This is a genomic window from Pirellulales bacterium (assembly GCA_035533075.1).
In the GTDB taxonomy this organism is placed as follows: domain Bacteria; phylum Planctomycetota; class Planctomycetia; order Pirellulales; family JAICIG01; genus DASSFG01.
Genome location: DATLUO010000047.1, coordinates 1 through 48,690 on the forward strand (window position 1 = coordinate 1; position 48,690 = coordinate 48,690).

Consider the following 48,690-nt stretch of genomic DNA (forward strand, 5'->3'; position numbering starts at 1 on the left):
AATTGCTCAAAGAACAGGCAGCCAGATGACCACTATGCACATCATTTGAGCAGCCGCCCAAAACTCCTCCTGTCAGGTTAATCGATGGGCAAAAACCTCGTGTTTCATCGGTTGGTGTAAATTTACACCCACCGTGCGCGGGGGGTGCGGTCGACCAACAGCCGGCGTCACTGCTCAATGTTGCAGCACGCGCGACCGACCCATCGGCCACGCTCTTTTTCCCGTCTGCCGGTAATACGCTTGGCGAACGCCGAATATCCACCCGCCGCGGAAAAATTCCGGCAGGGTCGCTGCCACCAGCCACTAACCCTTAGACGCCACGAATGCCAGAAAGTTCCGCGGATGTGGCCTGGGTCTCTTTGCATGGCCGGCGGCTGCTGTACGACGGCCCCGGCACTTTGGCCGGTCGCGGTCGTGCGCGGAGGATGGGCTTCCCAGCCCGTCACGTGAGCGCCATCCTACCCTATGCCCGTGAGGCCGGCCTCTTCGCCGTTGCGGAGCATTTCCAGGACTTCGTTTAACCTGCGGTCGAGGTCGTCCTTGAGCTCGTTGGCGCGGTCTTCGATAAACTTGCCGCTGGTCTGAATCGTGCGGGCTTTGGTGGCCATTTCGGCAATGCGATCGACCCAGCCCAGCAACTCCTGCACGTGCTGCTCGATCGCCTCCAGGTCGAGTCCGCCGGCCGCCCCGCGGCGCGCGGCCGCCACGGCGAGCGCCCGCGCGATCTTGTAGGCCGAATCGAGGAACAAAAGCGGCCGGCCGGCTGCGAGGGCGTCTTTATCGACGGTGCAACAAAAGTCCTCGCCGATACGGCGGAAATCGCCGACCTCGGCCGGCTCGCTCCCCTTGGCGAACACGAAGATGCCGATCACCGCCTTGCGGTTCTTTTTCGCGTCGTCGATCGCCGCCAGGGCATCCTTCAGTTTCCACTCCGACTCCTTGACCTCGACCACGATTTTCAGCCCCGGCGCGCCGGCCGTCTCGCCCAGCGTCGCCACGAAGTCGCCCTGCTTCGATCGGGCAACGGCGCCGACTGTCCCGCGAACCAACTCCGTCTCGTCGCCCAGCCCGCGGCCCATCGCCGCGAAGACTTTGTACAGATCGGCCTCAAACTCGATCCCCTTGACGTGCCCACGGGCAGCCTCGGCGGTGGTGGCTTCTTCGACGCCCAGTGCCCGGTTGATCTTCTGAAAACCGTCGTCGAGCATCGTCTTGAGCCGCGACATGGCCGACTCTTCCTGGTCGAGCGAGAACTCGGCCAGCACCTCATTGAGGCGGTTTTCCAGCAGCTTCTGCATGCGGGCTTCGATGAGCATGATGACGCCGTCTTTGTTCTTGGGATCGAGCGACTTGGCGAACAGGCTGTTGGGGCCGACCTGCGCTTCCATCAGGCGGCCCAGCTTGCCCTCGGCCGGATCGAACCACGCAGGCGTTTGGTCCGCGCGGCACTCCCGCCCGTCGTCGCTGGCCGCCACCGCCGGCCACGACGGGCGATATCACGGGGGGCATGGGCGTTGTCGGGTCGAACCTCGCGGGCGTGATGCTCACAAGCTATACTGTCGCCTTCACGAGTGTGAGCATATTCCCTGGCTGGACTGTTGTGGCGTTTCGGGTTCCTAAATGAACATTCCTCTTCATTCTCGGCTTCTTGGGATCGCCGCCGAACGGTTCTTTGGGCTGGCGCGTAAAATCGCTTCGGCGCAAAATGGGCAGCCGGTGCCGCGGTTTTCGGATTGGGCCGAAATCGAAGCCGAATGGGCCCGGAATAATTCGGCCCTGAATGGGCAGGCAGGCCAGTACGAGGCTGCCGCGAGATTGCTGCTGGACTTGGCAATGCTGAAGTGGCGAGTGCGCGTCGAAGGGAGCGAAATCGAGCTGGAGGCCCCCGCGTTGGGCAGCCGCCGCAGCATGACCGTTGAAGAGACGAAGGCCGCAAAAGACGCTGTTCGCCGTGAATTGGCTCCAATGCTGTATGAGCAATTCAATGACCCGCGGGTCAGGCACTTCCTGGACCTGATGGAAACCCCTGGCGAAAACTCTGCCCTTGCGAGCATTCGTCAGTTAATTGCCGACGGCGCAGAGGTCTTCGAGCGAATGCGGCCAGCGCTGTTAATCACTGGCGACGACCGGGGCAGGGTGTTGTCTCATTGCGTGCGGCCATATTTGCAACTCGTGCCCGATGAAAACGAGGATCCAATCAGCGATGAGTTCACGGGCCATTCACTAGGCAATATCTGGCGGTATTTTCGCTATTCATGGTCGATTCCAAATACACCGATTCCTGGCCGACGTTTGAACTATTTGGTGCGCGACGCCGCACACCCCTGTCACGCGGTGATGGGCATCGCCGCCCTCGGCAATAGCCCGATGCAATCTGGCCCACGTGACGATGCCATTGGCTGGTCAACTGATGCTTTCCGCTCGCGACTCCGGCAAGCTGGGTCGCGTCGAGATCGCCGCGAGCTCCGGCATTGCCACCGATTTCTCGAGAATACACTGGAAAACGCCCTGGCGGAAATCGAAACCAAGTCGCTTGTGAAAAAGAACGAACTCGAGCGGCCCACGGAGGTGGTTATCGAGCGGCTGCGTCGTCGCAGCGCGGAATTTGCCGAGCGACGGCAGGACGTGTTGCAGGCGATTTCCGGCGAGACGACCAACTCCCCCAAGTACCTCCAGGAAATGGAAACGTGTGATGCCGATCTGCCGCCCGTGAAGGTAGCCCTGCTGGAGCTCGAGGGACGAGCGATCAACGACGAAAACAAGCTGCGATCCCGACAAATGCTCGTGGCGAAGAAACGCGCATTTGAACTGAGCCGGCTCTTGCAGGCTCGCCTGACGCTCCAGCGCGAGGCCGACCGTCTGACCGATCCGGCAGCAATTGAGGGCTTGCTGCGCGAGGACGCCTTTAACTCGGCTTTGAACACGACTCTAGTAAGCGCAAAGAGCGCTCGAGCGGGCACCAACATGCTGGAAGTCACTACCTGCGGAGCAATCCCCCCGTACAACCACTTGCTAGCCGGAAAGCTTACGGCCCTCCTTCTACTCAGCCCGCAAGTGGCGGACGACTATCGCCGGCGCTACGGCGACCAGCCATCGGTGATCAGCTCCCAACTCAAGAACGCGCCACGCACCAAGGGCTGCACGCTGGCCTGGCTCAACACCACCAGCCTTTTCGCGATCGGCAGCAGCCAGTACGAACGCTTGCGTCTGCCGGCCGGGATCATTGCCTCCGAGCAGCCGGAAATCCGCTACAAGTTCCTCGGCGAAACTGAGGGCTACGGCACCGTGCAGTTTTCCAAGGCAACGACGGAAGCCATTCAACAAGCACTGGAAGACGAGACGACTTATCGCCATGTCAATCACGTGTTTGGCGAGGGCCCCAGCCCGAAGTTCCGTAAACTCCGCAGTGGGATGGACCTGCTCGGCTTTAACGCTACCGTGTTGATGCGTCATGACCAACCGCGGCGCGTTTACGCGGTTTCGTTTTGGTCGAAGGCGGCAGAGTTTTTGCGAGGCGAATCGGCTCACGTCCCAGAATTTCTGCGTCACCCCGAAAGATATCGCGATGCCACCGACCGGATCGTGGAATATTGGCGTCGCCGTTGGCTTGCCAATCGGATTGACTTTGCACCCGCCCTGGAATCGCTTCGGCAGGGTAGGGGTTGGCTCCTGAGCGACCGGCTGCAGCCGACGGGGGAACCGACTCATCGCAAACAGCGTCCTGGTTCTGCAGGAAAGCCAGTGCAGAGCCACCCCGAACTCGATTTCTGGCGTGACTTAGCCGTGGCCGGCTCACGAGTCTGCGCGGATGAACTTACGGACGAGGAACTCTCTCGCCTGCACGTGCCACAACCGCTCGACAAGTTCCTCGTCGATAAGGTGAAAAAAGGCTTCAGTTTGATCCTCACGGGCAACGCCGGTGACGGCAAAACACATTTGTTGAAACGGCTAAAGTCGGAGTTCGACCGCGTCAAGGCGGAAGTTGTCTATGACGCGACAGCGATCATGAAGCCGGGAGACGTGTCGCCGATCCTTAAGCTTTGGAAAAAGGCGATCAAGGCTGGCCGACCGTTCTGTCTTGCGGCGAACGAATACCCTCTTTTCCTGCTGCGCCGGCACCAGGGACGTGAATTGCCGCAGCACATTGCTGAAATCGATCGTCAGTGCAAGGGTAGGTTGGTCTACGGGCCCGACGAAAGTCCCGAAGAGGCAGCGCGAGAGAAGGTTCTCGTCGTCGACCTTAGCTTGCGGAACCCTCTCGTATCTGGATTCGCGGAAAAGCTCTTGCAACAGATGCTGTCTCGACGGGAGGTCCTCGCCGCGGCGAAATCAGACGCCGAAGGTGATCTCGCTTGGAACTTGCGGCGACTCAATCAGCCGGAAATACAGACGAGGTTGTTGAACCTTTTTCACCGACTTGCTAGCGCCGGACGCCGGGCTACGGTGCGCGAACTGTGGATCCTCGTTGCACGGCTGCTGTTTGGGGAATGTCGCCCTGACAATGTCCCTGTACGATCGCCGTCGCGATGGTACTCGGAGCGGCTGTTTCAAACTGACCCGCGTTTCACATTGCCTGGTCTGCTCGCGGATCTTGCCGATCCGGCGCGTCACAGCCATCCGCGTTGGGATGCGCGGCTCGAATACAGCCAGACCAACGACGCAGATTGGCTGGTCGACGGTGTTCCAGTGTCTCAGGCTCGCGACGGCGATCGCTTCCGGGCCCTCAAGCGTCGCTTCTATTTCGAGCATCGGGAAGGGTTGCGAGCATTCGAGTTGGCAGGCACACCCGGTCAGCGGTTGCTCACGCTGCTGGTCGAGCTCCGTGAGCCCGACCATGGCTTCAAGAATAATCTCGTCGCGGCTATCAACCGCGCGTATTGTGCGGTGCCGTTTCCGGAGGCCGCGACGAACTTGTACCTATGGATCGGTCACCGGTTCCATGAGCAACCATCGCATGCGTACGTTGCGTGCCAACAAATCCCCGCGTCGACGCTACGATTCATGTTGCCGCGATTGCCGCGGCGGTTGAGCGGCGCGTTCGGATACCAGCCGGATCACGTCCGAGTCGAGTTCCAGCAATCTGCCGGTCAGTCCGTAAGGCTCGACGTGGATTACACGCTCTTTGTGGCACTGGAGAAGCTCGAGCAGGGCCTGCCACGGCACCTTTTGCCGGCTCGGGACGTGAATCGCCTCGATGCTTTCCTCGACGAACTTCGCCGCACGGACGTGTCGCAGACCAACGTGTTCTTCATTCACAACCATGACACACGGACAACCGCCAAGATTATTCTGTCCGCGGATGGAAAGCGTTACGAGGAGGTCACAACTTTTGAGTAAGGAACAGATATACGGCTGCGCGTTCGGGTTCAACACCGAGCGCCGGATCAAGCCGATTCATTTCGCCTCCGGATTTTTTCTGGCGTTGACGAACCGGTACTATCAGCTTGAGACGCTGAACAAGACCGTCGCGACATCTTCAAACAAAGAGATGAAGGAAGACTATGCAACGCCGGGTCTGCGCGAACTGCTCCTCGCAAACGGATGCGTTTGTGCTGATTTCAGCGTGGAGTCCGTTCACAATATGCGCGGACACCTGCAACCTGTGGCTGACAACGACGAGGCCGTCTATCCGGCGTTTCGCCCCTACTCCGGCTTCGGAAATGATTATTCTCTCGTCTCCTCTCGTCTCTTGACGAATCACAAGCGGAATGACGGCTACGCCGGATTGTTCGTATCGTTAGTGCTCCAACAGTCCGACGCCGGCAAGCGTGTGGCAGAAATGGCTCTCCAATGGTTGGAATCGGATCGCTCGGCATTGTATCGACTCTTCCGGCCATTGATTGACGATGAGGATGAAGCTGAGTCATGTGATGAGAAGGAGAGTCACGAGATTCGTTTTGGAGAACTGAAGACGACGCGGCTGAAGCGGGTTAGCCGGATGATGGTGGATCAAACCTCGGCTTTGGAGTGCCTCTGCAGAAACCTGGAGCGGCTGGTTGCTCCAGAGACGCGTCTTCGCGGCCTCACAATCGCCTTGCTCATTTGGCTCGTTCAATATTTGATCCGCGAAGGGCAAGGCAAAAAGTCGTCGCCGCTGCTGCTGATGGACTTCTTGGGGCGAAGACAATCAAGATTGCGGTCACAGAGTCGATGGTGTTTCACCAGAACGACCGAAGACCTCTTGCAAAGCTTTGCGCGGTTCGACGCCGAGGGCCGTTTCGACGAATGCCACAGTGAATACGAGGCACTCACAGCGAATTCGGCGTCGAAGTTTCCGCCGCTGCAGGAGGTTTTGCGAGAACTCAGTCTACGATCAGGGCTGGCGCAGCCACGCGCCAATAATATCCCAAAACACTTTGAATTGCAGCCTGATACTCTTCGCGTCCTCGTCTTGTCGATGATGCCGTATGGAGAAGTTCGGTCACTTGCAGAGTTAGCAACCCAGCTTTACATGGTCTGGGGGATTGTCATCGGTGCAAACGCCGACGACTCCGCACGTCTCGCCTCAAACGGCTACGCGGGTCTTGATCAGAGCGAAGACTTAACGCCAAATGTCGAAGCCTTTGTACGACTGCTGAAGGAGTTGGGTTTAGCAATCAATCCAGCCGATGGGCTGGTTCTTTGTTCAACCCATAGCGAGAGTTTTTCATGACCGCCGACGAACTCGCCTCCCAAAGTCTGCTGTGCTGGATTGACGCGGAGTTAAGCACGCACCGCGCGTTGGCGCGCCAGGAACTGCCCAAAATCGACTTGCCTTATTTCTTCGCTGGGTTGTCACAGCTCGCGTTGCCGGGTCCAGTTTCGTTGGCCTTGGTCGACTTCGATGCGGACATGGGCAAACTCGTATCTCTGCGGAAGAAGTATAAAGCAAATGGGATCATGCACTTGTCGGACGATCTGCACATGGCCGGCTCGTGGCGAAACTCACGAGCCTCGCACCCGTTCACGGTTGCACTTGCGCGAGGTCGACATCCTGGTGTCAACACTCTCCAGCACCAGGAGCAAGTGACTTCGGGGCAGCTTGTCCGCTACCTGTTGAGTTGGACCACGGAACGCGCTCCGTTCGTAAAAACATCGGGTCACAGGAAACTCTTGGAAGTGCTTACAGACGATGTGCTGCTCGCGGCGTTTTCATTCGAGCAAATTCGAGCGTTTCTCGCGACCTGGGCGACAAACGAGAAGAAGCACGGCAGCAACGCCCCCCGCGCGTCGTTACCCGCCCTCGGGTTGTTCGCTGATCCGGCTCTGTTTGAGCTCAGTCCGGGGCCGGAACTCCGACTCCAACGCAACTTGGAGACGATCCGCAAGATCCGCGACCTGGGCGCCGGATCCTTGACGGCATTGCGGAAGCGCGTCGACAAGTCCAGGGGATCCCGTCTGCGAACCATTTTGGCAAAGATTGAGACCGTCCGCCGCGAGCCAACCGTTGCCAAATTGGCTGACGTTACGCTCGCCGATGCGTTGGAGTTGCTAAACCCGCAGCCGGAAAGAAACCGCGAGCCCCCGGCGGAACCCGAAACAGAGGTCGACGAGGCGCTGGGAACGCTCGACGACCGAACGCTACCGCGAGCCGCCGCGGACGCCTTGCTTGACGACCGGCGGGACGATCTCCGTGCAAACGCGGAGACCCTTGCGGAACGGCTCCGCGATGCCATTCAGGGTGACGACACCGATGACGAGGTGAGCGGTGAGGTGCTCGTGGCCGGTGAACCGCAAGAGTTTTCCACAAGGCTCGACCGGAAATTCGTCGGGTGGATTCACAAGTTCTGTTCAGGGGAGGTGTGGGGCGGTTTGGTCCAAACAAACCAGCCCGATCTCGCGCGGGCCTTGGCGGACTACGACCGGCCCGGCACACGTGTCACCAACCCGGAAGAACTAACAGTCGACGCAGAAGGCAGCGAACAGCTTGGGTTGTCGCGGTTCTTCAAGGACTGGGACCAGGAACTGGAGCGACTCACCGGGAAAAACCCTACGATTTCAGTCATTTGGCGCGAATTCGTCGAGCGGCGCAGCGAGCTGCTGCCAGACCTCGACATGCTGGCCCACTTTCCGCTCGATTGGTTCGCGGGCAATTCGAAGGCGGCCAAAACGGCCGAGAAGTACCTGAATGTCGCGGGACAACTGTACGGCTCGGTCGCCGCGAACTACGACCGCATGTCCGGCGAGGTGGATCAGCACTGGGCGCGAACGACGCTCGATGGCTTGCTTGCGCTCGACGTAGTGCAGGTTCGCGTCGAATTGGGACGGGGTGAGGAAGCGTTTAAGGCCGTTCTTCTGCCTACGCATCCGCTGCACTTGTGGCGCTACTGCCGGCTCAGCGCGATCCTGAGGGGCCTGGGTAAATCACTGCCTCCAGAGGATCGTCGCGCCGTGTTGGAGGAAGTCGGCGAGCCACAGCAGTTCCTAAGTGTCATCTACGCCAGTCGCTTTCCGGGCAATCGCGGCGCGGATCGCATTCTCCCTGTGTCGAGCGACATCCACCGGCTGGCGACGTTCGAAAATCTCCGCAATGCCTGCCAGTCGGAGGACGGGCAGCAATCGCTCGCGTACGCCGTTGAGCGGTTCGCCGCCATTCATCGCCAGCACGTGTTTCCGCTACGCCTGGTTTTGCTGAACCCACCGCATGCCGGTAAATTGCTGCTCGGCTTGCTCAAGCTGCTCGATGGCCGAAAGCGCGACTTCATCCCTAACCTGTGTATCGAGATTCGCGGTACGCCTGAGCACGCCGGACGTCTACACGAAGCCCTGCCGTTTGACACCCGCGAACGCGACCTTCTGGAAGAACGGATCGCCAGCGGCCGCTTGGAATTGCGGGTCGACCGGCAGCCGAAGCCTCTATTGCAACATCTCGCGGCGTTGAAAGACAATCCGTGTCATCTGCTCGCTGTCTTCGACGAATCGAGCGTCAGTATCCGCCGCGGCGGCGCCGGCCTGCATCTGCCGATGAGCCCGTTCTGTGTTCGTCGGAACCCGAAATTCGACAAGTTTCAAAACGCGCTCCGATTGGAACCGGCCGATACCGATCCGCCCTTCGGCGAGTTCCTTAAACTGTTGAACAAGGCCGAAGGAGCCGAGAGCGAAGGAAACTCGTACGCGTGGGGCGATGCCCAAGGTCTTCGGGAGGCTGTGGATGGCACGGTCTGCGGTGACGAGTTTGCGGCGCGCTGGTTTTTCCTTGCTGATCGCGCACTGCCCGCCGAGGGAGGAATGAACGCCAAACGCCTGCTCCGTCGCCGCGAGGGGCAGCGACACGTATTGCTCACCGCTGGCGACTATCTGGCAATGGTTCGGCTCATGCGCCCAGTCTTTGAGGAGGACGCTGCCAACTTGCTCGTCTCCGTGCCGCAACTTGAAACGCTGTTGGCTGAGGGTGCTCATCTTGTCGGGGGTGGCGTGCTGGATCTCGTAAAATCGAGCGACGGCACAATCGTGAAGCAGAAGGTAATTGGACTGATGGGCCTGTTGCTGGCGGCTCGTGACCACCGGCGGCGACACCCGGCGAGTCTGGTCGTCTCCACCGACTCGCAATTGGCTCGGCTCTGGCTGCGGCTCGGACAACAGGGGTTGGGCGAAATGGGACAACGTTGTGACTTGCTGGCGCTACGCGAGGAAAACCGGCATCTGGTAATCGAATGCCTGGAGGTGAAAAGTTCGCTGGACTCTCCGTTGGGGGCGACCGACTCTCGCATCGGCGAGGCTCGGGATCAGGTGCTGGCGACTCTGGAGGCGGTGCGCGATGGCCTTAGCGGCGTCAGCCCAGGCGGCGTTGAGGCCACAGTTCTCACCGCGCCGCGCTGTGAAATGATCAAGGAGGTGTTCGTCGCCGGTTCAATGAGCCGGCATGCAACAAAAGAACAGCGTGCCGTATGGGCTGACTGGCTCATGCGGCTTTTTCGTCCGTCGCCCGCACTGGTCGAGCTGCGCGGGAGAATCGTCGGCGTGTGGATCCGTAGCAGTCAGCGAGGCACGGAAGAACGACTCGCCGATGCCCCGTATCGCATTGACCTGCGGCACCTTGGCGAACGGGAAGTGGAGGAGTTGCTCGCAGGCGACGGAGGGCCCCCAAAGGACGACGACCAGTCAGGTTTGAATGGCTCCGACCTTGATGAACCTCCGTGTGGACCTCCGTCTGGTTCGCTTGCGAAATCTTCGTCATCGCCAAACGAGCGGGCCACCCATGCCGTGGCCAGCTCAAAGCAAGTCACTCGGTCAGCCAAACAACCTGCGTCGGCGCTCACTTCGTCAATTCTGCTTGGCCGTGCAAGCGATGACTCCTCCATTACTTGGGAGCCGAGCATTGCGGGCAATCCCCACCTGCTGGTCGCCGGCCAACCAGGCACCGGGAAGACGACATGTCTCGTCAACATTTGCTGCCAGTTCGCGGATCACGGTGTGATGCCGATCGTATTCGACTTTCATGGGGACATCGAGGCCAAGCTTGCTCCGCGCATTCCTCGAATGGTTCGTTCGGGGATGCGGAGTCTGGGCTTCAACCCGATGCGCGTTCCAATGCATCAGATACACGGCCACGTAGAAGCTGCCGGGTTGCTTCGGGACATTTTCTCCGCGGTCTTTCCCGACCTCGGCGACCTGCAGCTGGAGGCGCTCCGCACGGCGATCAAGTTGACATTTGAGGCAAAAGGCTGGCCAATTGGTGTCGGCAAGAAACAACCTGAGTCGCCAGAGTTTGGCGAGTTCCTGGGCTATCTGCGGTCGCTGCCGAAGAAGGACGCGGGAACACGTGCATTGTTGGCACGGCTGACGGAACTAGACGATTATGACTTTTTCGACAGTCACGTCGAGACGCCCAGCATGTTGGATCAGTCGCAGCCGGTCGTGATTCAGCTCCATCAGACTCAAAACGAAGCAGTCCAACGGGCGTTCGCCGCATTTACCTTCTATCGCCTATACCAGGATATGCACCAGCGCGGCCAGCAAGATCGGATCACACACTCTATCATTTTCGACGAAGCGCACCGGGCCGCAAAGTTGAAACTGATTCCGACTATGGCAAAGGAGTGCCGTAAGTTTGGGCTATCGCTAATACTGGCATCGCAGGAATCCCGTGATTTCGACCGTTCGCTTTTCGGCAACATTGCCAATTACCTGCTGCTGCGAGTGACGGAAGACACGGCGCGCCATCTCGCAAAGAACGCTCTACCCTCCGGCCGCCAGCGCGCCATCACGGACAAGCTGAAGCAGCTTCCGAAGTACGAGGCTCTGTGGCTATGTGAAGGACGAAAATCACCTGTCCACATCAGACTCTCCCCGAAGTAAATCCAGAGGCACGTCGACGCGAAGTTGTGCGAGCGCACTCGCCATGAGGCTCCCCATCGGACACCCCAATCCACCTCGATCCGCGGCCAAAGTGGCTCTCTTTGGACCACGATCAACAGCCGCCGCAAAAAGGCTCCGATTCGAGCAGCTCGCGCGAGAGGGCCGCGCAATTCACGGCCAGAAAGGGCCCCGTACGCCGCGGGCTGGCCTTGTGAATGGGCTGCGCGAACATCTCCTTGCCGGTGCCGCTTTCGCCGAGCAGCAGGACCGACACGCCGTGCAGGGCGGCGCGCTTTGCCCGACCTACCGCCACGCGGATGGCCTGGCTCTCGCCGACAATGTCGCCGAATCCTTCCACCTGGCTGGGAGCGTGCGAGGCAAGGTGCTCGAACTTCGTGTCGGCGCCACGCAATAGTTCGGGCAAAACGTCGATGGTCAGGTCGAACGGGATCTCCGTCTTCCACGCCTTGCCCTGGTGCGTTTCATAAAAGGTCGCCGGGTAGCGGGTCTTTCCCAGCAGCAGCCAAACGGCGGCCATGGCGGCGTGCCGGGGCTGAGATGAATGCAGAGTTCGACCGGATTGTCGGCCGTCTCGCGCGCGAGCCTGGCGAGCTCGGCGTCGGCGCTACGGAAGATGGCCGGGTAGTCGGTCGGCTTTTCCAGTTCGACGCGGATGATCGTGGCCTTCTTGCCGAGCCAATCGCGATACGACTTGTTCCAGGCAGGCCGAAAATTGCTGAGAAGGCGGATTTCGTCGAACGGCTCCGCGTCAATCAGCGCTTTGATGGGACCAATCTCGCGGGCGGTGGGTTGCGCGCCGCCGAGCTCGGCGAGAATCTCGGCGCCGGCCGAGTTCTTCCACGAGGCAGCCATGGCCTTGAGGTCGCTGTGCCCGATCCAGGCAACCAGCACCCGCCGCTTATTCATGATGAACCCCGTTTGGTAACACCAGCTTGACGAATACCCAACTTAACGGTGGGCAAGTAAGTGTTCAAGCGGCGGCATCACCAGCTCGAGATCGGCGAGCATTGAGCGGCTGATGCGGTCCCACGTTCCGCGACCTGCGAACCGCTGCCGAATCCGCTTCCCGGAACGCCACAGGGGGCAAGTCGCTTGCGGCGGCGGGCAGTACCGTTTAGAAGAAAAAGACGGCGTGGAAGGGTTGGCCTGGACCCGCGACCACGGCCCGCCCCAAACACCTGACGACTGACGCCTGCCATTTACAAAGCCTTGCACCGTGGTGGACGGCGTCCGGACCACGCCAACCGCGCCCGCGCGGCCTACGAGCGGCAGGCGCGGATTCCCATCGAGCAAGCGGCGGCAGGCATCTTGAAACAACGCGCGGCCCGCAAACCACGCCGGACCAAACCCCGGGCCCTGAACCCTGAATCCCGGCCCGCCGACATGCTGCCCCGGCATCGCGGGGATTGAAACGGGGGCCGGCGACTGATTACCGCGTGCAGGTCGGCGTCGAGCAGACGGCGGGGCACGGCGACCGCCGGCGCCCCGTCAGCCGCCGCCAGTGCGACGGCCACGATCCACGAAGAATGGCTCGCGGAAGGGACGGTCGGCACGGTGAACCAGAAGATGGGGACCAGAACTACATTCGGGAGATCGATCGCGATCTGTCCGGCCGGCTGGCCGAGCCGGGCGGCCGCGACTTTTGGGTGGCGCCGTGGAAAACAAGGAAGCTTGTCCGAAGCCACCTGCTCGTCTATATTCGGTGGTTTCGGGCGGCTAGCTCAGTTGGTTAGAGCGCCATCCTCACACGGTGGAAGTCACAGGTTCGAGTCCTGTGCCGCCCATTCCCGAAAACCGAAAACCCGCTCCGCGTCACTGGCAGCTATTCCGGCACCGGCCATGTGTATCGTCTCCTTGCTTCAGCGGAGATAACCTGCGGCGATGAGCGTCTACTTGCTGGCCACTCTCGATACCAAGGGACGAGAAGCCGACTTCATTCGCGAATTGCTCCGACAGGCCGAAGTTGCCGTCACGTTGGTCGACGCCGGCTGCCTGGGAACCGCCGCAGTCGCCGCCGACGTCACACGCGAGGCCCTGTTTGCCGAGGGCGGGTATGACCTTGCCAGCCTCGTGTCGGCCGCAGAAAGGGGCCAGGCCGTCACCGCCGCCGCGGACAGCGCCGCAAAGCTGATTGCCCGGCTCCACGCCGCGGGCCAGGTCGATGGCGTGCTGGCCATCGGCGGCTCGGCCGGCACGACCATCGGCACGGCCGCCATGCGCGTGCTTCCGCTGGGCGTGCCCAAGCTCATGTTGAGCACGCTCGCTTCAGGCCAGGTGCGGCAGTTCGTCGGCGACAAAGACATCTTGATGCTGAACTCGGTCGTCGATATTTCGGGCGTCAATCGCATCAGTCGGGCCACGCTCGCCAACGCCGCCTGGGCGATGGCCGGCATGGTGCGGTTCGGTGGTCGACCGCACGAAGGCTCTGCGTGGGGCGGCCTTCCCAGGCCGTCTGAATTCGAAGAAGGCCCGGAAAGAGCGGACGGCCTGGGAAGGCCGCCCCACGGCGAACAGCACCGGGCGGCGGAGCCGGCCGATCGCCCGCTGATCGCCGCCACCATGTTCGGCGTCACCACGCCGTGCGTCGAGCACGCCCGGAAGCTGTTGGAGGAGGCCGGCTACGAAGTGCTGGTCTTTCACGCCACCGGCAACGGAGGCCAAGCGATGGAGTCGCTCGTCGCCGACGGGCTGATTGCCGGCGTGCTCGACATGACCACGACCGAGCTGGCCGACGAACTGGTGGGCGGCTTTTTGACGGCCGGCCCCGACCGCCTCACGGCAGCGGCCGGCCGCGGCGTGCCGCAGGTGGTTTCGGTGGGAGCGACCGACATGGTCAATTTTTATGCTCCCGAAAGCGTGCCGGCCCGGTTTGCCGGCCGCAAGTTCTATCGCCACAACGCCAACGTCACGCTGATGCGGACCACGGAGAGCGAGAGCGCGGCGATCGGCGCCGACATCGGCCGAAAGCTTGCGGCAGCGAGCGGACCGGTGGCGGTGGTGCTGCCGCGACGAGGAGTTTCGGCCCTCGACTGCGAAGGTCAGCCGTTTTGCGACGCCGCCGCGCGAGAGGCGATGTTTGATGCCCTCCGCTCGGCTGCTTGCGACCGGTTCGAGATCGTCGAACTCGACCTGCATATCAACGACCGTGAATTCGCCGAGGCCGCCGCGATGAAGCTGCTGCAATTGCTGCGGCCGAGTTGCACCGATTGATGCTCACGTCGCTTCCAGCACGGTCCGCCAGCGCCGCGGCACACTGTGATAAGCCGCCTGATACGTTTCTTCGAGGGGAACAGGGATATAGGTCTCCGGCGTGAGAAACAGCGGCATCGGCGGCAGGACGTCTCCCACAGCCAGTGGCTGCACATAGGCCCGCGGAATGTCGTCGGCCGCGTAGGCCGCCAGGGTCAGTGGCTTGCCCGTTGGAATCGTGTAGGAGTCGTCGCCGAGATCCGCCCAGACCGCGCCATGAACTCCTTGCGGGTCGCGCGGGCCGGGAGGAAACAAGTCGACGATCAGCAGGTGCGTTGCCTCCAGGATCAGCCCGGCCGTCTTCTCGACGAACTTTCGCCACGGGCGCCGGCCGGCTTTGTTTCCGGGCGAGACCACCTCGATCACCGCGACCACTCGATCGTCGCTCGAATGCCGCACCGTCAACCGCCGTCGGTGCGAGGCGTAATGGGCCGCCTCCAGCGACGCCGTGATTTCGACCTCGGGTGGCGCGACGCTCACCGTAATGCCGCCCGGTTCTTCGTGCTCAGCCGCAGGGCCCGCGTCGGTTTGAACAGTCAAGATGTCGGCCTTAAGGTCACCGGCTGCCTGTTCGACCTGCGCATAGTAACCGGAAGGCAGCAGCCCGTCGTTGAGCCGAATCTTGATCAACGGAATCCAGGTGCAGTGGAAGTCGTGGAACGCGCCCGCACTCGCGCGAGTCCAGTCGTGTACAGGCATGGAAACGAACTCCCACAAAAAACGAAGCACATCCGACCCGCGAGGCGCGAGTCGGATGCGTTCAGTATACCCAGTTGCCCAATGACGGAGCACTACCGGCGGTTGAGCTGCTCGGCGGTCACGTCGCGCGCGGCGGGATGCTCGGAGACCAGCGGCAATTTGTCGCCGTAAATCCGCTGCTGTTGCTCCAACACCGTCATCAGGCGCTTTGCCCGGTCAGGATCGGCCGCGGCCAGGTTGTGCCGCTCGTCGGGGTCGTCGCGCAGGTTGAACAACTGCGTCTCGTTGATCTTCGGGTAGCGAATCAGCTTCCAATCGGCTTGACGCACGGCCCGTTGCACTTCGCGATAGGCCAGAAACACCGTGTCTCGCGCCTGCCCCGGTTGGCCGCGGACGATGCCCGCAAAACTTTTCCCGTCGATGGCGGCGGGCGCGTCGATCTTCGCCAGCTCGCAAAGCGTGGGAAAGATGTCGTAAAGATAAACGAAGGCGTCGGACTCGCCGTGGGCGATTCCCGGCCCGGCGAAGATCAGCGGCGACTTCATGCTGTGCTCATAGAGACTCTGCTTGCCCATCAGCCCATGGCTTCCCAAAGCCAGGCCGTGATCCGACGAGAAGACGATGATCGTGTTGTCGTATTGCCCGGCCTCGCGCAAGGCGGCCAGCACGCGGCCGATCTCACGGTCGAGGTGTGTAATCACGCCGTAATAATCGGCGAGCTGCCGGCGGATCTCGTCTGGCTGCCGCGGCCAAGGAGCCAGCCGCTCGTCGCGGACCGTCAGCTCGCCGTTGTCGAAGGGGTGCAACGGCAGATAGTTGCCCGGCAACGGCATGTCCGCGTCAAGGTACTTTGCCCGATCTTCACGGTTGACGACGCGCGGATCGTGCGGGTTGGCGAAGGCCAGATACATCAAGAACGGCTTTTCGCCGGTCTGCTTTGTGAGAAATTCGATCGCGGCGTCGGCGATTTCTTTGCCCGGCTGGCCGGAGCGGCGTTCCGCCTCGTCGTTGGCCAGATACTTGTTGATCTGGAATCCTTTGTGAATGCCCAGCGGCGTGTTGCCGCGCTTGCCGTGGTGATAAGTGACGTAGCCGGCCGCGTTGAACGACCGCGGGAGGTTGGCGTCGTAAACCCCGTTGGCGCCCGGCTCGATGTGAAACAGCGAGCGACCGCTCAGCAACATGGTGCGGCTGGGCAAGCAAACGGCGGGCGTGGCGAAGCTGCCCATGCAATAGGCGTTGCGGCAAACGAAGCCCGCGCGCACCAGCCCGTCGAGATGGGGCGTTGCGATCGCGCCGTTGCCCAGGGCATGGATGGTGTCGGCCCGCTGATCGTCGGTGAGCAGAAACAGCACGTTGGGCCGTTCCGCCGCATGCGCGAAGCTCGCGGCGAGGAGCAAGATCGACAAGCGAATAAGTAATCGAGTCATGCTTACCAGTGTAGGGTGGAGAGAGCGAGCTTGCGAGCGCCGGCCCACCGTAATCGACGTCGCTAATGGTGGGCCGGCGCTCGCAAGCTCGCTCGCTCCCACCCTACCGCCAATCCAAAATCCAAAATCCAAAATCCAGAATCGCTCAGCCTGTCGATCAGGACGCTCGACTGCTAAAATGCCGTTATGTCCGAGGGCATAGCCACATTGACTGAGCCGGCGAAGAGCGAGCAAACGCCGCTGGCGCCGCGCCCGTGGCTGGCCGCGGGCACGCTTTGCCGGCGAGAGCTGGTGCGCTTCGTGCGGCAGCGCAACCGCGTGTTTGGGGCGATCGGCCAGCCGATCATCTTCTGGCTGCTGTTCGGGTTCGGCCTCGGCCGCTCGTTTCGCTTGCCGGCCGCCGGCGGACAATCGATGAACTACCTGGAGTATTTTTTTCCCGGCACGTTGGTGCTGATCCTGCTGTTCACGGCGATTTTCGCGACGATCTCGATCATCGAAGACCGCCGCGAGGGCTTTTTGCAGTCGGTGCTCGTGGCGCCGCTGCCGCGTTGGTCGCTGGTGCTGGGCAAAGTGCTGGGCGGTACGCTCATCGCCCTGGCACAGGGGCTGGTGTTCTTGCTGCTGGGCCTGACGGTCGGGCTGAAGTTTTCCGCCGTCTCGCTGGCGGCGATCGGGCTGTTCAGCTTTCTGATCGCCTTCGCCCTGACGGCGCTCGGCTTCCTGATTGCCTGGCGGCTCGATTCGACGCAGGGCTTTCACGCCATCATGAGCGTTTTTCTGATGCCGATGTGGCTGCTCTCCGGCGCGTTTTTTCCGGCCGACCGCGGCGGCCCGGCGGGCACAGTCTGGCTGGCCTGGCTGATGCGGGCCAATCCGCTCACTTACGGCGTGGCCGGTTTGCGGCGGCTGATCTATTGGGGCGCGCCAACGCCGCCGACCGGCGACCTGCCGGCGATGAGCACCTGCTGCCTGGTTACGCTGGCCTTCGCGGCGGTCACTTTCGCGCTTTGCATGCAGGTCGTGGGCAAGCGCACGACGGGAGATTTGCTATGACGAGTCCGGCCGTAAGAGCCTGGCTGAGTTTTTTGCTGGTGGCGCTGGCGCTGTACGGATCGTTTACGATTTGGAAGGTCTACAAAGCCAACACCACTGCGGCCGAGACGCGCCGCGAACCGACGACCGGCCGCTCGAAGTCGCTGGCCGAAGCGCTCGGGCCGGTTCCGCTCGATGAGTTTACGTTCACCGACGGCGAGGGCGAACCGTTCTCGATGCGGCAGCTCGCCGGCAAGGTCTGGGTGGCGAGCTATTTCTTCGCCACTTGTCCGGGCTTCTGTTTGCAAATGAACCAGGAAATCGCCAAAGTCGTCCGCGATCTGGACGGCGACGAGGTGACGTTCGTCAGCTTCACCGTCGATCCCGAGAACGACACGCCGGAGGAGCTGAAGAATTATGCCGAGCGCATGCAGGCCGACCCGCGGCGTTGGGTCTTCTTGACGGGCGATATGGAAAAGATTCGCGAGCTAGGCCAGCAGTATCTGAAAATGCCCGCCACCAAGGAGCATAACGACAAGCTTGTGCTGGTCGGCCGCGACGCCCGGATTCACGGCTTCTTCAGCTCCCGCGATCCGCGCGATGTAACGCGGCTGAAGCAAGAGATTGCCGAGTGTATGTCTGTGGTACAGCCGCCCTCGGCTGTTACGAAAGATCCGCCTTCGTCCGGCGAGGTGTCGGAATGAGCCTGTGGGCGGAGGCCGACATCTGGCGGATCTTGCCGGCGACCGACGCCACGCTGAACGCGATTGCCGCCATGTTGCTCGTCATCGGCTATGCGCTCATCAAGCAAGGCCGCGAGACGGCCCACAAATGGACCATGCTGGCGGCCTTCGGCGTCTCCACGGTGTTCCTGGCCTGCTATTTGACGTATCACATCGGCGGCCGAATTGCCGGAAGGCCCCCCGTACCGTTCACGCAACCGCCGCCGATCAAGTATGTGTACTTTTCGATCTTAATCAGCCACGTGTTGTTGGCGTTCACGGTGCCCGTGCTGGCGATCCGCACGATCTGGCTGGGCCTGAAAGACCGCCGCGAGTCGCACCGGCGTCTGGCCTGGTGGACGTTCCCCATCTGGCTTTATGTGTCCGTGACCGGCGTGGTGATCTACGTGATGCTCTACCACGTCTATCCACCGTCGTCGGCCAACCCTATAATGCCGTGATGCAAACGCACGCTCGTCTTTCGATGTATGCACGCAACGTCGCTCGCTGGCTGATGCTGGCGGCGGTGCTCGCCGTCGTGATGATGACGGCCAACGATGCGCTTGCCTGCCCGATGTGCAAGGCGGCGCTCGGCAGCCACGGCCGCGATCATGGCGATCTGGTGGGGGGATTTTTTTGGAGCATCTTGTTCATGCTCTCGATGCCCTTCCTTATTTTTGGCTCGCTCAGCACGTACATGTATCTGCTCGTGCGTCGAGCACGGCGCGAGGCAGCCCAGCGCAATCCAAACCTGGACAAGCTGGCCCGTGAGAACGCCGCGAATTCTTCGGCCACCGAGCAACCGACGGCCATGTCGGCGCGATAAGACGGAACGGTTCGCTACGACGCCAGGGCCGGCGAACGCAAGGCCGTGTAGTTGACGTCGATGGCGTCGATGTATCGCACGACGCCGGCCACCCGGCGGCAGACCGCTTGGCAGAGTTGCTTCTCATAAAAACTGTGGACGCGGCCACGCAACGTGACCGTGCCATTCTGGGCCTCGACCTCCAAGTGCCGCAGTCCGGGCACATGCCGCTCGGCAAGAAAGTTGACGACTCGACGCTCGAGGTCTCGGTCGGCCAGTTCCGAAATCGACTCCGTGATTGCCTGCATGAAAAGCTCCTGGAAAAAGGGTTCTGCCGGTCGTTCTGCAAGACGTGTGCCAAGCGGTCAAAACGGGAACAACGCCTAGGACGGTCGCCCGCTCAAGACGCGGAATTGCCGCGATTTCGCGGCCTTCGGCGTCCGCAGCCGCCCTCGCACCCCAGACAGGGACGCTTGAAAAACAGGCAAGCGTTGTTCAAAACGACTGCCAAAGCGCGCTTCTTCGCTCACTCTGAGGGCGCGCCGACCACAATTTGAGATTGTGGCCCGGTACATCGAATTAGGTCGCTCGCCGCGCCTGCAACGCGGCCAGGAACTTTGCGTGCTCTGGAGAGGCAATTCCCTCTTGCAGCACGGCAAAAACGCGCGCCAGATCCCCTTTGAGCATGGCCGTGGGATCGAGCCAAAGGCCGGGAAGGACTGAACTCTTAAGGATGCCCGCGGCGTCCGGCTGAATCGGTTGATATCTGCCGTCGACGAGACGAAACCAATCAAGCTGCGCATCGCGGACGCGGAGAACCAGATATTCGCACACTCCATGCCGGCGGTAGACCTGCAGCTTATCGTGCAAATCATAGTTGACGGTCGATTTGGCGACCTCGGCCACGAATTCGGGAGGACCGGCAAAGTAGTCGTCTTCGTCGATACGCGCCTGACCGCCATAGACGGGATCGATGCACAACGCCGCGTCGGGCTGAGGTTCATTGTCCCCGTCGAAGCGGACGCTGCCGTTGTTGCCGCCAGGCAAAAACACCGGCGTCGCAGCCCGATAGTATCCCAGCCATGTCACGATATCTGAGTGGGGACCGGAATGTCCGCTGGTAACCGGCGAAGGCATATAGACTCTTCCCTCGATCAGTTCGGCTTTTTTCAGATCCGGCATCGCGGCGTAGCGGCGCTCAAATTCGACCCGTGTCAGACGATCGCCCTGCTCCAACGGCGGAATGTCTTCGGCGGGCACCGGACGGGGCGATAAAGTTTCGGTGATTGCGATGGCCATGCAGCTTAACCTCTGCCACGCCGCGCCTTTAAGGCTGCGACGAAATCGACGTGTTCTGGGGAGGCGATTCCTTGTTGGAGAATCTGGAACACCCGCGCAAAGTCCCATTTCACGATCGCCGCCGGGTCGAGCCACAGCCCAGGAAAGACCCTACTTTTGAAAAGACCGGAAGCGTCTTTCGAAAGGCGTTCGTAGTTGCCATTCACGAGATGAAACCAATCGATTTCCGCGTCCAGCACGCGCCAGACGACGTATTCACGGACGCCTTGACGGCGATAGACGTGAAGTTTGTCGTGCAAATCATAACTCACGCTGGATTTGGCAACTTCGGCCACCAATTCGGGAGGTCCGGCAAAATAGTCGTCTTCGTCGATATGCGATTGACCGCCGCACGCCGCGTCGAGGGCCAAAAGCACGTCAGGCTGAGACTCGTTGTCGTTGTCGAAGCGGACCGTAGTGTTGTCGCTGAGCGACACGCCCGGCGTGCCATCCTCGTATGCCCCCAGCCAGCGAATCAGCCGTGAGTGAGGTCGGCCATGTGCGGAGGTAACCGGCGAAGGCATATAGACTCTTCCCTCGATCAGTTCGGCTTTTTTCAGATCCGGCATCGCGGCGTAGCGGCGCTCGAATTCGACCCGTGTCAGACGATCGCCCTGCTCCAACGGCGGGATGTCTTTCGCGGGCACCGGACGGGGCGATAAAGTTTCGGTGATTGCGATTGCCATGGGAAAGTCCCAGTTGGGTTCGGGAACTTCTTTATTCTACCCGGTTCGTCACGGAGCGACGAGGTCGAAGTCGCGCAACTGGCGGCCGAGATAGATGTGGTCGAACAGCGCAAAGTCGCCGTCCAAGGGCGCCAAGGCGAGACCCGTGAGCGTGAACTCACCGAAGTCGGCGAACAGATCGCGCGTCACCAGCACGAAGCCGCCGGGTAGTTGGCCGTCGATCCGCAGCGCGCCGCCGAAGCTGGCATTGGGCGCCGGTCCAGCGTCGTAGCGGTATTGGGCCGGACTCGGCGCTTGCGGCCCGAACTTGCCGTCGTGCCCAAGCTGCACGCCGATCCGCTGGCCCCCTTTCTTCTTCCAAGCGAATTGCAGGTATCGGTATTCGCCGGGGCCGGGGTTCTGGCGAATCTTGGCGGCCAAGCCGGGCAACATGCCATTGAACCGTTGCCCCGGCGTCACCTTCACGCTCGCCGCGCCGCTGAACTTTTCGTCCGTCGCCAGCGCGGGCGTGCCGTTCCCTTGGCTGAGATTCGTGACAAACTCCGCTTGGTCCTCGAAGATCGCCAACGGTTGCTCGGCCGGCAGCGGCGCGGGGCAGCCCTTCAGGTCGTCGAGCGTCCGCGCCAGATAGATGTGGTCGAACAGCGCGATTTCGCCGTCGCCGGGCGTTAATGCCAGTCCGTCCAGGCGGAAGGCCCCGAAATCGGCGAACAGATCGCGGGTCACCTCGGTCCAGCCGCTGGGCAAATTGTCGTCGATCTTGACGGCGGCCGCATTGAAACCGTTGGGCGCGGGACCGGCCTCATAGCGGAACGCCGGACCCGCCGCGCCGCGCAGCGGCCCGAACGAGCCGTTGGCGGCAAGCTGCAACAAAATGTTTTGCCCGCCGCGCTTCTTCCAGGCGAATCGCAGATAGCGGTATTGTCCCTCGCCGGGAGTCTCCGCGATGTTGACACCCAGCCCCGGCAGCTTCGCGCGGAATTTCTGGTCGGGCGTCACGCGCAACGCCGCCTGGCCGGCGTAACGGTCGGTCGTTTCCATGCTCGCCTTGCCGCCGCCCTCCGTCAGCAAACCGGCAAACGGGCCTTCGTCTTCGAACAGCCGATAAAGCGCCGGCGGCGGTCCGCCCGCAACCACATTGACCGCGACCGGGATCTCGTTCGACTTGATCGCCACCGCCGCCGAACGATCGACCGCCACCAGCCGCACATTGGCCGCCGCGCCCGGCGGCGCATTGAAAGGGAACGAGACGGAGAACGCAAACTCGCTTTGTTCCGGCGGCAGCGTCAGCTCCGGCGAAGGGAGGTCGGGCGGCAGCCCTTCCAGCGTGAGCACCACCGGAGACTTGAGCTGCCCGATACGGCTCAGCGAACCGGTGAGCTTGCCCGTCTCGCCGGAGCCGGCCTTGGCTTCAACTTTCGCGTCGCCCGAAAGCGTCAACACCAGCGGCGAAGTGACGGTCATTCGCCGTGCCGGCGTGACGGCCGTGGCCACCACGCCCTTGCCGTCGGCCGTCAACAGTTCGGCTTGCACCGCCAGATCGAAAGGCAGCCTTGGCAGGTCGCGAGGGACCAGCACGCTCACGGTGGACGACGACTGGTCGGCCGCGATCGTCGGCGCGCCGTCGAGCCGCAACGCGCGGTCGAGATCGTCGACCTGTTTATCCTGGTTGTTTTCCTTGATCGTCTTCTTGGGAACGATCTGCGTCGTCAACAGCGACAGCCGGACCGGGCCGGCGACGCCCGCCGCGCGCGGCGTCTGCACTTCCAGCGGCAGCGACGAACCAAGCGGAAGCTGGTTGGCGGGCGTGCCCGGCCCCCAGTTCGCGGCCAGCGGCAAAGCTTGCGTGCCGGCCAGCGCCAACTCGTTGGCCAGCCACGGCTGATACTTGGCCAGCGGGCCGTCGGTCAGCCGGGCAAGACGCTTCAGCGACGTGTTCGGTCCGGTGCTCTCACCGATTACCGTCGCCAGCACGGGCGCGGGCTGCTGATCGCCGGCTTGCAACGTGACGAGCGCATCGGTGGCCCCGGCGGGAATCTCTTCGCCGGTCATGGTCACACCCGCCGGCAAACCGGCGACGCTGAGCTTGATCGGGCCGTTGTAGCCGGCGCGGTTTGCCCGCACGCGCATCACCGTCACACCTTGACGCGGCAGCGGCTCGCGATCGGCGAACAGCGTGAGGCTGAAGTCAGGCTGGGCGACCGGCGTGATCGCCAGCCGATAGACGAAGTTGTCGCCGCCGCGGCCTTCCAGGTCTCTCAAAACGACGACCAAAGATTCGACGCCATTCGGCACAGTGAAATCGAGACCCGGATCGGCGGTCTGCGGACGGTCGTCGTTGCCGGCCAGTTCGCCGCCGGCCTTGTTGCGGACCGACAGCACGCCGTCGAGCGGTGAGCCGATGCGGGCGGCCAGCACGTCGAACCGCAGGGCCGTGCCCGGCGTCACGGCCACCTCATAACGATCTTCTTCCTTGGCCGCCGCCAGCCGCCCGCTGACGGCCATCGGTACCGCCAGCCGCTGCAGAGAATCGCCCGCCTTGGGCAGTTCCGCGACTTCGTCGAAGTCGCTGTAGATCACGCGCGGCCGTCCGCCGGCAAGCAGCCCCACGGCCGGCCAGGCAGCCGGGAACTCGCCGGGGACGGGAACGTCGGTCGATTCGACTTTGGTGCCCGGCGGCAGGTTGGTCGAAATCAACTCCAGCGGCGACTTGACCCCACGGCGCACGCCCAAGGGAAACACCAGGTCGGCGTAATAGAACGTGCCGACCTTGAGCCGAAAGGTGCCCGGCCCCGGCCCGCGATAGAGAGCGTCGTGCAGCTCGACGGTGTAGCGTCCGTCGGCCGGCAGCGGCACGACAATCCGGGCGTCGCCCGCCAACGCGGCGGTCGGTGGAGCGTAGGCAATCTGCACGCCGCGAGCATCCAGCAGGTGCAAGACGGGGTTCAACTCGATGCCCAACCGGCGGCCCTCGACGTCGATCACCACCGGTTGACCTTTTTGCCCGGTGAAGGACGTTCGCAGCACCGCACTGCCTTGCAGTGTTCCGGTGAGGGCGACGGGCAGCGAGCCGATCTCGGGCGAGAAGGGCAACTCCGGCAAGGCGTCAATGCCGACGCCAACGGGGGAGGAGATGCCTTGCGACGTCGCCAGCCTGAGCGGGTAGATGCCCGGCGAAACGGACCCGTCGAGCACCAGCTCGATCTGCACCTGCGTGGCGGTCGCACCCTCTTTGACCTTTTGGCTGGCGATCGGCACTGGAAGAACCAGCCGCGGATCGGGCAAGAGGTCGCTGCCGCTGACCATCACGGTTGATGTACCCAGCGGCAGTCCGCGTGCGGCGAGGCTGGAGATGGCGGGTGCTGCCGCGTGGGCCTGGGCCGCGAACAAAACGAGGAGCAGCAACGACCAAGCGCGCTGCCCTGAAAAAGAGCATTTCATCGTGAGCGTGGGAGATTCGAGAGGCGGGAGGTAGGGTGGGAGCGAGCGAGCTTGCGAGCGCCGGCCCACCGTAGACGACGTCGATTATACTTCACGCGGCCGAGAATGAGACATTTTGCCTCGAGGAGAAGCGGTGGCTGGGGCAGAGCTTGGCCAGATAGCGGCCGGTGCCTTTCAACAGCGTGGCGGCCAAGCGATGCCCCGGTGCGTCCAACCGGGGCATCGCCCGGCCGCCAAGATGAACGAAGTGCCAGCCTCCACTCGGCCAGGCTCTGCCTCAGCCACTCTTCTCGTCGTCGCTTTTTTCATCGGCCGGCATGTCTTCGTCGCCTTCCTCGGTCACCTTTTCGGCCGGCTTTTTCTCGTCGGCGCCTTCTTCGGCGGCATCGTCTTCCTTTTCGGCCGGCATTTCATCGGCGGCGTCTTTTTCGTCGGTTTCCTGCTCAGGCTTTTCTGCGAACGGATCGGTCTCGTCGTCGGCCGCCGGCTTCTTCGCCGGTTTCTCGTCGGCCGGCTCCTCGTCGGCCATTTCCGGCTTGGGCTCTAAAGCGTCAGGTTTTTCGGCCTCGGGTTTTTCGTCCGCTTCCTTGGCCGGCGAGGGGATTTCCGTGGCTTCTTCCGGCATGAGCACGTTTGGCTCGTTCTTGCGGATCCGCTCATACCGCTCGAACCGCCGCCGCTCGCGACTCTGGTAAGCGACCAGCCGGGCATTCGAACGGTAACGCTCGATCTGCGCCCTGGCTTGGCCCTGCACCCGCTCCAGCGCCTTGCTCACGGGATAGAAGCGGTCGGTGTCGGCCATTTCCAATGATGCGCCCGTTTGGAAATCGCGGTGGGCTTCCTGTGGCCGGCCAAGCTTGAAATAGGCCAAGCCGCGATAATAGTAGACCCGCGGATCTTTCGAGCCGTTGCGGACCGCCATCGACAAGTCGTCGTAAGCCTCGCGATACGCGCCGGAGTTGTAAGCGTGAACTCCGCTGCCATAAAGTTCGTTGAGCACATCGAGCTGCGCCTTGGCCGGCCCGACGGTCGTCAACGTCAATCCAAGTGCCAAAGCCCAACCCCAAACGGCCGGCAATCCATAAGCGACGGGGCGCATACAGCGAGGCATGAAAGAGTGCTCCTGCGATGGAGTCGGTAAAAGAGGCAACTGAAGCATCGGAAACAAAATGGTAATCCGCCCTTACAACGATTTCAAGCTTCTTCTCGGCAATCGGGACGCCGACACCACCCAGAGCTACGGCAACGGCTTGACCATCACGTTCTTGTAGCGCACCCGGCTGCCCGGATCGTGCTGCTGGAAGGCAAACAGGCCCTTCGAAAGCTTATGCGGCCCGTTGACCCCCTCTGGTTCGACATATTCATACAGCGTCTTGCCGTTGACCTTCATGGTAATCCGCTTCCCTTGCACGAGGATCTCCTGCGTCCACCACTCGTCGTCTTGGGCGGCCGACTCGAAGAGCTTGACCACGTAATACAGGCTGCCGGTCTTCACGGGGTCGAGGTGGGTGTTGTTCACCTGCGACTCATAGCCGGCCGTCGGCCAACCTTCCTCCAGCTTGCTGTGGAAAAAGATGCCGGAATTGCCGCCCCGGTTGATCATGACGTCGGTCTTGAAGTGGAAGTTCTGAAACTCCCGGCCGACGTAGAACAGGTGGCTGCGGCTGCCGTGCCCGGCGAGGGCACCGTCTTCCACCGTCCAGTTCTCCGGGTTCTCGCTCGCCTGCCAGCCAGCGAGACTCTTGCCGTCGAACAGCACGATCCAGCCTTCGCCGTCGCCCTGTTCGTCGGCGGCCCCGGCGGCCGCCGCCAGCACGGCGAACACCGTCAGGGAAAGTGCGAACCAACGCGACCTCATCATCATGGTTTCAAATTCCTCTCAGCGTGCGGTAAAGCGAATAAGTCCCGTCCGAGCTTGGCAGAACGCGGCCAATCACGCCCACGTGGTCTCGGCGGACGAACCGGGCCCCGCGCTTCGCTCTAGTTTGATGACCGGGCGGCGTCTTGTAAATGAAAATCCGGCCCGCGGAGCTCATTTTCAAGGCATGACGTCCCGTTCGTGCCGATGAACACGCCTGGATGGGTCGGTCGCTGGGGCAGAGCACTAAGGATCATCGTCGTCCAAATCGAACGGCATCGACCCACTGACGGGGATCAGGAAATGCCCGCCGGCGGCGTTGATGCGGCCGGCGAGCATGTGGGCGATGGCGGGCGAGTCGTTCGGCCCGGCCATATAGCACGGTTTCCCGTTTTGCCCGAACTCGAACTCGTCGGTGCAGAGCGAAGGGTCGATGCCGTCCATCAAATGGCGCGTCGTATGGAAGTCGGGGTGCGGTGAAATGCCCAGCGACTGGGCATAATCGACCGCGCAGTAGACGAGCTTGGCAAAGCGCTCCGGCGCAATCGCTCGCTGCGGACGCCCGTGGGACGTCAGCTTGTCGAGCATGGCCTTATATTCGGCCTCGCCGACATCCCTCCAAAATGCATCCTTGACGCCCAGGCAAAACACGTCTACCAGATAAATGCCCACCACCAGGCGTCCGCCCGGAGCGCGCCGGGCAATGAGTAAACTGCCGATGCCCACGTCCCAAAGCTGTTCTGGCTCGAGCGTGACGACAAGGGGCCATGAGGCGGCTGAAAGCAAGCGTACGGCCGGGTTATTTGAGGTGGCGCGGGCCACTTGCCGGCGTTTTTCGTCGCGTTTCGACTTGTGCTTGGCAGCACGCTTTTGTTCCCGCGATCCATGCCGCTTTGACATAGACGACTCCTTTCTTGGTTCTTGTTCTGCCGAGATCCTTTTCTGCAAACGCCCCGAGCTATTTTATGCAACCACCCGCCAAGTTGCTATACTGCACGCAATCGTCGGTGGCTGGGGCAGAAGCTGGCCGAGATCGATCCGGCCCCTGCAATACGCGCCGCCGGCCAGCGATGCCCCGGTGGTGGCGCTACCGGGGCATCACTGAGAATCAGGCCAGTCCGAGCAGTGCCAGCAGCTCGTCCTGGCAGCGGTAGTCGCCGATGATCAGGTCGGCCCCCGCCCGCAGTAGCCGCTGGCGCTTCCAGGCGTTGACGCCCGACCGCGTCTCTTCTTCGCTGGCCACGCCCACCGCCACCCCGCCCACGCGGCGCGTTTCTTCGATTTCGACGTAGCCGTCGCCAAAGGCCAGCAATTCGTCGCCGCTGACTCCCATTTCGGCAATCATCCGCTCGATAATCAGGGCCTTGGAAAACGCCAGATGGTTATCGAGCGCCCCGTATACGCGCGGGCCGAAAAAATGTTCGAGCTTGAGCGACCGCAACTCGCCTTCGACATATTTCAAGTCCGTGCCGGAGGCCAGCCACAGCGTCAAGCCGCGCTGGCTCAGCCGCTCGAGCAGCCGGTGCGTGCCCGGCACGGTCAGATCCTCCGGGTCAATGGCGCCCGATTTCAGCCCGGCCACGCGACCGCCAATTTGCGCCCACAGCAGATCGTGGTATTGGTGCTTGTATTCCAGCGGGGGCCGCGGCCGGCCGCCACGCAATTCGACCTCTTCGGCCAACTGCATCATCTGGTAGATCGTCTGCTTGCCGTTGAGCCGCATCACGTACTCTTCGACGTGAGCGTGCAGCTCCTCGCGGGTTTCGACGGTCTCGGTGCTCGCCAGCACGTCGACCATCATCGGAATCATGACGTTCTGCCAGTTGCGGCGGATCAACGACAGTGTGCCGTCGAAATCGAACAGCACGGCGCGAAACCGCCCACGAACAAAGTCGGGGCGCTTTAGCTCGACGGAGCCGGTGGAAATCGGCACGACGCGATCAGGCGGCAACATTCCGCGAAAAGAAGCTCCAAAAGTCATGTTCGCCGCCCCTGACCACCATCACATAGGCGTTGCTGTCGTCGGCCCACACCGCCACGGTCACTCCCGCCGTGCCATGAGGAACGGGCCTCAGCGGCAGATCGTTGAGCTTCGGACCCCAGAACGACCGCAATGCCACGACGTACAGCGTGCCTTGCACGCGGCGTCGGCCAGACAACTCGTAGGCCACGCCGTCGCGATTCAAGAAAGTGGCCTCGCGCCAACCGCGAATGGCGTTTGCCGCCAGGCCGGGAAGCAAAGTGGGAAACTCGCCGGAGGCCAGCGGTGCGCGGTGGTCGTCGTCTTGGTACAACGTTCTGGCCTCGGCCTGCACCTCCGCTACCTCGACCGAGCCGCGAGATGTCCACAGCGTCGCGGCGACGAGCAGACCGGCAGCCATCGACAATCCCACACCCGCCACCAGCGACCATCGCCGGCGGGCCCGTCTGCCGGGTCGCTGCTCGCGGCTCGCTATTTCGACGGCATCGGCGCTTGCTTCGGGAACAGCCACGTAGGTCGCCGGTCCGATGGGCGAGGTAGGAAGGTTGGCAAGGATGCGATCGGCCAGCCCCTCCGGCACGGGCAATTTCTGAGTGGCCGCCATGATGGCGCGGTCGACTCGCTGGACCGATCGCCTCAGTTCCGCCACGCGCGCCGGCGGCTCGCTCTCCAAGATTGACGCCACCTCGGCGAGCAACGCGTCGTCACTGTCGGGACGGCAAACCTCGATCGCCAAGATCGCATCGCTGGACAGATTGTGTTTGGGGTGCATAAACCTACTCGGCCCTGGCGGCTAACGACACGGGTATTTCGTCCGGTTCCGTGAGTTTTGCCCGCAACCGTGCTTTGGCCCGTGCCAACCGGCTCATCACGGTTCCCGCCGGCAGCCCGAGCCGCTCGGCGATCTCGCGGTAAGAGCATTCTTCGAAGTAGAACATCAGCACGACGATCTTGAAGTCATCCGGCAGTTCATCGATGGCCTGCTGCAAACGTTCCGGATCGACGACCAGCTCGGTAGGGACTTCCTCCGCAACGGCATCGAGGTCGACATCGAACCCGCTGGCCGACAGCGGCAATCGCTTGCTTCGGAATTTGGCATAGTTGTGGCGTAGGATGGTAAACAACCAGCCCCGCGCATGTTCCGCTTGGCGGAGTTGCGCCAGATTCACATGCGCGGCCAGAAACGTCTGCTGCGTCAGGTCTTCGGCATCGCAGACCGCACCGGTCAGTCGGAAAGCATAGCGATAAACCGAGGCATGGTGTTCGGCCACGAGTTGACCGATATCCACGGTTGGCATTCTTTCCGTCATAGGCCGCCTATATCAATAAGAGTCATCCGCGGACCGATTTATTCCCGCGCCGGAGAAAAACCCCGGATTTCTTCCCCGGACGTATTGTATCGCTTGGGGCGTTGGAGCGCAACTGGCCTTTCGCACGAGTTGGGAGCATAAAACCGGGATATACTTCACGCGGCCGAGAATGAGGCATTTGGCCGACAACTGATGGTGGCTGGGGCAGAGGCTGGCTAGGGCTAGGTTGCGGTTGAGAGTGCCTAAAAGCGCTGCGGCCAGCCGATGCCCCGGTAGCGCCACCGTAAAGCTTCGCCGAACCCGGTACGCAGGTGCCGTACACCAACCCGAAGCGCTAGCGAGGAACGTGAAAAAGGCGACAAAACCTCGCTTGCGCTTCGGGTTAGTGTGAAATGGGAACGGGTTCGGCGAAGCTTTACGCGCCACCCACCGGGGCATCGCTGGCCGGCAGGACGTGTTCGTGATTCCCCAGTCGAACTCGGCCAGCTTTTTTTCCCAAGCCACCGAAAATGTTTCGTTTCTGCCCGCGAAAGGATGACGTCCGGAACGAGCGGTCAGTGCGCGGCGGCGCCGGTCTGGAACTTATACACGACCGCTTCCAGCGGCACGCCCCACTTGCTCTGGAAGTTGTTGTGGCTCACGCTGTTCAGCCCAAGCTGGTAGCCGTGCTCCGGTTCCAACGAGACGGGCAGAGTACACGTCAAACCGTCGTCCGACCAGCTCGCCGTTTTCCCGACGGGAATCTTGGGAAACTCTGCCCCACCGCCGGTCCACGACATTCCTTCGCCCATCGGCACGCTGAAGGTGACACGAAGCGACGCCGTAGTCGGCTCGACGTCGTTGGAACCGTTTGGCGGATCGAGCGAAACGATGGCCGGCACGCGCACCCGCCGCTCGACCTCCTCCGTCGCGCCTTTCGTGCTGAAGTAGATGGCCGCCGCCGCGGCCGCCGCGCCCCCTTTGCGGCGGAAGTTCTGATGACTGGAAGAATTGATGCCCAAACGATAGAAGGCGCCTGCTTCCAGCTTGACCGGCAAGACGCACGTTCGTTTGTCGGCCCAGCGGGCTTGCCGGCTCTTGTCAACCGGTGGAAACAGCGGCGGTCCGCCGGTCCAGCTCATGCCTTGCTCCATGTCTCGATCAAAAGTGACGGAAATCTCCTTCAACGCGGGATCGACTCCCGTCGCGCCCTGCGGCGGAGATGACTTCACCATGCGCGGATGGGCATCCTTGGGCTTCGCGTTGTCGGCCGGCGCGGCGGCTTCCTGAGCGATCGCAGCCGGACGGTCGCCGGCGCCGGGCGCCATCGGCAGCAGCAAAACGGCGGTGGCAACGATCGCCAGACGGCTCGGCCAACCAAAGCGGCGTTTCAGCGGATGGTAGTTCATGATCTCCTCCAATCGGTGTTGCAGGTTTGTGCCCACTTCGAAAATTCCCACCAAGCTGCCCGACACAAGCGATCGCCCGCGTAACATCGTCAACATACGGACGATCGCTTCGCCGTATGGTTCCGGGGCAATCCCTTCCCGCCGCAGCACGGCTTCGTCGCACGCGCACTCGCGCTGGTGCCGAAGCTGGCCGTTGGCCCACCACAGAAAGGGATGAAACCAAAACAGGCCCTGGGCGATCGTTTGCAACCAGCCCAGCCACGTGTCGCCGCGCTGCCAATGCACCAGTTCGTGGGCCAGTACCGCCCGCAACTCCACGTCGGTCCATCGGGCGAGCAGCCCTTGCGGCAAGACGATCGTTGGGCGGATGACGCCGAACAGGAAGGGACTCGTCACCATGTCGGCCGCCACAACGTCGGGAACCCGCCGCAGGCCAAGATCGATCGCTATTCGCTCCAAAGCAATCCGCAACGGGCCTTCATCGACGGTCGGAAAACTTCGCACGGCGCGGACGAGCCGCGCGTACCGGCCCACGACGAAGGCCCAGAACAACAGGCAACCCGCGGCCCATAAGCCAAACAGCAGAGGCAGCGACGAGCGAGCATGGCCGGTAATGCGCGGGCCTTGCTGGAACTTCGGCGCGCTTCGAGATTTGTTTTCGAGCGAGCCACTCGACTCCGCGAGGTCGGGCAACGGCGAGCGCCCTTGGACGTCCCAAGCAGGGAGGCCGATTGCGTCGCGCAACGGGCCGACGCCCCACCGCCCGACGCTCACGGGCGTCGCCAGACCGGGCGGCAAAAAGACCTTGGCCAGCACCAGCAGCCAGAGCGCGTGGCGCAGCCGCGGCGACGCCGATCGCAGCAGCCACGTCAAGGCGGCAACCAACGCGACCAGCAGGGCCAACTGCCAACTCGCCGCCACGATCCATACCCACCAGTGCCGCAGAACAGGATCGAACATGGTCACCTCGGTCTTTCCTGGCCGCGTTTCGTGCCCGGTAGACTTCGTTTCTCGTCGAGCCGGCGCTTGAGCTCGCGGATTTCGACGTCGGAGAGATCGGCCTCGTCGATGAAATGGGCCAGCACCGGCGACAACGCCTCGCTGGCCAGTTTTTGGAACACGCCGCGCACCTCCTGGCGGGTCATGGCTTCTCGATCGACGGCCGGCCGATAGAGATACGAATTTCCCACCTGATCGTAGGCCAGCGCCTCCTTGGCGACGAGACGGGAGAGGAGCGTCTTGACGGTCTTGTAGGCCCAGCCGCGCCGCTTTGGCAGCGCGGCGTAGAGGTCGCGGGCGGCCATCGGCCCGCGCTCCCAAAAGAGCTTCATCACTTCCCATTCCGCGGCCGAGAGGGCGACCGGCGGTTTTTCGCGCGAGGACACCGGACGCTCCGGAATCGTGGTTGTGGACTACATCAGCACGTCATTAGACTACGACAGTAATCCATTGTCAATAGCGCAGGGCAATTGCCCTCGTGATCCGGTGAAGAAACGGGCCTGCGCGGCAGATCCGCAGGGTGGGACCAGCGAGCTTGCGAGCGCCGGCCCACCCTACGAGTTCATGCACGATCTGCTTGAAGGACGAACCCGAGATCACGGCGCGGCGACCGCTTCGCCGCCGGCGCGGCTGCCCAGGGCCCACCAGATGGGCAAGCTGATGCCGTCGGTCACGAACTGCACGTGGCCGTCGCAGGAAAGCGCGTTCACGCCGCCCGGATGATTGCTGTGAGTGGTCACGTTGTGCGAATCGAGGTTCCAGACGCTCGGCCCCAGCTTGCTGAGCGTCCCGCCGCCGCGGCAGTCGATATTCGGGTCGTTCGGCGCGCGAATGTGGTTGTACATTGTGTGCCCGGGAGCGCCGAAAATCCATTTGCAGCCGCGCCCCTGTTCGAGCTGGCCGCCTGGCGCGCACTGGCCGGGATAGCTCGTCAGCTCCGGCGCGCTCCAGGCGTTGTTGTTGCCGGTGGTCAGCACGAAACCCTTCGTCGGCTTCCCGTCCCACACGCCCTTTGGGTTTTCGCCCATACCGGCCACCGAGATCACGGTCTCGCCGATGCAGATGGTGTTGCTGCTGCCGTCGAGCACGTCTTTGATGCCGATCGTCGAATTCTCGAAGAACACGCCCGTCACCGGCACGCCGCCCGGATTGAGCGTCGACACCGGAAAGGTCGTGCCGGTATTGAGAGGATAGTTGTGGACCTCGAAGCCGGGCATGGGGGTGGTGTGCTGATCGCTGGCGCAGAGCAGCACCGGCAACTGCTCCAGGCAGGCGGCCGCGTTCACGCCGGGCCACACCGGGTCGGGCGAGTCGGCGTTGGCCAGCAGGTTGAACATTTGCCGCACGTTCGCCTGCTCCAGGTAGGGCAGCAGAAAGACATAGGTCGAATAGCAGCGCCCTTGGTTGGGAATCGTCTCGCACCGCAACCGGCCCGGCGGAAAGGAGCCGACGGCCGAATGATAGTTTTGCAAGGCCAAGCCGATCTGCTTGAGGTGATTGTTGCAGTCGGCGCGGCGGGCGGCTTCGCGGGCGGCCTGCACCGCCGGCAGCAACAGCGCCACCAGCAAACCGATAATGGCGATCACCACGAGCAACTCGACCAGCGTGAAGGCCCGGCGGCGTGACATGGCTTGGTTTCCTGCGAGGGTCGAAAAAATCCGGTCCGAACCGTTATATACGTTCGGATATAGCGGTTCGTCAAGTGGCCCGTTGCATTCTCGACTCTGGGAATCGAAAATCCAAAATCCAAAATCCAAAATCGCAACGGTCGGTCTGGAGGTTTCCGTGCAAAACGCCCCCGCGTGGGAAAACGACTGGTCGATACGGCTGCGGATTTGGGTGGAGCGCAACGGCGAGGCGCTGTTGGGTCCGGGGCGGCTGGAATTGCTGGAAGCCATCGACCGCTGCCAAAGCATCAGCGGCGCCGCCCGGCAGGTGGGCATTTCGTACCGGCACGCCTGGCTGCTGGTGCAAGGCATCAACCGCGCCGCCGGCAAACCGCTGGTCACCAGCGCCGTGGGGGGCCAGCGAGGCGGCGGCGCGCGGCTGACCGAGCTGGGCAAGCACGCCGTGGCCAGTTTCTGCCAGCTTCAGCAGGAGATGCATACGGCGGCGGCGCAAATTCTGCCCCGCGTTCTCGACCTCGGCCAGCGCACCGCCGCCGTCCACGTCGCCGCGGCCATCAGCCTGGAACAAGTTTTGGGGCAATTGCTGGCCGACCACGTTCTGCGGCAACCCGCGGTGCGTGTTCGGGCGATTTACGGCGCTTCCAACGAGCTGGCCGACCATACCTTGGCCGGCGCGCCGTGCGATCTTTTCATCTCGGCCGACGCCGCGCAAGTCGAGCGGTTGCGGCGAGCGGGCTTGTGCCAGGCCAACGCCCCGCGTGTGCTGGCCCGCAACGGTCTGGCAATCGTCGCCCCGGCCGACGCAACCATCGCCTTGCGGCATCCCAAAGACCTGCTGCGTGCCGACGTGGGCCGCGTCGCTCTGGCCGATCCCGAATCGCCGCTGGGCAGCTACACGCGCGACTACCTGACGCAGCTCGGCCTCGGCGAGGGCCTGCGCGACCGGCTGGTGACGGCCGACAGTTCGGGCGGCGTGCTGGCCACGTTGGAGTCCGGCGGAGCGGAGGTGGGCCTGGTCTACACCAGCGACGCGGCGCGGTCGAATCGCATCCGCGTCTTATCGCAGCCGCGGTCGGAAGCGGTGGTGGCGGAGTACTGGGCGGTGGTGCCCGAAAATGCCGCATCGGCCGGGCCGGCCCGCCGCTTGCTCGACTTCCTGCAGTCGCCGGCCGCTCGTCGCCGGTTCCGCTCCTTTGGTTTTCACCCCGTCAAGTCTACGTCCCGAACCGCTTGATGTAATTCCGGTGCCAGCGCTGCGGCTTGTGGCTTTGCCAGCCCCAACGTGCCAGCAGCCGGTCGGAGATCCGCCAGTTCGCCGCATCGCACACGATGGCCTCGGTCCGCTTGATGTCGGCGATTACGTCGAGCACGGCCAAGGCGCCGCGCAACGTGGCCAGCGTCGTGTGCCGCGTCGACATCACGAACTTCAGCGACAGAAACTGCTCCAGGCCGCGAGGCTGGTTGAAATAGAGCCAGCAACGGTTTCCGGCCACCGCGCGGTGCAAGAGTTGGCCCCAGGGCAGGTCGAACGGCCCGGCCAGCGACGGCAACGGGCGAAACACGATCCGCCGCAGCCGGCCGTCGACCGTTTCGATCACGCCGTATCTGCGGCGACGCGCGACGGCACGTTGCCGCTCGTCGCTCAGGTCGGTGATGGTCTCGAACCAGCGGGCCATAGACAAATCTAGCCCAAAAAATCCTGGTGAGGATGCGGCCAACCAATGCGGCAGTTCCTGCTAGTGATTCCATTTCAGGCGATGTCAAATCTAATCCGTGCGTTTTAGTGTGGTTCGTAGCGGTGCCCAAGGAATAAGCAAGCTGGCATAGGTTCGCGGTGCCAGTCTATTCTGGGCGACTGATCGACGCGCGGCACATAGCGGGGATCGAGCCGCCCAGGTCTGAGCGACCTGGGCGGCTTTTTTTGGAGTTCGCGCGACTGTGCGTTTTAGCTCATCCCACAATTGCGGACCGACGATAGGCGCCATAGGCAGGGTAGAGGGGGGAGGCCATTACCCCGTTACTGGTAGTGTCCTAATAATGTGTTGCTGGCCCACACTAACCCGAAGCGTCAGCGAGGAAATGCGGTGATTCTGCCTCGCTGACGCTTCGGGTTAGTGTCTCTTTGGACACGATCAACACACTATTAGGCGCCCAGTCTCGGGTGCGGCTGCTGGAGGTCGTGCGGCAGCAGCTCGCCGATGGGACGTGCGTCTTGTATACCACGCATTACCTGGAAGAAGCCGAGACGCTCTGCGATCGGATCGCGATCATCGATCACGGCCAGATCATTGCCGCAGGGACGTTGGCCGAATTGCGTGGCAGAGTCGGCGAACGGGACGCGGTCCGGCTGGCCGGCCGGTTCGACCCGGCCCGTGAGGCACTGCAGCAGATTGAGGGCGCCGACGTGGTTCAGGCCGAAGCGGTAGAATTGCGGCTCGCGCTGGCAGACGCCTCCCGCAAACTGCCCGAACTGTTTACCGCACTGGCCGGCGCCGGCGCGGAAATTCGCGAGACGACCGTGACCCGGCCGAGCCTGGAGAGCCTGTTTATCCACCTCACGGGCAAAGAACTGCGGGAATAAGCATGAACTTCGTCTTCAACGCCGCCGTCAAGGATCTGCGGCGCCACCTGCGCGATCCGCTGGGGCTGGTAATCTGGCTGGGAATGCCCCTGATGATCGGCGGACTGCTGTCGCTTTTGTTCTCTGGTGTTGAGAAGGCGCCACCACGACCGCATTTGCTCGTCGCCGACGAAGATGGAGGACTGATCGGAGACCTGTTGGTGCGGGCCTTCGCGGCCGGCACAGCGAAGACGTTTCTGGAGGTTGAAGAGGCGAATACCCGCGAAGGCCGCGAGCGGATGGGGCGTGGCGAGGCGTCGGCGCTTCTGATTGTTCCGCCCGGCTTTCGCAGCGCGGTGCTTCGCGATCGGCCCACCAGGCTCGTGCTCGTCACCAATCCCGCCCAGCGCATCCTGCCTGGCATCGTGCAGGAAGCGCTGGAAATGGTTGTGGAATCAATCTTTTACCTTCACCGCTTGGCCGGTCCCGAAGTACACGAGCTGCTGGCCGATCGTGCGGACGCTGCGCAACAACTGACACAGGAAGATATCTCGCGAATCAGCCAGTCGATCAATGAAACGATGCAAGGCGCGCGCAAATACCTCTTTCCGCCAGTCATCGAGCTAGGGAGCTCGCTGGATCAGGCGCCGACCGCCGAGCAGGTCAATCCGGCGAAGCTGCGGCTGCCGGGCATTCTGTTCATGGCCCTCCTATTCATGGCAGGAAACCTGAGCGGTGACGTGTGGCGCGAGCGCGACCTGGGAACGCTGCGAAGGGCCGCCTGCACGCCTGCCTCGACCTCGGCGCTGCTCGCCGGCAAACTGCTGGCCGCCGCGGTGGTGATTTTCGGCGGAGCCCTAGTGGTGCTGTCGGCCGGCATGCTGTACCTCAAACTGCCGCTGGCGAAGCTCCCCTTGTCCGCCCTCTGGTCGGCGATGGCGGGAGTCACGTTCTTCTTGCTGTTTCTCAACATTCAACTCTATGCAACCAATCAGCGGGCGGGCACGGTGCTCACCAACTGCATCGTGATTCCTCTCATGTTCCTGGGTGGAAGCTTCGTTCCGTTCGACTCCATGCCCGCCTGGATGGCAGCCATCGGACGCAAAACCCCCAACGGCTGGGCACTGCAACAACTCGAAGACATCCTGTTCGACTCCACCGGCGCGGGGTCGCTGGCAACCGCGATTACGATCGTGCTGGCCAGTTGCGTCATCTTGTTCCTGATCAGCGAACGCCGCCTGCGTCGGCTTATATAAAGCTAAGCGGATATTGTTTTTCCCCAGTCCCCAATCCAAAATCTAAAATCCAAAATCCGTCCGGCCATGTTTCGAGACGCCTGGTTCATTGCCCGCAACGATCTGCTGCACGCCCTGCGCGAAAGGGAGACGATCCTCTGGGTCTTCATCATGCCGATCATGTTCTTCTATTTCATCGGCACCATTACAAGCGGCATGGGACGACAGGGCACGGGCAAAGACCGCCTGGGCGTGCAGATACCCGAGGATGCGGGGCTCCTCGCCGCCGAAATCACGCGCCGCCTCGACGCGGCAGGCTTTCAGATCGTGCCGATCAATGGAGATAAAGAGCTCGATGCCCAACCGCGTTGGCTGACGATCCCGAGCGGTTTCACCGAGAACGTGATTTCGGGAAAGAAGGTTGTCGTGAAATTCTCTCGCAAGAACGCCGACCAGTCGGGGCAATACGATCAGGTGCGGGTCGCGCGGGCCGTGTACACCGTCCTCGCCGACCTCGTGGCAACCACGTCGGCTGCCGAACAACCGGAACCTGAAAGCTTCAAACGCCTTGCTGAAAAGCCCCGCCATCTGCGGCTGGAGGTGGTGCCGGCGGGCGAGCGCAAAGAAATCTCCAGCGGCTTCGAGCAGGCGATTCCAGGCACGATGGTCATGTTCACATTGGTCGTGCTCCTCACGAGCGGTACTGCAACCGTCATTAACGAACGCTGCTGCTGGCCCGCAAGATCAAGGGACCCGACCGGCTGGCACTGGTGACCGACTGCAACCGCGCGCTCGACTTGCCCGACGGGCAATACATCTTCGGCCCGCTCGACGGCGGCGAGCCATTCCTGCGGCGCGACGGCGTGGGCCTGATGCCGGACGGGCAAGCCCTGGCGTCCGGCGTGCAGGGCATGGACCACATGGTCCGCACGTTCCGCGAGCTGACCGGTTGCCCGGTCTGGGAAGCGGTCCGCATGGCGAGTCTGACGCCCGCCCGCATCGCCGGCTTCGATCGCGAGCTGGGAAGCATCGCACCGGGCAAGCGGGCCGATTTGCTGGTGCTCGACGCGGATTTGCGAGTGCGGCAGGTGTTTGTGGACGGTCGTTCGTCAGATTCGACATGCTGTTAAGATTTTAGCCAAAGCTGGCACAGTGCTTCCGGGCTCTCGGCTTGCTTGATCGCGCCGAGTATCTTCCGCAGCAGGTCCACATCTTCGATTTCTCGAATCTCGGGCAAAAGCGTGAGACCAGGCGCGGCGAATCTCAGTTCCAGCGCCACCTCGATGCCCGCGAGCAAGCTTTGCCGTGCGCCGATCGCCCGGCCCTCCTCCCGGCCCTCCTCCCGGCCCTTCGCCAGACCCTCGGCCAGCCCTTCTTCGCGGCCAACACGCTCCGCAGCAGTGATGTACGGCATGTTTTTCTCCTTTGCAAAATCGCGAATCTCTTTCCAGGCAAGCTCCGCCAGCGGCTCCGGCAGGCTCATCATGCCTTCGATCAGACGTAGACCGGTATCTCAAGGAGGGAGTGCCCGCAGTAGCTCGTCGGCTCGATCGTATACGTCGTCGGGGTCGAGCCGGTCGACTTCCACCGGCTTGGCCCAGTAGCGGCCGTGGCCGACCCAGTCCAGCGTCTGCGGCTCGGCAGACGGTTGACCGACTAATGGCAGAGGCATTGGTCTTAATCCCGCATTACCAGCCGCAGCACTTCGGCAAGCGTTGACTCATCGAAGGGAACAACGGTCACCTTCGGTTGGCGAGACTGCACGAACCCCCACCCTGAATCGTCTCGCAGAATAAGGATCGCCTCGCCGCGCTCGCCAACGACGTCAATACGGCCTTCGGCACCCGCGATATTCCGCCCCCGAGGCGAAAAGCGGACCTGCTCATCTCCAATCCGCAAGATAAGGTCCTCGATTGCATACGTTCCGATGTAACTCTCGCTCAACTGTTTCTCGCGCCTTTGCAGCGAGACACTGTTCTGGCCGATTGCCTCGGCGAGCATGCCCTGCATCTGCTCATACAAGGCGTTCACGGCCGCAACGTATTTGTCACGACGGTCGTCCCAGTCGACACCATCGCCGGCGCTCAACTGCTTCTGCTTCTTCTGAACTAGATCCGCAAGTTTTTGATCCATCGTTCCGGTCCTATAAACGCGAACGGTTGCCCACGTGCATTTTATCACGTTGGCTGATCGTCGTCGCCGGCCGAAGTTGCTGGCCAATCTGCGGTGCCGCACCAGCAACAGTTCGTCGACGGCTGCCACGAGCGACGCCGCACGCAACAGAATTTGCGTGGCACTTTCGCACGGTCGGTCCGCCGATTATGCTGCGCTACAGCCACAAATGATCTCCTTCGAGTCACCCGCCATGCTACGCCGCAAGCTGCTCGCCCTCGCCGCCTTCCTTCTCGCGGGCCCCACCCTCGCCGCGGAGGCCGATCTCATCTTGCACCGCGGCAAGATCGTGACCGTCGACCGCGACTTTTCGCTGCACTCGGCGATGGCCGTCAAAGACGGCCGTATCCTGATGGTCGGTTCCGACGACGACGTGCTGAAAACTCGCGGCCCGATGACGAAGATCGTCGATCTGTCGGGCAAGACGGTGCTGCCCGGCCTGGGCGATTCGCACGTTCATCCGGCCGCGGCCTGCCTGACCGAGTTCGATCATCCCGTGCCCGACATGGAGTCGATCGCCGATGTGCTGGCCTACATCACGTCGCGGGCCAAGGCGCTGCCGGAAGGTGAATGGATCGTCGTGCGGCAGGTGTTCATCACGCGCCTACGAGAGCAGCGGTATCCAACCAAGGCCGAGTTGGACGCCGCCGCCCCGCGTCATCCGGTCGTGTTTTCCACCGGCCCCGACGCTTCAGCGAACTCGCTGGCCCTCGCCAAGAGCGGCATTGACAAGGATTTCCAGGCCACCGGCGCCGGCAAGATCGAAAAAGACCCGGCCAGCGGCGAGCCGACCGGCATCCTCCGCGGCGCGATGCAATACCTCAAGGTGTCGTCGCCCGACAAAAAGGCCACGCCGCAAGAGAGAGACGAGCGTCTGCTGGAGCTGCTCAACGATTACACGTCGGTCGGCATCACGTCGATCATCGACCGCGACGCCAAGGCCGATGTGGTCGAACAATACCGCCGGTTGCACGCCGCCGGCAAGCTGCCGCTGCGCGTGCGGCTTTCGCAGGATCTCGACACGTCGGGCAAGACAGCCGACATCGTGGCGACCATCGCTCGCATCGCCGCCGACCCGCTGTGCCAGGGCGACGACCGGCTGCGGATCATCGGACTGAAGACCTTCCTGGACGGCGGCATGCTCACCGGCAGCGCCTACATGCTACGGCCGTGGGGCGTCAGCCGCATCTATTCGATCGACGATCCGGGCTACCGCGGCATGCGTTATATACCCGATGAAACGCTGCTGTCGATCGTCCGCGCGGCAGTGGAGCATGGCTTGCAGTTCACGGCCCACAGCGTCGGCGACGGCGCCGTGCAGGCCCTGATCGACGCCTACGAAGAGGTGAACCACAGCACGCCGGTGGCGCCCACGCGGCCCTGCGTCACGCACTCGAATTTCATGACGCAGCAAGCGATCGACCAAGCCGCCAGGCTGGGCGTGATGGTCGATATTCAACCGGCCTGGCTATATCTCGATACGCGGACCTTAGTGGCCCACTTCGGCTACGACCGGCTGCGTTATTTCCAACCGCTCAAGACGCTGTTCAAGGCCGGCGTGACGGCCGGCGGCGGCAGCGATCACATGCAAAAGATCGGCTCGTTGCGGGCGATCAATCCCTACAATCCCTGGCTGGGAATGTGGGTCACGCTCACGCGCCGCGCCCGCTGGCACGATGAGCCGCTGCACCCCGAACAAGCGCTGTCACGCCAGCAGGCGATTCGCCTTTACACCGCCAACAACGCCAAGATCATGTTCCTCGACGACCGCACGGGCTCGCTTGAGCCGGGCAAGCTGGCCGACTTCGTCATCCTCGACCGCGACCTGCTGGAATGTCCGGTCGATGAGATTCGCCAGACGCAGGTCGTGGCGACGTACATCGATGGCCGGGCCGTCTACGAGCGACGCTGAGTTTCTTCACGTGTAGGGTGGGACCAGCGAGCTTGCGAGCGCCGGCCCACCGTGAACAACGTCGCGCCGATGGTGGGCCGGCGCTCGCAAGCTCGCTGGTCCCACCCTACATGACCATAACCCATGTCCCCCAAAAAACATCTTGAAGTTGTCGACCTGCGAGGGCACGCGTGCCAGGTTTACGAGCCTGCGCAGCGAAACCCGCACGGCTGGTCGCTGATCTTCCTGCACGATGTCGACGCCGCCGGACTCGAAGGACGCGAGGCGTATCTCGAACAGTTTGCACGACATGGCCTGCCTTGCATCGCGCCCAAGAGCGGCCGAAGCTGGTGGACCGAGCGGATTTGGCCCGGCTTCGATGCCGCGCTCTCGGCCGAGCAATACGTGATGGATCACGTGCTGAGCTACGCGGCCGAACAATGGGGGTCGCGCCCGACGCAGATTGCGCTATTGGGCATCGGTATGGGCGGACAAGGCGCACTGCGGTTGTCGTTCAAGTACCCGAATCGGCTGCCGATTGTGGCGGCCATGTCGCCGGCGATCGATTTTCAGCTCGCCTATTATGACGAAGACGAGCTTGCCTTGCCGGCAATTTATGCCGAGCCGGAAGCCGCCCGGCAGGATACGGCCACGCTGCACGTTCATCCGCTGAATTGGCCGCGGAACATCTACTTCGCCTGCGACCCGGCCGACGACCCTTGGTTCGCCAGCGCCGAGAGGCTCAAAATGAAACTCTCGGCGCTGGGCATTCCCCATGACGCCGACATGCAGACCACGGCCCAAGGACGGGCAAGGGCCTATAGCGAGTTGATGGCAGCCAAGGCGTTGGATTACGTCGCCGAGCGTCTCGAGCGCGAGCGGCTCCGCGTGGCCCCGTAGACGAGCTACCTGGCAGCCGGCGCATCAATGGGCGAAGGGGCTTCAGGAGCATTCGGCGGCGTTGCCATGCCGGGTGCGGGAGCCGTCGTGTAAGGCGCCGGTCCGGACGTGCAGCTTCCGCAGCCGCAGGCCGGCTGGCAGCAGCGTGCGTGATGATGGTGACGGCAGGCGTTGCGATGGCCGCAGTGCGACTTGTGGCATCCGCCGCAGGCTGGCCGGCAAGCGTTGCATGCCGTCTGGCAACACGCGGTGCCGCACTGGGCCTTGGAACAACAGCCGCGAGCGTGCGCCTCGGCCCGCTCCGTGGATGCCACCAACAACGCCGCCGCCAAAATGCCCAAAAACATTCCGATTCGTTGCATGGCCTTCTCCTTAAGTGCCCGGCATGACGCCGGTGTTCGAGTCCGTGACACGATGCGTTGTAAAAACACTCGGCTATGCCTCCGCCCAACGATGAAGCATGGCCTGCGGCCTATGCACCGGCGGCACAAGCCGTAACTTGCGAACGAGAGCCCGAATTGATACACCAGTAGCAGAACCGCGACAGTCGCCGACGCCTGGCGAATGCGGCCGAGTGCCAGGCTGCCGGCCTAAGTAGGTGTCGGAGCAAGGTTTAAGCGATCGGCGGAACGCGCCGGCACACAAGCTGCGTTTGTTGTTGAAGCGACACGGAACCGGAGAATGAGACCAGGGGCGAACAACCGACCACGGGCTGCCTTGGCGTTACACGTTGCTTTCCCCCCATGCCAGGCGGCCCAAGAAGACAACAGGAGTACCTGATAATGAAACGCGTTTTGATGATCGGCGCTCTGCTGGGCGCCTTGGTTTTCGGTGCGGCCTCGACTTCGCAGGCTTACCCCTATCCGCGCCCGTTTGTGCGTGGTCCCGTGCGGGCCGCCATGTTGGCCCCCTATGGACCTCGCGTCTATGCGCCGCGGGTATACGCGCCGCGGCCGTACTATCGTCCCTACTACGGTTATCGGGCCTTTGGACCGGCCTTGTATGGTCCGGGCTTCTACGGCCCCGTCGGCCCTGGCTTCGGCTTCGGCGTGTATTGACGTTCTTGGCGATCCATCCATCAATCGACGCATGACAAAGCGCTATTGCTTGGCGGCCACCTGCTCGCGCAACCGAGCCTCGGCTGCCCGCAGTTCACCGGAGGGGTCGATCGGTGCGAAGTCCTCCGGATCAAAGACTTGGCGAATCTCGACCTCGCCCTCGTCGAGATGGGGATTCGGGCAACGCATCATCCATGCGACGGCTTCTTCCATTGACTTCACCTTCCACAACCAGAAGCCGGCGACCAACTCTTTCGTCTCGGCAAACGGCCCGTCGATCACGGTCCGCTGCTGGCCAGAGAACCGGACGCGCTTGCCCTTGGAGCTGGGATGAAGGCCCTCGCCCGCCAGCATCACGCCCGCCTTGACCAGCTCTTCATTGAACTTACCCATTTCCGCCAGCAACTGTTGGCTGGGCATCACGCCCGCCTCGGAACCGTTGCTGGCTTTGACAAGAACCATGACTTTCATTCGAACAACCTCCGTTGGGAAAACATCTCGATCAAAAATAGCTGCGTAGGGTGGGACCAGCGAGCTTGCGAGCGCCGGCCCACCGTCAACGACGTCGCTTCAGGGTCCAACAACTGTCACGTGTCGCTCCGCCAAGGAACCAGCGAGCACAACCGCTCGTCCCGCAGCGCAAGCCCTCCCCAGAGCAGAACGCCGAAGATCACGGGGAAGAAAATCGGGAACCAACCGTCTCCGGCGCGGAGATGGCTGGCCACCGCCCCGCCGAGATAGCCGGTGAGCAAAATCGCTCCGAGAACCGCGGTGCGCGGCAGCAGATAGAGCGCCGTGCAGACGAGCGCGACGACCCCCAAGGGAAGAATCACGTTTTCGGAATATCCAAGTTTAGTGGTCGCCTCGACGACGGGGGCCGGCTTGACCAGCTTCATGACACCGTCCAACAGCATGAACAGCGCCGGTATGAGGCTCATCGCCCAACCAGTCCAGAGCTTGCCTTTCGAGACAGGCGCTTGTGGGGTTTCTGGTTGCATGTGGATTCCTTTCTAATCGGTCGGAAGACCGGGAATCTCGAGGACGGGGCGGATTTCGATCGTGCCCACCGTCGCCGCGGGAATCCGCTCCGCGATGCCGACGGCCTCATCCAGGTCACGCGCATCGACGATGTAGAATCCGCCAAGCTGCTCGCGCGTCTCGGCAAAGGGGCCGTCGGTCACCAGCCGCTTCCCCTCGCGCAGCCGCACGCTCGTCGCGGTCGAGACGGGGTGCAACGGCGAGGCCGCGACGAAGTTTCCCTTCGCGTGCAGGTCTCGCGCAAGCTTCGTCGATTTGACGTAGCACTGTTCTCGCTCCGCGTCGTTCAACGCCTTTTCTTCCCGGTAAACCAGCAACATGTATTTCATGATATTCCTCCAACGGTAACGATGGCCCCATTTGATTTCGCCTGAGATCAGCAGTAAGTCGAACGGCGGCTGCCCGAATCGACAACCCGGCCAAAAAATTGTTTACAATGTGCCGATGCTTGCCAATTACCGACGCCGCGGTCGACGCGGTCTACCGCTCTGGGGCCGGACCATGGCCGCCCTGATCCGGCTCGTCGGCGATTTCGACGTGGCCGAAGAGGCGGCCCAGGAAGCCTTCGCGGCGGCCGTCGACCAGTGGCGGACCACCGGCGTGCCCCGTTCGCCGCGCACCTGGATCATACAGACCGCCAAGCACAAGGCAATCGACCGCGCTGCACTGTCAGGAGGCGCGGGCCGAAGACACCGATTGGCCGCAAATCCTTCAGCTTTACGATCTTCTCCAGCGCGTGCGGCCATCGCCCATCGTCTCGCTGAACCGTGCGGTGGCCGTTGCGATGGCGGAAGGACCGCAGCCGGCAACGCTCATGGGACGTGAGCTTCCGATCTTGACCGCCTGCGTTTAAAGCACTACAAGAATCGCCTTCACTAACGATCTCGCCGCGAGCGATTCACGGATGTATCGCCGGCACGGACAAAAACTGGGCCTGGTTTTCTTGGCGGGCGATCTGGCGGTGACCGCCGGAAGCTGGCTGGCGGCTTACTATTTGCGCTTCGCGCTCTGGCCCTCGACGCACGGCGTGCCCGAACTGCCGCTCGTGCTGCGCTCGTTGCCGCTGCTGCTGGTGCTGGCCGGCGTGGCCTACCGCGCCTGCGGCCTTTATGAGATCCATCGCCTGCGCGAATTGCCGCGCGAACTGGGCGTGGTTTGCCAGGCGAGCGGACTGTTGTTCGTGCTGGCCATCACGGCGGCCTTCTATCGCCGCGACGATTACGAGTCGCGCCTGGCCCTGGCATTGTTTCTCTGCCTGAACGCCTTGGCGCTGATGCTCGTGCGGCGGCTGGTGTGGGGCATTTTGAAAGCGGCCCGGCAGCAGGGGTTGAACTACGGTCGGGCGGTGATCGTCGGCACGGGCCGCACCGGCCGCCTGGTGGCCGAAACCATCCTCCACAACAGTTGGACCGGACTGGAGGCGGTTGGCTACGTCGATGCTCCGCCCAAGGTCGAGCCTCGCGATCTGCCGCGGCTTGGCTCCATCCACGCCTTGGGCACGATCGTGGACCGGCACGACATCGACCATGTGTTCATCGCCCTTCCGCTGGCGCGCTACGGAGAGTTGCCCGCCGTTTATCGGGCACTGGAAGATTTGTTGGTGGAAGTGCAGCTTGTGCCCGACTTGCCGAACCTGGCGGGCATGCGCATCCGCACGCTGGAGATCGACAACGTGGCCTTTCTCAGCCTGCGGGGCAATCCGCACTACGGCTGGCGCAAGGCGGCGAAGCGGGGCATGGACCTGGCGATCGCCGCGCTGGCCCTGATTGCGCTCTCACCGCTGTTGCTGGCCATTGCCGCGGCGATCAAGCTCACCAGCCGCGGGCCGGTGCTCTATCGGCAGCCGCGGACCGGCCTGGGCGGGCACAGCTTCGAGATGCTCAAGTTCCGCAGTATGGACGCCGACGCCGAGCGGCAGACCGGCCCGGTTTGGGCCGCGCGCAACGACTGCCGCTGCACGCCGCTGGGGCGGGTGTTGCGGCGTTGGAGCCTCGATGAGTTGCCGCAGTTGTTCAACGTGCTGGCCGGCGACATGAGCCTGGTGGGTCCGCGGCCCGAGCGCGGAGCGCTGGTCGAAAAGTTCCGCGACCAGATACCGAACTACTTGCAGCGGCATCAGGTGAAGGCCGGCATCACCGGTTGGGCGCAGGTCAACGGCTGGCGCGGCAACACGTCGCTTCGCCGCCGGCTGGAGTGCGACCTGTACTACATCAGCAACTGGTCGCTCTGGCTCGACTGCCAGATTCTCTGCATGACCGTCTGGCGCGGCCTGCGGCACCGAAACGCCTATTGAGGCGGCGGCGCTGTCACTGCAAACGGCGGCGGGTTACAATGACCGGGTCGTCCGACGCATTGCTTCCGGTCTCGGCTCTTATCCAAGCCTGCCCGATGATCGACCTGACGTCCATTCTTACTCCCAACGGTGTTCGTGCGCGGCTGCTGGTCCGCCGCGCGAAAGCGTGTTTGCAGCGCGGTGACTTCAATGCGGCGGTCGCATACAACACGCGCGCCATCGGGCTTCGCCCCAAATGGGCCGCCGCCTATGCCTACCGAGCGCACGCCTGGCTGTTGTTGAAAAAGCACGAGCAAGCGATCGATGATTGCACCGTAGCCCTATCGCACGACCCTCGCTGTGCCTTGGCGTACAACAACCGGGCGGTCGCATACTCGGGGCTCAATCGCATCGAAGAGGCGCTGGCCGACGTCGACCGCGCGATCGAACTTTCGCCACACGATGCGCAATACCTGGTGAATCGCGGCATGGAGCGTCACAAGGCGGGCAACATGGCCGGAGCGATCCACGACCTGCAGAGCGGACTGCGGCTGAATCCTGCGCATGTCTTTGGCCGGGTCGAGTTGGCGTGGGCCTACGTATCGCTAGGCAAGGACGCCGCCGCATTAGAACAGCTTCAGCGAGCGATTCAACTCAGCCCGGCCAATGCAACCGCTTATAAGCTGCGTGGCGAAATCCACGCGCGCGGGGGCAGACCGGCGGCCGCCGTGCGAGACTTCACCGCGGCCTTGCAACGCGGCATCCCGCCGGCCATCAGCCTGATCGGACGGGCACGGTCGCTGCACGCATTGGGGCACGATGACGCGGCGATACGGGACCTCAATCAGTCGATTGAGTTGTCTCCGACCTTTGTGGCATTTCTGCTGCGGAGTGGTGCGTTTGCGGCGCGCGGCGAAACTGCCAAAGCGGTCGCCGATGCCCACGACGCCCTGCGCCTGATCGGCGACACGACCACGAATTACGGTCAGCGGGGGCTCGCCTACCTGCGGGCCGGCGATTTCGAACATGCTTTGGCCGATTTCGACCGGATGATCGAGCGCGAACCCGATTCAGGCCTGCACTACAACAATCGCGGATATGTCTGGCATCAACGCGGCGAATCTGACCGCGCCATCGCCGATTATGAGACCGCGATTCGATTGTGGCCCGATCATCCGAACGCCTACAAGAATCTGGCCACTCTGCGTGCCAATTGCGCCGTGCCGACTTATCGAGACGGCGCCAAGGCAGTCGCCGCGGCGCAGCGCGCCCTGGAGCTTCGTGGCCCACGACCAAGGGACTGCCTTTCGGTGCTCGCCAACGCTTACGCCGCGTCGGGCGATTTGGCAGCGGCGGAACAATGGCTGCTAAAAGCAGCGGAGCCGCCGCCCCCGGTGGCGGCGCCGGCATTTGCCGTGGCGCCGCCGCCCCCGGTGAGGCCCGCGCGCGTAGAATACGCAGGGTTTTGGTTGAGACAGGAGGTCGTCTTCGCGGAGGAGAATGGATGCGGAAGTCGTTTTCACAGCAGCAGCGGTTGGATTGTCCAAGCATCGGTGAGGTGGAACTCAATCTGGAGTGTCGTCACGAACTGATTCCGATTCTCAAGGCGCTGCAGCACGTTTATTCGCGCCCCGAAATACGGGACCGCATCTTGGATCTGATCGCCCAGGACATCAACCAGGATTCCCGCACCGATT

Annotated in this window: 45 protein-coding genes and 1 tRNA gene; 21 read left to right on the plus strand and 25 right to left on the minus strand. The window is 62.7% G+C overall.

Annotation, left to right across the window (positions count from 1 at the left end):
* Positions 1-458: 458 nt before the first annotated feature.
* Positions 459-1,475 carry a hypothetical protein gene (locus tag VNH11_05895; GenBank protein HVA45902.1) on the minus strand — a complete coding sequence of 339 codons (1,017 nt, stop codon included), beginning with the start codon at positions 1,473-1,475 and terminating at the stop codon, positions 459-461.
* A gap of 145 nt (positions 1,476-1,620) precedes the next feature.
* Between VNH11_05895 and VNH11_05900 the strand changes: the two genes are divergently transcribed.
* From VNH11_05900 to VNH11_05910, 3 genes are read left to right on the plus strand one after another with little or no spacing between them, the layout of a single operon-like run.
* Positions 1,621-5,337 carry a Druantia anti-phage system protein DruA gene (locus tag VNH11_05900; protein ID HVA45903.1) on the plus strand — a complete coding sequence of 1,239 codons (3,717 nt, stop codon included), beginning with the start codon at positions 1,621-1,623 and terminating at the stop codon, positions 5,335-5,337.
* Positions 5,330-6,652, plus strand: a complete 1,323-nt coding sequence (locus VNH11_05905) for a hypothetical protein (protein HVA45904.1) — start codon at positions 5,330-5,332, stop codon at positions 6,650-6,652. The genes VNH11_05900 and VNH11_05905 overlap by 8 nt, the downstream gene beginning before the upstream one ends.
* The gene (locus tag VNH11_05910) at positions 6,649-11,277 is read left to right on the plus strand and encodes a hypothetical protein (protein HVA45905.1); all 4,629 of its coding nucleotides are present in this window, start codon (positions 6,649-6,651) and stop codon (positions 11,275-11,277) included. Before VNH11_05905 ends, VNH11_05910 begins: the two co-directional genes overlap by 4 nt.
* Before the next feature lie 112 nt (positions 11,278-11,389).
* Here VNH11_05910 and VNH11_05915 read toward each other — a convergent pair whose 3' ends face one another.
* Positions 11,390-11,815: a sigma 54-interacting transcriptional regulator gene (locus VNH11_05915; protein HVA45906.1), complete on the minus strand. Its 426-nt coding sequence runs from the start codon at positions 11,813-11,815 to the stop codon at positions 11,390-11,392.
* A gap of 20 nt (positions 11,816-11,835) precedes the next feature.
* Here VNH11_05915 and VNH11_05920 point away from each other — a divergent pair, with 20 nt between their 5' ends.
* The 3 genes from VNH11_05920 (at position 11,836) to VNH11_05930 (ending at position 14,508) form a co-directional block, all read left to right on the plus strand.
* On the plus strand, positions 11,836-12,234 hold the full coding sequence (locus VNH11_05920) for a hypothetical protein (protein HVA45907.1): 399 nt from the start codon (positions 11,836-11,838) through the stop codon (positions 12,232-12,234).
* A gap of 774 nt (positions 12,235-13,008) precedes the next feature.
* Positions 13,009-13,082, plus strand: a tRNA-Val gene (locus VNH11_05925).
* A gap of 97 nt (positions 13,083-13,179) precedes the next feature.
* The gene (locus tag VNH11_05930) at positions 13,180-14,508 is read left to right on the plus strand and encodes a Tm-1-like ATP-binding domain-containing protein (protein ID HVA45908.1); all 1,329 of its coding nucleotides are present in this window, start codon (positions 13,180-13,182) and stop codon (positions 14,506-14,508) included.
* A gap of 3 nt (positions 14,509-14,511) precedes the next feature.
* Here VNH11_05930 and VNH11_05935 read toward each other — a convergent pair whose 3' ends face one another.
* Together VNH11_05935 and VNH11_05940 are read right to left on the minus strand one after the other, a co-directional pair.
* Positions 14,512-15,246, minus strand: coding sequence for a DUF4058 family protein (locus tag VNH11_05935; protein ID HVA45909.1), 735 nt, complete (start codon positions 15,244-15,246; stop codon positions 14,512-14,514).
* A 92-nt stretch (positions 15,247-15,338) separates the two neighbouring features.
* The gene (locus VNH11_05940) at positions 15,339-16,676 is read right to left on the minus strand and encodes a sulfatase-like hydrolase/transferase (GenBank protein ID HVA45910.1); all 1,338 of its coding nucleotides are present in this window, start codon (positions 16,674-16,676) and stop codon (positions 15,339-15,341) included.
* A 186-nt stretch (positions 16,677-16,862) separates the two neighbouring features.
* Between VNH11_05940 and VNH11_05945 the strand changes: the two genes are divergently transcribed.
* From VNH11_05945 to VNH11_05960, 4 genes are read left to right on the plus strand one after another with little or no spacing between them, the layout of a single operon-like run.
* Complete coding sequence (locus VNH11_05945; GenBank protein ID HVA45911.1) at positions 16,863-17,732, plus strand: ABC transporter permease; 870 nt, start codon at positions 16,863-16,865, stop codon at positions 17,730-17,732.
* A complete protein-coding gene (locus tag VNH11_05950) occupies positions 17,729-18,415 on the plus strand; it encodes an SCO family protein (GenBank protein HVA45912.1) in 687 nt (228 codons plus the stop codon). The genes VNH11_05945 and VNH11_05950 overlap by 4 nt, the downstream gene beginning before the upstream one ends.
* Positions 18,412-18,894 (plus strand): DUF420 domain-containing protein, encoded by a 483-nt coding sequence (locus VNH11_05955; GenBank protein HVA45913.1) that lies wholly within the window; start codon positions 18,412-18,414, stop codon positions 18,892-18,894. Before VNH11_05950 ends, VNH11_05955 begins: the two co-directional genes overlap by 4 nt.
* Positions 18,894-19,259 (plus strand): hypothetical protein, encoded by a 366-nt coding sequence (locus tag VNH11_05960; GenBank protein ID HVA45914.1) that lies wholly within the window; start codon positions 18,894-18,896, stop codon positions 19,257-19,259. The genes VNH11_05955 and VNH11_05960 overlap by 1 nt, the downstream gene beginning before the upstream one ends.
* Positions 19,260-19,273: 14 nt before the next feature.
* Here the strand turns inward: VNH11_05960 and VNH11_05965 are convergent, their stop codons facing one another.
* From VNH11_05965 to VNH11_06030, 14 genes are all read right to left on the minus strand, one after another.
* Complete coding sequence (locus VNH11_05965; protein ID HVA45915.1) at positions 19,274-19,546, minus strand: BON domain-containing protein; 273 nt, start codon at positions 19,544-19,546, stop codon at positions 19,274-19,276.
* A 271-nt stretch (positions 19,547-19,817) separates the two neighbouring features.
* On the minus strand, positions 19,818-20,537 hold the full coding sequence (locus tag VNH11_05970) for a Uma2 family endonuclease (GenBank protein HVA45916.1): 720 nt from the start codon (positions 20,535-20,537) through the stop codon (positions 19,818-19,820).
* 5 nt (positions 20,538-20,542) lie between these two features.
* Positions 20,543-21,262 carry a Uma2 family endonuclease gene (locus tag VNH11_05975; GenBank protein HVA45917.1) on the minus strand — a complete coding sequence of 240 codons (720 nt, stop codon included), beginning with the start codon at positions 21,260-21,262 and terminating at the stop codon, positions 20,543-20,545.
* A 48-nt stretch (positions 21,263-21,310) separates the two neighbouring features.
* The gene (locus tag VNH11_05980; protein HVA45918.1) at positions 21,311-24,667 is read right to left on the minus strand and encodes a hypothetical protein; all 3,357 of its coding nucleotides are present in this window, start codon (positions 24,665-24,667) and stop codon (positions 21,311-21,313) included.
* Between the two features lie 127 nt (positions 24,668-24,794).
* Positions 24,795-24,926: a hypothetical protein gene (locus VNH11_05985; GenBank protein HVA45919.1), complete on the minus strand. Its 132-nt coding sequence runs from the start codon at positions 24,924-24,926 to the stop codon at positions 24,795-24,797.
* Between the two features lie 54 nt (positions 24,927-24,980).
* Positions 24,981-25,814 carry a tetratricopeptide repeat protein gene (locus VNH11_05990; protein ID HVA45920.1) on the minus strand — a complete coding sequence of 278 codons (834 nt, stop codon included), beginning with the start codon at positions 25,812-25,814 and terminating at the stop codon, positions 24,981-24,983.
* A gap of 126 nt (positions 25,815-25,940) precedes the next feature.
* Entirely contained in the window at positions 25,941-26,567 is a 627-nt protein-coding gene (locus VNH11_05995) for a DUF1080 domain-containing protein (GenBank protein HVA45921.1), read from the minus strand.
* Positions 26,568-26,807: 240 nt separating this feature from the next.
* The gene (locus VNH11_06000) at positions 26,808-27,461 is read right to left on the minus strand and encodes a hypothetical protein (GenBank protein ID HVA45922.1); all 654 of its coding nucleotides are present in this window, start codon (positions 27,459-27,461) and stop codon (positions 26,808-26,810) included.
* A gap of 208 nt (positions 27,462-27,669) precedes the next feature.
* Positions 27,670-28,515: an HAD family hydrolase gene (locus tag VNH11_06005; GenBank protein ID HVA45923.1), complete on the minus strand. Its 846-nt coding sequence runs from the start codon at positions 28,513-28,515 to the stop codon at positions 27,670-27,672.
* A complete protein-coding gene (locus tag VNH11_06010; protein ID HVA45924.1) occupies positions 28,502-29,314 on the minus strand; it encodes a hypothetical protein in 813 nt (270 codons plus the stop codon). The genes VNH11_06005 and VNH11_06010 overlap by 14 nt, the downstream gene beginning before the upstream one ends.
* Before the next feature lie 4 nt (positions 29,315-29,318).
* Positions 29,319-29,840, minus strand: a complete 522-nt coding sequence (locus VNH11_06015) for a sigma-70 family RNA polymerase sigma factor (GenBank protein ID HVA45925.1) — start codon at positions 29,838-29,840, stop codon at positions 29,319-29,321.
* Positions 29,841-30,406: 566 nt separating this feature from the next.
* Positions 30,407-32,200, minus strand: a complete 1,794-nt coding sequence (locus tag VNH11_06020; GenBank protein HVA45926.1) for a M56 family metallopeptidase — start codon at positions 32,198-32,200, stop codon at positions 30,407-30,409.
* A gap of 2 nt (positions 32,201-32,202) precedes the next feature.
* Entirely contained in the window at positions 32,203-32,625 is a 423-nt protein-coding gene (locus VNH11_06025; protein ID HVA45927.1) for a BlaI/MecI/CopY family transcriptional regulator, read from the minus strand.
* A gap of 210 nt (positions 32,626-32,835) precedes the next feature.
* The gene (locus VNH11_06030) at positions 32,836-33,867 is read right to left on the minus strand and encodes a DUF1559 domain-containing protein (GenBank protein HVA45928.1); all 1,032 of its coding nucleotides are present in this window, start codon (positions 33,865-33,867) and stop codon (positions 32,836-32,838) included.
* A 157-nt stretch (positions 33,868-34,024) separates the two neighbouring features.
* Here VNH11_06030 and modA point away from each other — a divergent pair, with 157 nt between their 5' ends.
* A complete protein-coding gene (gene modA / locus VNH11_06035; GenBank protein ID HVA45929.1) occupies positions 34,025-35,101 on the plus strand; it encodes a molybdate ABC transporter substrate-binding protein in 1,077 nt (358 codons plus the stop codon).
* On the opposite strand, the gene VNH11_06040 is transcribed toward modA, so the two are convergent.
* Positions 35,082-35,543 carry a hypothetical protein gene (locus VNH11_06040; GenBank protein ID HVA45930.1) on the minus strand — a complete coding sequence of 154 codons (462 nt, stop codon included), beginning with the start codon at positions 35,541-35,543 and terminating at the stop codon, positions 35,082-35,084. The genes modA and VNH11_06040 overlap by 20 nt on opposite strands.
* A 446-nt stretch (positions 35,544-35,989) precedes the next feature.
* On the opposite strand from VNH11_06040, the gene VNH11_06045 reads away from it, so the two are divergent.
* The 4 genes from VNH11_06045 (at position 35,990) to VNH11_06060 (ending at position 38,792) form a co-directional block, all read left to right on the plus strand.
* On the plus strand, positions 35,990-36,448 hold the full coding sequence (locus VNH11_06045; GenBank protein HVA45931.1) for a DUF4162 domain-containing protein: 459 nt from the start codon (positions 35,990-35,992) through the stop codon (positions 36,446-36,448).
* 2 nt (positions 36,449-36,450) lie between these two features.
* Positions 36,451-37,683 carry an ABC transporter permease gene (locus VNH11_06050; protein HVA45932.1) on the plus strand — a complete coding sequence of 411 codons (1,233 nt, stop codon included), beginning with the start codon at positions 36,451-36,453 and terminating at the stop codon, positions 37,681-37,683.
* Positions 37,684-37,749: 66 nt separating this feature from the next.
* Entirely contained in the window at positions 37,750-38,436 is a 687-nt protein-coding gene (locus VNH11_06055; GenBank protein ID HVA45933.1) for a hypothetical protein, read from the plus strand.
* Positions 38,433-38,792 (plus strand): amidohydrolase family protein, encoded by a 360-nt coding sequence (locus VNH11_06060; GenBank protein ID HVA45934.1) that lies wholly within the window; start codon positions 38,433-38,435, stop codon positions 38,790-38,792. Before VNH11_06055 ends, VNH11_06060 begins: the two co-directional genes overlap by 4 nt.
* Here the strand turns inward: VNH11_06060 and VNH11_06065 are convergent.
* From VNH11_06065 to VNH11_06075, 3 genes are read right to left on the minus strand one after another with little or no spacing between them, the layout of a single operon-like run.
* Entirely contained in the window at positions 38,789-39,148 is a 360-nt protein-coding gene (locus tag VNH11_06065) for a hypothetical protein (GenBank protein ID HVA45935.1), read from the minus strand. The genes VNH11_06060 and VNH11_06065 overlap by 4 nt on opposite strands.
* 27 nt (positions 39,149-39,175) lie before the next feature.
* Complete coding sequence (locus VNH11_06070; protein HVA45936.1) at positions 39,176-39,334, minus strand: hypothetical protein; 159 nt, start codon at positions 39,332-39,334, stop codon at positions 39,176-39,178.
* A gap of 5 nt (positions 39,335-39,339) precedes the next feature.
* Positions 39,340-39,795, minus strand: coding sequence for a hypothetical protein (locus tag VNH11_06075; GenBank protein HVA45937.1), 456 nt, complete (start codon positions 39,793-39,795; stop codon positions 39,340-39,342).
* A 232-nt stretch (positions 39,796-40,027) separates the two neighbouring features.
* On the opposite strand from VNH11_06075, the gene VNH11_06080 reads away from it, so the two are divergent.
* The 3 genes from VNH11_06080 to VNH11_06090 all read left to right on the plus strand — a co-directional run bounded on the left by VNH11_06080 (position 40,028) and on the right by VNH11_06090 (position 43,683).
* Positions 40,028-41,746 (plus strand): amidohydrolase, encoded by a 1,719-nt coding sequence (locus VNH11_06080; GenBank protein HVA45938.1) that lies wholly within the window; start codon positions 40,028-40,030, stop codon positions 41,744-41,746.
* A gap of 123 nt (positions 41,747-41,869) precedes the next feature.
* The gene (locus VNH11_06085) at positions 41,870-42,625 is read left to right on the plus strand and encodes an alpha/beta hydrolase-fold protein (protein HVA45939.1); all 756 of its coding nucleotides are present in this window, start codon (positions 41,870-41,872) and stop codon (positions 42,623-42,625) included.
* Positions 42,626-43,407: 782 nt separating this feature from the next.
* Positions 43,408-43,683: a hypothetical protein gene (locus VNH11_06090; protein HVA45940.1), complete on the plus strand. Its 276-nt coding sequence runs from the start codon at positions 43,408-43,410 to the stop codon at positions 43,681-43,683.
* A gap of 42 nt (positions 43,684-43,725) precedes the next feature.
* Here the strand turns inward: VNH11_06090 and VNH11_06095 are convergent, their stop codons facing one another.
* From VNH11_06095 to VNH11_06105, 3 genes are all read right to left on the minus strand, one after another.
* On the minus strand, positions 43,726-44,154 hold the full coding sequence (locus tag VNH11_06095) for a YciI family protein (protein HVA45941.1): 429 nt from the start codon (positions 44,152-44,154) through the stop codon (positions 43,726-43,728).
* Positions 44,155-44,270: 116 nt separating this feature from the next.
* Positions 44,271-44,681, minus strand: coding sequence for a DoxX family protein (locus VNH11_06100; protein ID HVA45942.1), 411 nt, complete (start codon positions 44,679-44,681; stop codon positions 44,271-44,273).
* Positions 44,682-44,693: 12 nt separating this feature from the next.
* Positions 44,694-45,050 carry a YciI family protein gene (locus VNH11_06105; GenBank protein HVA45943.1) on the minus strand — a complete coding sequence of 119 codons (357 nt, stop codon included), beginning with the start codon at positions 45,048-45,050 and terminating at the stop codon, positions 44,694-44,696.
* Between the two features lie 172 nt (positions 45,051-45,222).
* Between VNH11_06105 and VNH11_06110 the strand changes: the two genes are divergently transcribed.
* From VNH11_06110 to VNH11_06120, 3 genes are all read left to right on the plus strand, one after another.
* On the plus strand, positions 45,223-45,546 hold the full coding sequence (locus VNH11_06110) for a sigma factor (GenBank protein HVA45944.1): 324 nt from the start codon (positions 45,223-45,225) through the stop codon (positions 45,544-45,546).
* Positions 45,547-45,625: 79 nt separating this feature from the next.
* Positions 45,626-47,014, plus strand: coding sequence for an undecaprenyl-phosphate glucose phosphotransferase (locus tag VNH11_06115; GenBank protein HVA45945.1), 1,389 nt, complete (start codon positions 45,626-45,628; stop codon positions 47,012-47,014).
* Between the two features lie 95 nt (positions 47,015-47,109).
* Positions 47,110-48,585, plus strand: coding sequence for a tetratricopeptide repeat protein (locus tag VNH11_06120; GenBank protein ID HVA45946.1), 1,476 nt, complete (start codon positions 47,110-47,112; stop codon positions 48,583-48,585).
* Positions 48,586-48,690: the final 105 nt, after the last annotated feature.

Coding starts and splice junctions, on each gene's coding strand:
- VNH11_05900 (HVA45903.1), top strand. CDS start 1,621: ATGAACATTCCTCTTCATTCTCGGCTTCTTGGGATCGCCGCCGAACGG.
- VNH11_05910 (HVA45905.1), top strand. CDS start 6,649: ATGACCGCCGACGAACTCGCCTCCCAAAGTCTGCTGTGCTGGATTGAC.
- VNH11_05915 (HVA45906.1), bottom strand. CDS start 11,815: ATGGCCGCCGTTTGGCTGCTGCTGGGAAAGACCCGCTACCCGGCGACC.
- VNH11_05920 (HVA45907.1), top strand. CDS start 11,836: ATGAATGCAGAGTTCGACCGGATTGTCGGCCGTCTCGCGCGCGAGCCT.
- VNH11_05930 (HVA45908.1), top strand. CDS start 13,180: ATGAGCGTCTACTTGCTGGCCACTCTCGATACCAAGGGACGAGAAGCC.
- VNH11_05935 (HVA45909.1), bottom strand. CDS start 15,246: ATGCCTGTACACGACTGGACTCGCGCGAGTGCGGGCGCGTTCCACGAC.
- VNH11_05940 (HVA45910.1), bottom strand. CDS start 16,676: ATGACTCGATTACTTATTCGCTTGTCGATCTTGCTCCTCGCCGCGAGC.
- VNH11_05945 (HVA45911.1), top strand. CDS start 16,863: ATGTCCGAGGGCATAGCCACATTGACTGAGCCGGCGAAGAGCGAGCAA.
- VNH11_05950 (HVA45912.1), top strand. CDS start 17,729: ATGACGAGTCCGGCCGTAAGAGCCTGGCTGAGTTTTTTGCTGGTGGCG.
- VNH11_05955 (HVA45913.1), top strand. CDS start 18,412: ATGAGCCTGTGGGCGGAGGCCGACATCTGGCGGATCTTGCCGGCGACC.
- VNH11_05960 (HVA45914.1), top strand. CDS start 18,894: ATGCAAACGCACGCTCGTCTTTCGATGTATGCACGCAACGTCGCTCGC.
- VNH11_05965 (HVA45915.1), bottom strand. CDS start 19,546: ATGCAGGCAATCACGGAGTCGATTTCGGAACTGGCCGACCGAGACCTC.
- VNH11_05970 (HVA45916.1), bottom strand. CDS start 20,537: ATGGCCATCGCAATCACCGAAACTTTATCGCCCCGTCCGGTGCCCGCC.
- VNH11_05975 (HVA45917.1), bottom strand. CDS start 21,262: ATGGCAATCGCAATCACCGAAACTTTATCGCCCCGTCCGGTGCCCGCG.
- VNH11_05985 (HVA45919.1), bottom strand. CDS start 24,926: ATGCCCCGGTTGGACGCACCGGGGCATCGCTTGGCCGCCACGCTGTTG.
- VNH11_05990 (HVA45920.1), bottom strand. CDS start 25,814: ATGCCTCGCTGTATGCGCCCCGTCGCTTATGGATTGCCGGCCGTTTGG.
- VNH11_05995 (HVA45921.1), bottom strand. CDS start 26,567: ATGATGATGAGGTCGCGTTGGTTCGCACTTTCCCTGACGGTGTTCGCC.
- VNH11_06000 (HVA45922.1), bottom strand. CDS start 27,461: ATGTCAAAGCGGCATGGATCGCGGGAACAAAAGCGTGCTGCCAAGCAC.
- VNH11_06005 (HVA45923.1), bottom strand. CDS start 28,515: ATGTTGCCGCCTGATCGCGTCGTGCCGATTTCCACCGGCTCCGTCGAG.
- VNH11_06010 (HVA45924.1), bottom strand. CDS start 29,314: ATGCACCCCAAACACAATCTGTCCAGCGATGCGATCTTGGCGATCGAG.
- VNH11_06015 (HVA45925.1), bottom strand. CDS start 29,840: ATGCCAACCGTGGATATCGGTCAACTCGTGGCCGAACACCATGCCTCG.
- VNH11_06020 (HVA45926.1), bottom strand. CDS start 32,200: ATGTTCGATCCTGTTCTGCGGCACTGGTGGGTATGGATCGTGGCGGCG.
- VNH11_06030 (HVA45928.1), bottom strand. CDS start 33,867: ATGTCACGCCGCCGGGCCTTCACGCTGGTCGAGTTGCTCGTGGTGATC.
- VNH11_06040 (HVA45930.1), bottom strand. CDS start 35,543: ATGGCCCGCTGGTTCGAGACCATCACCGACCTGAGCGACGAGCGGCAA.
- VNH11_06050 (HVA45932.1), top strand. CDS start 36,451: ATGAACTTCGTCTTCAACGCCGCCGTCAAGGATCTGCGGCGCCACCTG.
- VNH11_06055 (HVA45933.1), top strand. CDS start 37,750: ATGTTTCGAGACGCCTGGTTCATTGCCCGCAACGATCTGCTGCACGCC.
- VNH11_06065 (HVA45935.1), bottom strand. CDS start 39,148: ATGATGAGCCTGCCGGAGCCGCTGGCGGAGCTTGCCTGGAAAGAGATT.
- VNH11_06070 (HVA45936.1), bottom strand. CDS start 39,334: ATGCCTCTGCCATTAGTCGGTCAACCGTCTGCCGAGCCGCAGACGCTG.
- VNH11_06075 (HVA45937.1), bottom strand. CDS start 39,795: ATGGATCAAAAACTTGCGGATCTAGTTCAGAAGAAGCAGAAGCAGTTG.
- VNH11_06080 (HVA45938.1), top strand. CDS start 40,028: ATGCTACGCCGCAAGCTGCTCGCCCTCGCCGCCTTCCTTCTCGCGGGC.
- VNH11_06085 (HVA45939.1), top strand. CDS start 41,870: ATGTCCCCCAAAAAACATCTTGAAGTTGTCGACCTGCGAGGGCACGCG.
- VNH11_06090 (HVA45940.1), top strand. CDS start 43,408: ATGAAACGCGTTTTGATGATCGGCGCTCTGCTGGGCGCCTTGGTTTTC.
- VNH11_06095 (HVA45941.1), bottom strand. CDS start 44,154: ATGAAAGTCATGGTTCTTGTCAAAGCCAGCAACGGTTCCGAGGCGGGC.
- VNH11_06100 (HVA45942.1), bottom strand. CDS start 44,681: ATGCAACCAGAAACCCCACAAGCGCCTGTCTCGAAAGGCAAGCTCTGG.
- VNH11_06105 (HVA45943.1), bottom strand. CDS start 45,050: ATGAAATACATGTTGCTGGTTTACCGGGAAGAAAAGGCGTTGAACGAC.
- VNH11_06110 (HVA45944.1), top strand. CDS start 45,223: ATGGCCGCCCTGATCCGGCTCGTCGGCGATTTCGACGTGGCCGAAGAG.
- VNH11_06115 (HVA45945.1), top strand. CDS start 45,626: ATGTATCGCCGGCACGGACAAAAACTGGGCCTGGTTTTCTTGGCGGGC.
- VNH11_06120 (HVA45946.1), top strand. CDS start 47,110: ATGATCGACCTGACGTCCATTCTTACTCCCAACGGTGTTCGTGCGCGG.